The sequence below is a fragment of the Kribbella sp. NPDC023972 genome (genome assembly GCF_040639075.1).
GTDB lineage: Bacteria > Actinomycetota > Actinomycetes > Propionibacteriales > Kribbellaceae > Kribbella.
Window position 1 is genome coordinate 1,891,592 of sequence record NZ_JBEZZH010000001.1, and the last position, 55,400, is coordinate 1,946,991.

Annotated in this window: 56 protein-coding genes and 2 pseudogenes (2 of these 58 running past the window's edge); 32 read left to right on the plus strand and 26 right to left on the minus strand. The window is 68.2% G+C overall.

The annotated features are described in order from the left end of the window. Positions 1–318 carry the 5' portion of an SAM-dependent methyltransferase gene (locus tag AB0F43_RS09010; RefSeq protein WP_360472790.1) on the minus strand. The gene continues 513 nt to the left of window position 1, outside the view, so the window shows 318 of its 831 coding nt (coding positions 1–318); it begins with the start codon at positions 316–318; its stop codon lies off the left edge, out of view. 148 nt (positions 319–466) lie between these two features. Here AB0F43_RS09010 and AB0F43_RS09015 point away from each other — a divergent pair, with 148 nt between their 5' ends. Continuing rightward, entirely contained in the window at positions 467–1,342 is an 876-nt protein-coding gene (locus tag AB0F43_RS09015; protein ID WP_360472792.1) for a helix-turn-helix transcriptional regulator, read from the plus strand. A gap of 120 nt (positions 1,343–1,462) precedes the next feature. Here AB0F43_RS09015 and AB0F43_RS09020 read toward each other — a convergent pair whose 3' ends face one another. Next, positions 1,463–1,951, minus strand: coding sequence for a helix-turn-helix domain-containing protein (locus AB0F43_RS09020; protein WP_360472795.1), 489 nt, complete (start codon positions 1,949–1,951; stop codon positions 1,463–1,465). 208 nt (positions 1,952–2,159) lie between these two features. Here AB0F43_RS09020 and AB0F43_RS09025 point away from each other — a divergent pair. Beyond that, positions 2,160–2,396 (plus strand): annotated as a pseudogene (locus tag AB0F43_RS09025) (GNAT family N-acetyltransferase); the annotation flags it as partial. A gap of 75 nt (positions 2,397–2,471) precedes the next feature. Here the strand turns inward: AB0F43_RS09025 and AB0F43_RS09030 are convergent. Continuing rightward, complete coding sequence (locus AB0F43_RS09030) at positions 2,472–3,602, minus strand: epoxide hydrolase family protein (protein WP_360472797.1); 1,131 nt, start codon at positions 3,600–3,602, stop codon at positions 2,472–2,474. A gap of 55 nt (positions 3,603–3,657) precedes the next feature. Between AB0F43_RS09030 and AB0F43_RS09035 the strand changes: the two genes are divergently transcribed. Beyond that, positions 3,658–4,539, plus strand: coding sequence for an NAD(P)H-binding protein (locus AB0F43_RS09035; RefSeq protein ID WP_360472800.1), 882 nt, complete (start codon positions 3,658–3,660; stop codon positions 4,537–4,539). 14 nt (positions 4,540–4,553) lie between these two features. Here AB0F43_RS09035 and AB0F43_RS09040 read toward each other — a convergent pair. Further along, positions 4,554–4,787, minus strand: a pseudogene (locus AB0F43_RS09040) (cytochrome P450); the annotation flags it as partial. Here AB0F43_RS09040 and AB0F43_RS09045 point away from each other — a divergent pair. Beyond that, entirely contained in the window at positions 4,723–4,956 is a 234-nt protein-coding gene (locus AB0F43_RS09045) for a hypothetical protein (RefSeq protein ID WP_360472802.1), read from the plus strand. The pseudogene AB0F43_RS09040 and the gene AB0F43_RS09045 sit on opposite strands and share 65 nt — an antisense overlap. A 46-nt stretch (positions 4,957–5,002) precedes the next feature. Next, positions 5,003–5,233, plus strand: a complete 231-nt coding sequence (locus AB0F43_RS09050; protein ID WP_360472805.1) for a hypothetical protein — start codon at positions 5,003–5,005, stop codon at positions 5,231–5,233. 123 nt (positions 5,234–5,356) lie between these two features. Here AB0F43_RS09050 and AB0F43_RS09055 read toward each other — a convergent pair whose 3' ends face one another. Next, positions 5,357–5,929: a dienelactone hydrolase family protein gene (locus AB0F43_RS09055; RefSeq protein WP_360472808.1), complete on the minus strand. Its 573-nt coding sequence runs from the start codon at positions 5,927–5,929 to the stop codon at positions 5,357–5,359. A gap of 91 nt (positions 5,930–6,020) precedes the next feature. Between AB0F43_RS09055 and AB0F43_RS09060 the strand changes: the two genes are divergently transcribed. Further along, complete coding sequence (locus AB0F43_RS09060; protein WP_360472811.1) at positions 6,021–6,608, plus strand: winged helix-turn-helix domain-containing protein; 588 nt, start codon at positions 6,021–6,023, stop codon at positions 6,606–6,608. Between the two features lie 11 nt (positions 6,609–6,619). Here the strand turns inward: AB0F43_RS09060 and AB0F43_RS09065 are convergent, their stop codons facing one another. Together AB0F43_RS09065 and AB0F43_RS09070 are read right to left on the minus strand one after the other, a co-directional pair. Further along, the gene (locus AB0F43_RS09065; RefSeq protein WP_360472814.1) at positions 6,620–7,489 is read right to left on the minus strand and encodes an alpha/beta hydrolase; all 870 of its coding nucleotides are present in this window, start codon (positions 7,487–7,489) and stop codon (positions 6,620–6,622) included. A gap of 156 nt (positions 7,490–7,645) precedes the next feature. Then, a complete protein-coding gene (locus tag AB0F43_RS09070; RefSeq protein WP_360472816.1) occupies positions 7,646–8,413 on the minus strand; it encodes a phytanoyl-CoA dioxygenase family protein in 768 nt (255 codons plus the stop codon). A gap of 273 nt (positions 8,414–8,686) precedes the next feature. Between AB0F43_RS09070 and AB0F43_RS09075 the strand changes: the two genes are divergently transcribed. From AB0F43_RS09075 to AB0F43_RS09115, 9 genes are all read left to right on the plus strand, one after another. Further along, entirely contained in the window at positions 8,687–9,652 is a 966-nt protein-coding gene (locus AB0F43_RS09075; protein WP_360472819.1) for an aminoglycoside phosphotransferase family protein, read from the plus strand. A gap of 183 nt (positions 9,653–9,835) precedes the next feature. Then, complete coding sequence (locus AB0F43_RS09080; RefSeq protein WP_360472822.1) at positions 9,836–10,414, plus strand: dihydrofolate reductase family protein; 579 nt, start codon at positions 9,836–9,838, stop codon at positions 10,412–10,414. A 171-nt stretch (positions 10,415–10,585) separates the two neighbouring features. Next, positions 10,586–11,140 carry a helix-turn-helix domain-containing protein gene (locus AB0F43_RS09085; RefSeq protein ID WP_360472824.1) on the plus strand — a complete coding sequence of 185 codons (555 nt, stop codon included), beginning with the start codon at positions 10,586–10,588 and terminating at the stop codon, positions 11,138–11,140. Beyond that, the gene (locus AB0F43_RS09090) at positions 11,133–11,846 is read left to right on the plus strand and encodes an ABC transporter ATP-binding protein (RefSeq protein ID WP_360472827.1); all 714 of its coding nucleotides are present in this window, start codon (positions 11,133–11,135) and stop codon (positions 11,844–11,846) included. Before AB0F43_RS09085 ends, AB0F43_RS09090 begins: the two co-directional genes overlap by 8 nt. Then, positions 11,843–12,598, plus strand: coding sequence for an ABC transporter permease (locus AB0F43_RS09095; RefSeq protein WP_360472830.1), 756 nt, complete (start codon positions 11,843–11,845; stop codon positions 12,596–12,598). The genes AB0F43_RS09090 and AB0F43_RS09095 overlap by 4 nt, the downstream gene beginning before the upstream one ends. A gap of 72 nt (positions 12,599–12,670) precedes the next feature. Continuing rightward, the gene (locus AB0F43_RS09100; RefSeq protein WP_360472833.1) at positions 12,671–13,204 is read left to right on the plus strand and encodes a hypothetical protein; all 534 of its coding nucleotides are present in this window, start codon (positions 12,671–12,673) and stop codon (positions 13,202–13,204) included. A 98-nt stretch (positions 13,205–13,302) separates the two neighbouring features. After that, entirely contained in the window at positions 13,303–14,091 is a 789-nt protein-coding gene (locus tag AB0F43_RS09105) for a YafY family protein (RefSeq protein ID WP_360472836.1), read from the plus strand. Positions 14,092–14,114: 23 nt separating this feature from the next. Beyond that, positions 14,115–14,504, plus strand: coding sequence for a VOC family protein (locus tag AB0F43_RS09110; RefSeq protein WP_360472838.1), 390 nt, complete (start codon positions 14,115–14,117; stop codon positions 14,502–14,504). Beyond that, positions 14,504–14,881, plus strand: a complete 378-nt coding sequence (locus AB0F43_RS09115; protein ID WP_360472841.1) for a hypothetical protein — start codon at positions 14,504–14,506, stop codon at positions 14,879–14,881. The genes AB0F43_RS09110 and AB0F43_RS09115 overlap by 1 nt, the downstream gene beginning before the upstream one ends. A 562-nt stretch (positions 14,882–15,443) precedes the next feature. Here the strand turns inward: AB0F43_RS09115 and AB0F43_RS09120 are convergent. Further along, positions 15,444–16,394: a hypothetical protein gene (locus AB0F43_RS09120; RefSeq protein ID WP_360472843.1), complete on the minus strand. Its 951-nt coding sequence runs from the start codon at positions 16,392–16,394 to the stop codon at positions 15,444–15,446. Positions 16,395–16,644: 250 nt separating this feature from the next. Here AB0F43_RS09120 and AB0F43_RS09125 point away from each other — a divergent pair, with 250 nt between their 5' ends. Then, positions 16,645–17,514 carry an MBL fold metallo-hydrolase gene (locus AB0F43_RS09125; RefSeq protein ID WP_360472845.1) on the plus strand — a complete coding sequence of 290 codons (870 nt, stop codon included), beginning with the start codon at positions 16,645–16,647 and terminating at the stop codon, positions 17,512–17,514. 174 nt (positions 17,515–17,688) lie between these two features. Here AB0F43_RS09125 and AB0F43_RS09130 read toward each other — a convergent pair whose 3' ends face one another. After that, entirely contained in the window at positions 17,689–18,471 is a 783-nt protein-coding gene (locus tag AB0F43_RS09130; protein WP_360472847.1) for an alpha/beta hydrolase, read from the minus strand. Positions 18,472–18,708: 237 nt separating this feature from the next. Between AB0F43_RS09130 and AB0F43_RS09135 the strand changes: the two genes are divergently transcribed. Continuing rightward, positions 18,709–19,215 carry a hypothetical protein gene (locus tag AB0F43_RS09135; protein ID WP_360472850.1) on the plus strand — a complete coding sequence of 169 codons (507 nt, stop codon included), beginning with the start codon at positions 18,709–18,711 and terminating at the stop codon, positions 19,213–19,215. A 525-nt stretch (positions 19,216–19,740) separates the two neighbouring features. Here the strand turns inward: AB0F43_RS09135 and AB0F43_RS09140 are convergent. From AB0F43_RS09140 to AB0F43_RS09155, 4 genes are all read right to left on the minus strand, one after another. After that, complete coding sequence (locus AB0F43_RS09140) at positions 19,741–22,548, minus strand: S8 family serine peptidase (protein WP_360472852.1); 2,808 nt, start codon at positions 22,546–22,548, stop codon at positions 19,741–19,743. Between the two features lie 235 nt (positions 22,549–22,783). Then, positions 22,784–23,536 carry a class I SAM-dependent methyltransferase gene (locus tag AB0F43_RS09145; RefSeq protein WP_360472855.1) on the minus strand — a complete coding sequence of 251 codons (753 nt, stop codon included), beginning with the start codon at positions 23,534–23,536 and terminating at the stop codon, positions 22,784–22,786. A 217-nt stretch (positions 23,537–23,753) separates the two neighbouring features. Continuing rightward, positions 23,754–26,033 (minus strand): right-handed parallel beta-helix repeat-containing protein, encoded by a 2,280-nt coding sequence (locus AB0F43_RS09150; protein WP_360472858.1) that lies wholly within the window; start codon positions 26,031–26,033, stop codon positions 23,754–23,756. A gap of 587 nt (positions 26,034–26,620) precedes the next feature. Beyond that, positions 26,621–27,226 (minus strand): TetR/AcrR family transcriptional regulator, encoded by a 606-nt coding sequence (locus tag AB0F43_RS09155; protein WP_360472860.1) that lies wholly within the window; start codon positions 27,224–27,226, stop codon positions 26,621–26,623. A 74-nt stretch (positions 27,227–27,300) separates the two neighbouring features. Between AB0F43_RS09155 and AB0F43_RS09160 the strand changes: the two genes are divergently transcribed. Next, on the plus strand, positions 27,301–27,822 hold the full coding sequence (locus tag AB0F43_RS09160) for a cupin domain-containing protein (protein ID WP_360472862.1): 522 nt from the start codon (positions 27,301–27,303) through the stop codon (positions 27,820–27,822). A gap of 201 nt (positions 27,823–28,023) precedes the next feature. Here the strand turns inward: AB0F43_RS09160 and AB0F43_RS09165 are convergent, their stop codons facing one another. Then, the gene (locus tag AB0F43_RS09165) at positions 28,024–28,350 is read right to left on the minus strand and encodes a nuclear transport factor 2 family protein (protein WP_360472865.1); all 327 of its coding nucleotides are present in this window, start codon (positions 28,348–28,350) and stop codon (positions 28,024–28,026) included. 196 nt (positions 28,351–28,546) lie between these two features. Here AB0F43_RS09165 and AB0F43_RS09170 point away from each other — a divergent pair, with 196 nt between their 5' ends. Beyond that, positions 28,547–28,993, plus strand: coding sequence for a MarR family transcriptional regulator (locus tag AB0F43_RS09170; protein WP_360472867.1), 447 nt, complete (start codon positions 28,547–28,549; stop codon positions 28,991–28,993). A 6-nt stretch (positions 28,994–28,999) separates the two neighbouring features. Here AB0F43_RS09170 and AB0F43_RS09175 read toward each other — a convergent pair whose 3' ends face one another. Next, positions 29,000–30,064, minus strand: a complete 1,065-nt coding sequence (locus tag AB0F43_RS09175; RefSeq protein ID WP_360472869.1) for an SDR family NAD(P)-dependent oxidoreductase — start codon at positions 30,062–30,064, stop codon at positions 29,000–29,002. Here AB0F43_RS09175 and AB0F43_RS09180 point away from each other — a divergent pair. The 3 genes from AB0F43_RS09180 to AB0F43_RS09190 all read left to right on the plus strand — a co-directional run bounded on the left by AB0F43_RS09180 (position 30,063) and on the right by AB0F43_RS09190 (position 32,522). Further along, positions 30,063–30,770, plus strand: a complete 708-nt coding sequence (locus AB0F43_RS09180) for an alpha/beta hydrolase (RefSeq protein WP_360472871.1) — start codon at positions 30,063–30,065, stop codon at positions 30,768–30,770. The two genes, AB0F43_RS09175 and AB0F43_RS09180, sit on opposite strands and share 2 nt — an antisense overlap. Before the next feature lie 108 nt (positions 30,771–30,878). Beyond that, entirely contained in the window at positions 30,879–31,592 is a 714-nt protein-coding gene (locus AB0F43_RS09185; protein WP_360472874.1) for a TRIC cation channel family protein, read from the plus strand. 117 nt (positions 31,593–31,709) lie between these two features. After that, the gene (locus AB0F43_RS09190) at positions 31,710–32,522 is read left to right on the plus strand and encodes a methyltransferase domain-containing protein (RefSeq protein ID WP_360472877.1); all 813 of its coding nucleotides are present in this window, start codon (positions 31,710–31,712) and stop codon (positions 32,520–32,522) included. A 67-nt stretch (positions 32,523–32,589) separates the two neighbouring features. Here AB0F43_RS09190 and AB0F43_RS09195 read toward each other — a convergent pair whose 3' ends face one another. Then, positions 32,590–33,252, minus strand: a complete 663-nt coding sequence (locus AB0F43_RS09195) for a GntR family transcriptional regulator (RefSeq protein WP_360472880.1) — start codon at positions 33,250–33,252, stop codon at positions 32,590–32,592. 242 nt (positions 33,253–33,494) lie between these two features. Between AB0F43_RS09195 and AB0F43_RS09200 the strand changes: the two genes are divergently transcribed. After that, the gene (locus AB0F43_RS09200; protein ID WP_360472883.1) at positions 33,495–33,656 is read left to right on the plus strand and encodes a hypothetical protein; all 162 of its coding nucleotides are present in this window, start codon (positions 33,495–33,497) and stop codon (positions 33,654–33,656) included. A gap of 356 nt (positions 33,657–34,012) precedes the next feature. Here the strand turns inward: AB0F43_RS09200 and AB0F43_RS09205 are convergent, their stop codons facing one another. After that, positions 34,013–34,201 (minus strand): hypothetical protein, encoded by a 189-nt coding sequence (locus tag AB0F43_RS09205; protein WP_360472886.1) that lies wholly within the window; start codon positions 34,199–34,201, stop codon positions 34,013–34,015. A 673-nt stretch (positions 34,202–34,874) separates the two neighbouring features. Here AB0F43_RS09205 and AB0F43_RS09210 point away from each other — a divergent pair. From AB0F43_RS09210 to AB0F43_RS09220, 3 genes are all read left to right on the plus strand, one after another. After that, a complete protein-coding gene (locus tag AB0F43_RS09210) occupies positions 34,875–35,006 on the plus strand; it encodes a hypothetical protein (protein ID WP_360472889.1) in 132 nt (43 codons plus the stop codon). Between the two features lie 316 nt (positions 35,007–35,322). Next, positions 35,323–38,523 carry a PKD domain-containing protein gene (locus tag AB0F43_RS09215; RefSeq protein ID WP_360472892.1) on the plus strand — a complete coding sequence of 1,067 codons (3,201 nt, stop codon included), beginning with the start codon at positions 35,323–35,325 and terminating at the stop codon, positions 38,521–38,523. A gap of 281 nt (positions 38,524–38,804) precedes the next feature. Next, complete coding sequence (locus AB0F43_RS09220) at positions 38,805–39,833, plus strand: site-specific integrase (RefSeq protein ID WP_360472895.1); 1,029 nt, start codon at positions 38,805–38,807, stop codon at positions 39,831–39,833. 60 nt (positions 39,834–39,893) lie between these two features. On the opposite strand, the gene AB0F43_RS09225 is transcribed toward AB0F43_RS09220, so the two are convergent. Next, entirely contained in the window at positions 39,894–41,057 is a 1,164-nt protein-coding gene (locus tag AB0F43_RS09225; RefSeq protein WP_360472898.1) for an acyl-CoA dehydrogenase family protein, read from the minus strand. Positions 41,058–41,192: 135 nt separating this feature from the next. Here AB0F43_RS09225 and AB0F43_RS09230 point away from each other — a divergent pair, with 135 nt between their 5' ends. After that, a complete protein-coding gene (locus AB0F43_RS09230) occupies positions 41,193–42,530 on the plus strand; it encodes a UDP-glucose/GDP-mannose dehydrogenase family protein (RefSeq protein WP_360472901.1) in 1,338 nt (445 codons plus the stop codon). On the opposite strand, the gene AB0F43_RS09235 is transcribed toward AB0F43_RS09230, so the two are convergent. From AB0F43_RS09235 to AB0F43_RS09245, 3 genes are all read right to left on the minus strand, one after another. Beyond that, on the minus strand, positions 42,527–43,747 hold the full coding sequence (locus AB0F43_RS09235; RefSeq protein ID WP_360472904.1) for an MFS transporter: 1,221 nt from the start codon (positions 43,745–43,747) through the stop codon (positions 42,527–42,529). The genes AB0F43_RS09230 and AB0F43_RS09235 overlap by 4 nt on opposite strands. 74 nt (positions 43,748–43,821) lie before the next feature. Beyond that, the gene (purE, locus tag AB0F43_RS09240; RefSeq protein WP_360472907.1) at positions 43,822–44,325 is read right to left on the minus strand and encodes a 5-(carboxyamino)imidazole ribonucleotide mutase; all 504 of its coding nucleotides are present in this window, start codon (positions 44,323–44,325) and stop codon (positions 43,822–43,824) included. Positions 44,326–44,336: 11 nt separating this feature from the next. Continuing rightward, positions 44,337–45,509 (minus strand): 5-(carboxyamino)imidazole ribonucleotide synthase, encoded by a 1,173-nt coding sequence (locus tag AB0F43_RS09245; RefSeq protein ID WP_360472910.1) that lies wholly within the window; start codon positions 45,507–45,509, stop codon positions 44,337–44,339. A 144-nt stretch (positions 45,510–45,653) separates the two neighbouring features. On the opposite strand from AB0F43_RS09245, the gene AB0F43_RS09250 reads away from it, so the two are divergent. The 3 genes from AB0F43_RS09250 to AB0F43_RS09260 all read left to right on the plus strand — a co-directional run bounded on the left by AB0F43_RS09250 (position 45,654) and on the right by AB0F43_RS09260 (position 47,910). Further along, positions 45,654–46,214 carry a GtrA family protein gene (locus AB0F43_RS09250; RefSeq protein WP_360472913.1) on the plus strand — a complete coding sequence of 187 codons (561 nt, stop codon included), beginning with the start codon at positions 45,654–45,656 and terminating at the stop codon, positions 46,212–46,214. Between the two features lie 138 nt (positions 46,215–46,352). Further along, entirely contained in the window at positions 46,353–46,607 is a 255-nt protein-coding gene (locus AB0F43_RS09255; RefSeq protein ID WP_360472916.1) for a DUF4242 domain-containing protein, read from the plus strand. Positions 46,608–46,698: 91 nt separating this feature from the next. Then, on the plus strand, positions 46,699–47,910 hold the full coding sequence (locus AB0F43_RS09260) for a GNAT family N-acetyltransferase (RefSeq protein WP_360472919.1): 1,212 nt from the start codon (positions 46,699–46,701) through the stop codon (positions 47,908–47,910). A 29-nt stretch (positions 47,911–47,939) separates the two neighbouring features. Here the strand turns inward: AB0F43_RS09260 and AB0F43_RS09265 are convergent, their stop codons facing one another. Next, positions 47,940–48,851: a hypothetical protein gene (locus AB0F43_RS09265; protein ID WP_360472922.1), complete on the minus strand. Its 912-nt coding sequence runs from the start codon at positions 48,849–48,851 to the stop codon at positions 47,940–47,942. Positions 48,852–49,016: 165 nt separating this feature from the next. Here AB0F43_RS09265 and AB0F43_RS09270 point away from each other — a divergent pair, with 165 nt between their 5' ends. Continuing rightward, entirely contained in the window at positions 49,017–49,235 is a 219-nt protein-coding gene (locus tag AB0F43_RS09270; protein WP_360472925.1) for a hypothetical protein, read from the plus strand. Between the two features lie 11 nt (positions 49,236–49,246). On the opposite strand, the gene AB0F43_RS09275 is transcribed toward AB0F43_RS09270, so the two are convergent. Beyond that, complete coding sequence (locus tag AB0F43_RS09275) at positions 49,247–49,858, minus strand: PH domain-containing protein (RefSeq protein ID WP_360472928.1); 612 nt, start codon at positions 49,856–49,858, stop codon at positions 49,247–49,249. A 179-nt stretch (positions 49,859–50,037) separates the two neighbouring features. Here AB0F43_RS09275 and AB0F43_RS09280 point away from each other — a divergent pair, with 179 nt between their 5' ends. After that, on the plus strand, positions 50,038–51,432 hold the full coding sequence (locus AB0F43_RS09280) for an OFA family MFS transporter (protein WP_360472931.1): 1,395 nt from the start codon (positions 50,038–50,040) through the stop codon (positions 51,430–51,432). Positions 51,433–51,532: 100 nt separating this feature from the next. Here AB0F43_RS09280 and AB0F43_RS09285 read toward each other — a convergent pair whose 3' ends face one another. From AB0F43_RS09285 to AB0F43_RS09295, 3 genes are all read right to left on the minus strand, one after another. Next, entirely contained in the window at positions 51,533–52,339 is an 807-nt protein-coding gene (locus tag AB0F43_RS09285; RefSeq protein WP_360472934.1) for a biotin--[acetyl-CoA-carboxylase] ligase, read from the minus strand. Beyond that, positions 52,339–54,966 (minus strand): phosphoenolpyruvate carboxylase, encoded by a 2,628-nt coding sequence (locus tag AB0F43_RS09290; RefSeq protein ID WP_360472937.1) that lies wholly within the window; start codon positions 54,964–54,966, stop codon positions 52,339–52,341. Before AB0F43_RS09290 ends, AB0F43_RS09285 begins: the two co-directional genes overlap by 1 nt. Positions 54,967–55,065: 99 nt before the next feature. Next, positions 55,066–55,400, minus strand: the 3' portion of a protein-coding gene (locus AB0F43_RS09295) for a TetR/AcrR family transcriptional regulator (RefSeq protein WP_360472940.1). The gene runs 292 nt beyond the window's last position; the window shows 335 of its 627 coding nt (coding positions 293–627); its start codon lies beyond the right edge, outside the window; it ends in the stop codon at positions 55,066–55,068.

Here is a 55,400-nt window from a genome sequence, read left to right on the forward strand (position 1 = left end):
CACCTTGGCCTCGGGCCTCAGCCGCTGCACCACCTGGTGGGTGTTCTCCGCGGTCGGCAGGCCGGAGCCGCAGTCGAGGTACTGCGTGATGCCCGCCTGGCCGGCCAGGAAGCGGCAGGCCCGGATCAGGAAGTTCCGGTTGGACCAGGCGAGGTCGTTGACCTGCGGCGCCACGGTGGCGACCTGACGCAGCACCTGACGGTCGACCTCGTAGTTGTCCTTGCCGTTCAGCGCGGCGTCGTACACCCGGGCGATGCTGGCCCGGGTGGTGTCCACGCCCACCGGAATCGAACTGGGTGCCTTGGTGGCATCGGCCATCAGCGAACCTCGCAGGACTCGGGAAGTCTGTGCGAAGACTCTACTGAGAGTGAGGTTCGATGGACACCTCGTGCCTGCGCGGCGGGTGCGACCGGGTCACAATCTGTTGTGAAATGATCGATTGGCGGCGTCGACGACTTCTGGGGAGATGAGGGTGACTGAGCCGGGTGCGTACGGCGGACCGACCGCCCTGCGCATCATGCTGGGAGCTCACCTGCGCCGGCTCCGCGAGGAAGCCAACCTCAGCCGGAGCGACGCCGGCTGGGCCATCCGCGGTTCGGAGTCGAAGATCAGCCGGCTCGAGCTCGGCCGGGTCGGCTTCAAGGTCCGCGACGTCGACGACCTGCTCACGCTCTACAAACTGGACGACCAGGCCGAGCGCGAACGCCTGCTCGACCTGGCCCGGGAGGCGAACAACCCCGGCTGGTGGCAGCGGTACGACGACGTCACGCCGACCTGGTTCCACTCCTACCTAGGCCTGGAGATGGCGGCCGACCTGATCCGTACCTTCGAGCTCCAGTTCATCCCAGGCCTGCTGCAGACTCCGGAGTACGCCCGGGCCGTGTTCCAGCTCGGCCGGGACAAGCCGATGCCGATGGACGAGCGGGAGCGCCTGGTCACGTTGCGGATGTCGCGTCAGCAGGTGCTCACCCGGCCGCGGCCGGCCCGGTTGTGGGCCGTCATCGACGAGGCGGTGCTGCGCCGGCCGATCGGCAACAAGGAGATCCTCAAGGCGCAGCTGGAGCACCTGATCGTGGCGTCCAAACGGCACAACGTCACGCTGCAGATCATCCCGTTCGCCAAGGGCGGGTACTGCGCGACCGGCGGCGCGTTCACCCTGCTGCGGTTCCACGACGCCGACCTGCCGGACATCGTCTACATCGAGCACCTCACCAGTGCCGTCTACGTGGACAAGCGCGACGAGGTCGACGGCTACACCATCACGATGGACACCCTGTCGATCTCCGCCGCCCAGCCGCGCGAGACCGAACGCCTGATCCGCAACGCCATCGACCTCCTCTGAGCCGCCATTTCGCTGGTGGACCCACCAAGTGGTGGGTTTGCTACCCGGGTTCACGGTGGCAAACCCACCACTTGGCTGGCCTACCAGGGAAATGCGGCGGGAGGAAGCAGCCGGCAAGGGTCAGCTGGCGAGGGGGCGGGGTTTGGCGGTGGGGCCGGGGCGGATGGCTACCTCGCGGGCTTCGGGTTCGTGGCCGGCTTCGCAGCGCAGTACGACGCTGACTTGCTCGCCGCAGTCGCGATGCCGGGGGACGATCGGCGGGCCACCGTCGAGGGGCAGGTACTGATCGCCCCACTGGATCATCGCGACCAGCACCGGGTAGAGGTCGAGCCCTGCCTGGGTGAGGCGGTACTCGTACCGCTCCCGCTGGCCGGGGAGGCGATAGGGGTGCCGGCGTAACAGGCCGCGCTCGATCAGCGCGGCGAGCCGCTCGGTCAGCACCTGCCGCGGAATCCCGGCCCGGACCCGGATGTCCTCGAACCGCCGGACGCCCACGAACAGCTCGCGCAGCACGTGGAACGTCCACTTGTCACCAAGGATCTGCATCGTCCGCGAGATCGTGCAGTTCTCGGTCGACCAGTTCATCGCCTCGGGCACCTGCGCACTCATACCTCGAGGATAAGTCCGCTTGACAGACTCAGCCAAGTCAGGCAAGGCTGAATCCGTGAACCAGACTCAGCCGCCGCAGATCCGCCCGGCCGGTGAACCCGACGCGGAGGACCTGACCACGATGCTCATGGGGCTGAGCGATCTCAGCCTCTACTTCCGGTTCCAGACCGCCATCGGCCGCCCGCCGCGGCCCGCGCAGGTGCTGCGCATGCTCTGCCCGTCCGGGCAGGCGTGGGTCGCCACTCGCAGCGACGCGATCGTCGGCCACGCCATGTGGGCGTGGGCGCCTGCCGGCGGAGAGCCGACCGCCGAGCTCGCCGCGGTCATCAGCGAGGCGGAGCAGCGGCGCGGTCTCGGCGTACGGATGCTGTCGATCGCGGCCGCGGACGCCGTCGCGGCGGGTGCGACCCGGTTCCTGTTCGTGGTCAGCCCGGCCAACGACCTGACCGCCCGGATGATCCGCCGCCGCTGGCCGGACGCAGGCGTCGAACGCGACGGCACCCTGCTCAACTTCCTCGTGTCAGCGAAGACCTCGGAAGAACGCCCGGATGTCGTCGACCAGCAGGTCCGGGGCTTCGAGAGCGGCGAAGTGACCGCCGCGGGTGAACTCCGACCAGTGGACGATGCGGTGCCGGCGCTCTAGCACCCGCCGAATCGCCGGATCGGTCGGAAACACCGCGATCCCGGTCGGCACACCGGACGGCTCGGCCGGATCGTCAATCGCCGAACGGTTCTCGTAGTACAGGTTGGCCGACGACGCACTGGTGTTGGTGAACCAGTAGATCGACGCATCCGTCAGCAGGTGGTCGAGCTCGACCGCGTCCTCAGGTAACGCACGGGCCGGATCGGTCCACTCCCAGAACTTCTCCACGATCCAGGCCAGTTGCCCGACCGGCGAGTCGCTCAAGCCGAACGAGACCGTCTGCGGCCGTGTCCCCTGCTCCTCGGCATACCCGGTCCCCACCTCGCGCAGTCGTTCGGCCGCCGCGAGTCGCGCGCGTTCCACCTCGCTCAGCTGCTCGAGGTCACCGGGCTCGATCGGCGGAAACGCCAACCCACCATTGATGTGTACGCCGATCACGTGGGACGCGTCGACGTGACCGAGCAGGGGCGACACAACCGATCCGGTGTCTCCGCCTTGAGCGCCGTACCGCTGATAGCCCAACCGGCGCATCAACTCGGCCCACGCGTGCGCGATCCGGCGATGGTTCCACCCCGGCGACTCCAGCGGCACCGAGAACCCGTGGCCGGGCACCGACGGCGCGACCACATGAAAGGCGTCGCGCGGATCACCGCCGTACGACGCCGGGTCGGTGAGGGGACCGAGGATCGGCAGGAACTCGGCGACCGACCCCGGCCAGCCGTGCGTGAGGATCAACGGCAACGCATCGGCTTCCGGCGATCGCACGTGCAGGAAGTGGATCGTCTGCTCGTCGATCGTGGTCGTGAACTGTGGATACTCGTTGAGCCGCGCTTCCCAGATACGCCAGTCGTACGCCGTCCACTGCCGCACCAACTGCTGCAGGTACTCGACCGGAACGCCGCGCTCCCACCCGGCGCCGGGCAGTTGCCGCGGCCAGCGAATCCGCCGCAGTCGCTCGGCCAGGTCGTCCAGCGCCTCGTCCGGGACGTCGATCCTGAACTCTCGCATGAGCCGAACCTACGTGGCCGGAATACACCGCGACCGCAGCAGGGTTGCAGTCGAGATGATCCTCGTGACAGGTGCCACCGGGAACCTCGGCCGCGAACTCATGGCCCGGCTGCCCGCGGACGGGGTCCGCGCCCTCGACCGCGGCGCCGGCGCCGACCTCAGCCGGCCCGAGACGCTGGCCGAACCGCTCCAGGCCGTGGACACGGTGTTCCTGATCTGGCCCTTCCTCACCGCCGATGGCGCAACGGCGACGCTCGACGTGATCGCGCGGCACGCCCAACGGGTCGTCTACCTGTCCTCGACCGCCGTCCGCTTCGGCCGCGACACCGACCCGATCACCAGGCTGCACAGCGATCTCGAGCAAGCCGTCCAGCAGTCCGGCCTGGAGTGGACCATCCTGCGCGCCGACACCTTTGCGTCCAACGCGCTGGGCTGGGCCGGCCAGCTTCGCGCCGGCGACGTCGTACGCGGGCCTGACAGCGCCGCGACCGCTGTGATCGACCCCGCGGACATCGCCGCGGTAGCCGAACGCCTCCTCCGGCAACCCCAGCCCGGCACGACGCATACCGTGACCGGGCCAGAGGTGCTCAGCCGCGCCGACCAGGTCGCGATCTTGGGTACGGCGCTCGGCCGCCGACTCACCTTCGCACCGACGCCGTTGGACGAGGCCCGCGCACAACTGCTCGCCGACGGTCGCCCGCAGGCGTTGGTCGACGCGCTCATCGACAGCGCTGCGAACCGTCCACCGTCCGATCTCGTCACGACGACCGTGAGCGACCTGACCGGCCGGCCCGCCCGTACCTTCCGTGAGTGGGCCGACCGGCACGTCGGTGCGTTCAGTCCGGGCAGCGAGTGGACGCCGTACACGGGTCCGTCGTGCGTGAATGGGAGCTCGTCCAGCTCGGCCGCCCGGCGCAGGGTGGGGATCCGGTGGTAGAGCGTGCCGTAGCCGACCTGCAACTCCATCCGGGCCAGTGGTTGCCCAAGGCACTGATGTACGCCGAGGCCGAAGACGACGTGGTGCCGGGCGTCGCGGTGCGTCCTCAGGTGCTGCCGACCAACCTCGCGCCGATGGTGTTCGGGTTCGCGCTGTCCGCCATGTCGCTGGTCCAGCAGCCTGATGCGCTCGATCGGCACCTCGGTCTCCAGCGCCGTCGCCGGGGTCATGCTGGCCCAGCTCACCATCGAACTCGGCGGCTACACCCTGCCCTCGCAGAACGGCTTCCGGGTCGTCCTGATCATCGGAGCCGCCGCTCTGGCCGCCCTCGCCATCGCCGCCTTCACCCCCACCCGCCGTCCGGCGGACGTCATCGAGCCGGCAACCGCTCAGGCCGCCCCCGCCACGGTTTCCTGACCGGGAAGCTTCTCATCGGCGAGGTATGGCGCATACTGGAACCCTGATGGATTCTTACCGCGCGACGACGCGTCGTCACCTCTCCACGAGCCCCTTCAAACCCCGCGTGCCGGACCCGATCAAGGTCTTCGAGGTCGACCAGCGCGTGTCCCACGACAAGGAAGGCCTGGGCCGGATCAGCTCGGTCGACGGCAGCGGCCACGCGGTCGTCGTCGACTTCGGCGGCGGCAAGCTGATGCGCGTCCTCGCCCCCTTCCCCAAACTTCACGCCCTCTGACGTCCACCTCGCTCACCCTCGCCGTCCGGCACCGACACCTGGCGAGGGGATATCCACCGAAGGTGTGTCGTCTCCCCTCGTAGGCAAGGGGAACACCACCCGCGGGGATGTCCCCTCGAACGGTCAGTCGGACAGGAACGCCAGGGTTCGTTGCAGGAGGAGGTTGGCGGCGGCTTCGTCGTACGACGGGAGGGACGAGTCGGCGAACAAGTGTTCCTTGCCGGGGTAGAGGAAGAGCTCGGCCTGGTCGGCGGCAGCGACCAGAGCCCGGGCGGCGTCGAGGTCGCCGCCTTCCTCGGTGAAGAACGGGTCCTGGTCCATGCCGTGGATCTGCACCGGTACGCCGTCCGGCCAGCCGCCGTACTCCTCGATCGGCAGGCAGGCGTGGAAGAACAAGGCTCCCTTGGCGCCGGCGCGGGTCTGGGCCAGCTGTTGTGCAGCCATCACGCCGAGTGAGAACCCTGCGTAGACGAGCGCTTCGGGGAGCTCGTCGGCTGCGCGGATGCCGCGTTCGTTGACGGTCCCGAAGCCGGTGGTCCGCGCGTACTCCAGCCCTTCGTCGAGGGTGCCGAACGTGTTCCCGTCATACAGGTCGGGCAGGTGGACGATGTGGCCCGCCTGCCGTAGTTCCTCGGCGAAGGCCTTCACGCCCTCGGTGAGTCCCTGCGCGTGGTGGTACAGCACGACCTCGGCCATGATTCGCTCTCACTTTCCAGCTTCGTGTTCCGGCGTACCGGCGAATGATCCAAATATCTCGAACGATTGGCGATGTTAGTCTAATCCGATCATGTCGATCAATACTCCGGTGCCGGACTACGAGCTCGAGGACACGATCGAGCTCACCACCGCCGAGCAGGTCCGGGCGATCAGCGACCCGCTGCGGACGACGATCCTCGGCCTGCTGCACGAGCGGGCCGCGACCGTGACCGAGCTGGCGACCGCGGTCAAACGGCCGAAGAGCACAGTGGCGCACCACGTGAAGGTCCTGACGGACGCCGGGATCCTGCGAGTGGTCCGGACCCGGCGCGTCCGGGCCATCGAGGAACGCTTCTACGGTCGCGCCGCGCGGATGTTCTACGTCGGCCTCGGCCGTTCCGGACCGGACGGCGAGCAGCTACCGCCGGACTTCAACGACTTCGAGGTCGCCGCGAAGGAGTCCACCCCCGCGTACGACGCCGGCCAGCTGCGGTCCTTCATCCGGCACGCCCGGATCCCGGAGGAGCGCGCCGCCGAGTTCTGGCAGCAGGTCGACCGGATCATCCACGAGTTCGACCAACTCCCCCGCGCCGGCGACACCACCTACGGGTTCACCGTCGGCCTCTACCCCATCCTCGACTACCCCACGCTCCCCCCGCCCGCGGACGAAGGCGACTGACCCCGGACGGATCAGAGGAAGTCGAGCAGGCTTCGGACAAGGTCCTCAGGCGCTTGCTCGGCGACGTGGTGGCCGGACTTGATCCCGTGACCATCGACCTGCCGGCACCACGGCTGCCACACGGCGACGACGTCACCGTAGATCTGCTCCATGTCGTCCTCGGTCGACCACAGCACGCGCGTAGGACACTCGATCTTCCGGCCCGCGGCCCGGTCGGCCTCGTCGTTGCGGCGGTCGATGCCCAAGCCGGCGCGGTAGTCCTCCAGCATCGCGTGCACGGTGGCCGGGTCCCGGATCGCCGCCAGGAAGTCCGCATGATTCTCCGGTCCCAGCCGATCCGGCGAGTTCGTGGTCCAGGCGCCGTACCAGGTCTCCGGATCGGCGCAGATCACCCGCTCGGCAGGCTTCTCGGATTGCGCGAAGAACCACCAGTGCCACCACGCCGCGGCGAACTCGGCACGACACCGTTCGAGCGCTTCGACGACCGGCACGCTGTCCATCACGACCAGCTTCGTCACCCGCTCCGGATGGTCCAGCGCGGTCCGATAGGCGACGTACGATCCGCGATCATGGCCGACGACCGCGAACCGGTCCTGTCCGAGCGCCTCCATCAAACCGGCCACGTCGGCGGCCATCGCCCGCTTCGAGTACGGCGTATGGTCCGCATCCGTCAGCGGTTTGGCCGACTTCCCGTACCCGCGCAAGTCAGGACAGACCACCGTGAACCCGGCCGACGCGAGTCCCGGCGCGACGGCGTACCACGTGGTGTGAGTCCGCGGATGCCCATGCAACAGCACCACCGCCGGCCCACTCCCACCATGCCGGACCCGAACACGCTGACCACCAACGTCGAGCTCCTCCAGCTCAAACCCCTCGAACATGGCGCCCCAGTACCCAGTCCCGAACCTCGACACCGCTGACCTGCACGAGCAGGATCAACCGAGGCTCCTTTTGATCGTTGAGCACTTCGGTCTCAGCTCACCGCCCCGCAACTTCGCTGAACGTTGCCGATGGCAAGCTGCTAGGGTCCGGCCGGCTCAGCGCGGCCAGTTGGTTCGCCAGATCATTCGGCTGCGCATCATCCGCGGGGTGTCGCGCGCGTTCGGTGCGATCGAGTGGAGGACCCAGGGATGGGTGAGATAGACGTCGCCAGCCTGTCCAGTGAGCTCAACCACTCGGACCGGAATGCCGTCCAGGTCCGCCTCGGTCATCAACTCGGCGGCGCTGGCCCTGTCCTCGCGAGTCAGGTGAAGAAACCACGAGTGGGAAGCCAGAACCTGATCGCGGACCATCCTGAAGTCCCGCTCGCGGGTGCTGTTCAGGTACCGGGCGATCACCCGATGGGAGCCGGCAACCTGCGGTGTACCGCCACCACCGGGTTCGAGGTCACCCAGGAGAGCCCAGACTTTGACGCCCACCAGTTCGTCCTGTGGGAGCTCGAAACCGACATCCGTGTGCCACTGCCGATGCGGTACCGACCAGGGCTCGCCGGTCGGCAGGGTGACCAGGACCTGTCCTTGGTGCGGCGGCTCGGTCCAACCCGCTGGACCGAACAGCTGGTCGAGCGCTGTCCGGAGCGGTGGGCCGAGAATCGCATTCGCCGCTGGATCCTTCTTGGTGGCCGTCAGTTTTGTCGGCCGGGCCGGCGTCCAGGTACTGCGGTCGTCTCGCAGCATCCCGTACCTCTCGGCCAACTCGTGCCAGAGCACGTCCCGCATCCGGGCCGCGTCTTCGCCCGCGAACGCACCCGGGATCCGCACGATTCCGTCCCGCGTGAACTCCTCCAACTGAACCTCGCTGAGCATCTCCCCATGCTGAGCCGCCTGGCCTGCGCCCGCCACTCATATTTCTCTGTCTGAGTCCCCGCGGCCTAGTCCGCTGCCCGGCCTCAACTGGCCGTTCCGTCCCCAGCCGTCACCATCGGTCCAGTTCGTGCCTAGCCTCCGTCGTGGCGAACTGCGGGGTCGAGAAAGCGGAGTAGTCTCGGCGATCATGAGGACCGTCGAGCCGCCGCGCGACGTACTGGCGAGACGGGACGGAGCCTCGGCTTCGGCGGGATGCGACCGAAAGTCTCGGCCGTGAGGTGGTTGGCTGAGGGCTCGCCCGTAGCGGTTGCCGAGGCGCTGAGGCAGGTCGCGCCCGGGCTGGGGGACTACCCGATCGCGGTTCGCGAGCTGGCGGGCAAGGATGAGCCCCTGTGGTGGTCAGCGAGCGCGGTCGTCGGCGAGCGGTTCGTCGTGAAGTTCGCGTGGTCGCGTCCCGCCGCGCTCCGGCTGGCGCATGAGATTTCCGTCTTGGCGGCGTTGGCGCAGGAGCCGGCGGTTCCGTTCCTGCCGGACGTGGTTGCCAGCAGCACCGATCCACTGCTCTTGGTGACCAGGCTGGTGCCGGGCAAGGCGCTGTTCGATGTCGTGGACTCGCTCGACCGGGACCAAGTGGGTCGGCAACTGGCCTGCTTCCTGGGTGAGTTGCACCAATCGGGGACCCGGGAGCGCGTCGAAGCCGTCGTCGGTGAGCTTCCCGGTGCGTCACTGCAACCAGCCACGACCGACGTCTTGCGCGACCGGTTCGTGAGATGGGCTCGTCCAGATCAGCGTCCCGCTGTCATGCGGTGGTGTGACTGGGCGGACGAAGTGCTGGCGACGCCGCGCCCGAGTGTGCTGGTGCACGCCGATCTCCATGGCGGCAATCAGGTATGGGACGGTGAGCAGCTCCGCGTGGTCGTCGACTTCGAGACCGCCGGTCTCGCCGAGGCCGAGTACGACCTGCGTGCGTTCCCCGGAACGGGTCCGGGTGTCGAGTTGCTGACTGCCACCCTGCGCCACTACACCCAGATCACCGGCCGCGAGCTGGCAGTCGATCGGGTGATGGCCTGGCATCTGCGCACAGCTCTCGCCGATGCACTGTGGCGCAGTGAAGCGGGCGTCCCACTCCCGGATCACCGAACACCGCCGGCCTGGGTCGATGACCTCGCCAAGCGATTCACCGCACTGGGCATTGACCCGGACACGCCACTACCCGCGAAGAGCGTGAAACACCTTTGATGACGGAGGATCTGACACGCGTCGACGCCGGGGGTTGATCTACCGTATTTCGGGCAGTCACAGCCGGCGTACTGGAAAGTGCTCGAAGAAAACCGTGAGGTGGTGTCGGATCGGGGCCGATGTGTTCGTAGCAGGGGTGAGCGGGCGCCGGCGAGGGCGCCCGACGTACTCAAGGAGAGCATCATGACCGCTACCTACACCTTCGACATCTTTTCCAGCCTCGACGGCTACGGCTCCCACAGCGGCGACTGGGGTGGCTATTGGGGTAAACAAGGCCCCGAGTTTCTCGACCGGCGCCTCGCCTTGTACGAGGAGGAGCAGCGGATGGTCTTCGGGGCCAATACCCATCGGCAATTCATGGAGATGCTGGCCTCGAGTCCCGAGGAATCCGAGGTCCATGACCCATGGATCACCCGGATGAGAAACCTGCCGGCAACGGTGGTGTCCACCACCCTCGAAGGACCGCTCGACTGGCCGGACGCGACCCTCGTGAGCGGGGACGCCGTCGACGTCGTCGCCCGGCTCAAGGAAGAGTCCGACGTGCCGTTGCGCTCACACGGCAGCCTGTCGCTGAACCGGTCGCTGATGGCCGCCGGCTTGGTCGACCGCGTCCAGGTCACGCTCTTCCCCGTGATCACCGGCCAGACCGGAGTGCACCCGATCTTCCAGGGTGCAGCCGACCTCGACCTCGAACTGATCGAGAGCCGCACCCTCGACGGCCACACCCAAGAACTCATCTACCGGCCCACCCTGCATGTCTGACTCCGCTCATGCAGCGACCTCGACGAACGAGGCCCGCGGAGCAGGAACGTCGTTCTCCGGAAGAGGTTTCACCGCCACGTTGGCCTTCTGGGGTCGCCGGGAGGCTGTGAGCTTCGCGCCGGTGCAGTAGCGGGGTTGCGATCTCTCAATGTTAGTGACTAACATTTGAACATGAGTGGGAGGGCTGAGCGGACGCGGGAGCGGTTGCTGACGGCCGCGCTGGAGCTGTTCGCCGAGCGCGGGTACGACGCGACCACCGCCGGCGAGATCGCGGCGCGGGCCGGGGTCACAGAGATGACGTTCTTCCGGCACTTTCCCAGCAAGGCGAGCCTGCTGGTCGACGATCCGTACGATCCGCTGATCGGCGCCGCGATCCGTCGGCAGCCGTCGGGACTCGACCCGATCAGCCGGGCGGCCCGGGGTGTCCGTTCGGCGTGGCGGGAGCTTCCCTCACCGGCGGTCGCGGAGGTCCGAGTACGGCTGCGGATCGTGGCTGGCACACCAACGTTGCGGGCGAGTATGGCCAGCGGCACGGCGGCCACCGAGGCAGTGATCGCTGAAGCGCTGACCAGTGGCGGAACCGGCCGACGCGACGCCATCATCGCCGCCGCGGCGGTGATGGCGGCTCTCAACACCGCCCTGCTCGACTGGAGCCTGTCCGACAGCGAAGACCTCGGACAAGCGATCGACGCCGCTCTCGACGTCTTGGAGGATCGGCATGTCTGAGCATGCGATCGAGGCGCGCGACCTGCACCGAACCTTCGACGACGGCACCGGGATCCGGGGCGTCGACATCTGGGTCGAACCGGGCGAGATCCATGCCCTGGTCGGCCTGAACGGGGCCGGCAAGTCCACCCTGATGCGGCTCCTCCTCGGGATGCTCGAGCCCGTCACCGGCACGGTCACCATCGCCGGCCGTCGCCTGGATCGCACCGATTGGACGGCGGTCGGTCACCTGGTCGAGTACCCGCTGGCCTACCGGGAGCTGACGTGCCGCGAGAACCTCACCCTCGGCGCGAGGCTGCACGGCGTACCACCCGCCGAGATCACAGCCGTGGTGGAAGCGGCGATCGTGGAACTCCGTCTCAGCCAGTACGCCGACCGGCGCGCCGGCAGGCTGTCACTCGGCAACCGTCAACGCCTCGGCCTCGCCTCTGCACTCCAGCACGACCCGAGGCTGATCGTGCTGGACGAACCAACCAACAGTCTCGACCCAGCCGGCGTGATCCTGCTGCGCGAGGCCCTGGTACGCCGGGCGGACGCGGGCGCCGCGGTGCTGGTCAGCAGCCACCATCTGGACGAGGTCGCGCGGATCGCCCATCGCATCTCGGTCCTGAACGCGGGCCGGGTCATCGGCACCCTCGATCCGCACGGCGTCGACATCGAGCGATCCTTCTTCGATCTCGTCCACCGTGACGACGTGGCCGCATGACCACCGCCCTGGTCACCGAGTTCACCAAGTTCGTCCGCGCGACGGTGGTGCGGGCGACCACGATCATCATGGTGCTCGGAATCGCCCTGATCTGCTCGTCGATGCTGCTCGCGGTCGGTACCGCCGATCCGCAGCTGGCCGCCAAGCTCGGACCGCTCATCGATCCCGGCGGCTGGGTGGGGTACTTCACCCTCGCCGCGCAGGTGACCGGAGCAGCCGGTCTGCTCGCGTACGGCGTCGTACTGAGCTGGTTGTTCAGCCGGGAGTTCGCCGAGGGAACCATCACCGGCCTGTTCGCCATTCCGGTGTCCAGGCCGACGATCGCCACCGCGAAGCTGGCCGTCTATCTCGGCTGGGGTGTCGTCACCAGTGCGGCTTTGGTGCTCACGTTGATCGTCTTCGGGCTGGTCGGCGGACTCGGACCTGTCCCGGTGGACGTCGTACCGGCGATCGCGCGGCAGTTCGTCCTCACCGTCCTCACCGCCGTCATCGCCACCCCCGCTGCCTGGGCGGCGACAGCCGGCAGGTCGGTACTCGCTGGGATCGGGACCACCATCGGCATCCTGGTGCTGTCGCAGGTGACCGTGATCGCCGGAACCGGCGCCTGGTTCCCGTTCGCCGCACCCGCTCTGTGGGCGATCAGCAACGGCACCGAGGCCACCATCGTTCAACTCGCCCTGGTCCTACCAGTCCTCGCGCTCAGCACCGGCCTCACCCTGCACGCCTGGCACCGCCTCCAACTGGATCGCTAGCCGTTACGCCGCGCGCATGCGGTGGCTTCGGTGGGTACTGGTATCAGGACGCGGTGAAGGTAGGTGGTCTTGATGTACGACGTCATCCTGCTGGTCGAGGAAGAGTTGAGCGTGCCGGATGCCGAGCGGGTGGTGGAGCTCTATGCGAACGCGCCGGAAGAGCTCAGCCTGCACGTGATCATCCCGTGCGAGGACGCAAGGGCCCAAGTCCAGGACTCGCTGGCCACCCTGGCCGGAACCGAGATCTACGGCATCGCCGCCGAGCGACACGCGATCGCCTCGGACGAGGAGGCACTCAAGGCGCAGGAAGAAGCCCAGCGCGCGATCGACGCCCAGGCCACCGCTGCCCTGGACCGCAGCATCGAGCGCCTTCGGTCGTTGGGCCGGCACGCTGACGGGCAGATCACCCGCGGCCGACCCGTGGATGAGCTCGTCGAACAGCTCAAGCGGGTGAACGGCCAGGAGGTCGTCGTTCTCACCCGGCCGCACATCGTGGCCGAGTTCTTCCACGTCGACTGGTCGGCCCAGGCCCGCCGCCATCTCGGCGTACCGGTCCTTCATCTGCTCGAGCAACACCAGGACAGCCCGCTGGAGCCCGGACACTGACGACTCTCGGCCTGTCCGATCAGCGACCGGCGCGATGAGGCCAGTCCCCCAGCCTAGGACGGCTCTTTTTTGTCCCTGGCCAGGTTTAGCCTGCGGGCATGAACCGCATCGACCGCCTGTACGCCCTCGTCGAGGAGTTGCGAGCGGCGGGTCCAAGAGGCCGAACGGCGCGGCAGTTGGCCGGGCACTTCGAGGTCAGTGTCAGGACGGTCGAGCGCGACCTGAGTGCGCTCGGGCAGGCCGGTGTCCCGCTGGCGACCAAGCAAGGACGCAGCGGTGGCTACACGCTCGACCGGTCGATGAGCCTGCCCCCGCTCAACTTCACCCCACCCGAGGCAACGGCTGTGGCCGTGGCACTCAGCCGGAGCCAGCACGTGCTGTTCGCACGCGATGCCCGCAGCGCGTTGCACAAGATCATGGCAGCCATGCCGGAGCGCGCACTCGAGGAGGCGCGCACGGCCGCCGCGAAGGTCAGGTTGCTCGTCCAGCCGGTGCCCGATCCCGACGCCGAGATCGCAGAGCAGATCTGGCGAGCGGTGCGCGACAACCAGGTGCTGCGTATCGGCTACATCGATGTCGGCGGCGTCGAGACCGAGCGCGAGGTCGAGCCGCAGTACGTCGTCGTCGGTCCCAACGGCTCGTATCTGACCGCCTGGTGCCACCTGCGACACGACGACCGGGTGTTCCGGATGGATCGCATCACCAGGGCCGAGCGCACGTCGACACCGCCCCGCCCGCGGCAGGTCACCCCCGAGCTCAAGGTCGACGGTCACGAGACCAAGCTGCCGGAGTCGGCGCTGGGTCGCGAAGATCTTCAGCCGAACACCGACATAGGGGTGTCGCGAGCGCCTGGGACGGTGGGTGCAACCCGCCGCACCGGTGGGTGATCCGCACGATGAAGGAGATCGTCATGACCGCACCCGCTCCCGGCACCCTGGCCTGGTTCGAGGTCGCCACCAGCGACCCCGACGGCGCGCAGAAGTTCTACGGCAGCCTCTTCGACTGGACCTTCGAGGCCGACGGACCGGCAGCCGCCGGCGGGATGGACTACCGCAACATCACCGCCTCCGGAGCCGACGGGCCGATGGGCGGCCTCTTCGGCACCGGTGGGCAGGCGCCCGGCCACGCGGTGTTCTACATCCTCGTCGCCGACGTCGAGGCCACCTGCGCCGACGCGGAGCAGCTCGGCGGCTCGGTGGTGAGCAAGCACCTCGACCCCGGCCCAGGAGCGCCGGCATTCGCCTACCTGCGCGACCCGTCCGGCAACCAGTTCGGCGTCTTCACCCCGCCGGCAGCCTGATGCCACGAAACGCGAAGCGTGCGTCCTCGCCGGACCCATCCGGCGGGGACGACGCCCGTGACCTCTACGACGAGCTCACCGACGACCTGCTCTACGACCCCGCCATCGGCCGATCGACGATGATGGGCTACCCCTGCATCCGGCTCGCCGGACGATTCCTCGCGTCGTACGACGACAAGGCCGGCAGTCTGGTCGTGAAGCTACCGGGCGAGCGAGTGGCCGAACTCGTCAGGACCGGCACCGGCGCCGAGTTCGCCCCCGCCGGGAAGGTGTTTCGCGAGTGGGTCGCCATCCCCACGATCGATCCCGACCTCTGGCGCGGCCTCCTCGCCGAAGCCGTCACCTTCGCGCGAACGACCCTCACCCAAGGCCGGTAAGCCAGCCAAGCAACGGCGGCCGCCCAGTCATTGATCACGCGCCTCAGAACGAGTTAGCCAAGCGCACCGAGCAGATCGTTGCAGTCCTGCAGTCCTGCCCCTCCTCGGCAAGGCAGCGAGCTGCCGAGCCACCGCATCAGAACCGAACCAACGGTTCCTTCGATGAGTGACTAGGAAAGCCCTCGTCGTGCGGCTCGCTCCGTCGAGGTCAGGCCGGGTGCGCCAATGGCAAGGATCATCAGGACGAACGCCAGGCCGAAGTGCAGCCAGTCGTCGGCGTCGTTCACCGGAAGCACGTTGGGCGCCGTGGGCCATCCACATCGCACCTCCCTGCACCGCGGTGGGAAACCGGCGCGACGGTGGATCAGTCATGTGAGTTCCTCCCCCTGCCGGACCAAGGCAGCCAACGGGCCCCGCGATGGCGCGTCATCAGCTGACCCTGTGCCCACGTTCTGGCCCCGCATGTGGGCCAGAAGGCGTCGCCGACCTCACCGGCCCTTGCCGTCGGCAGACAACAGGGAAGGCCCGGCCAAGAGGCCGGGCCTTCTTCTGATGTTGGTCCTTACTCGCCGACCAGCTGGTCGTAGTGGGTGGTGAGGAGGACGTGGTTGACGCCGTTGAAGACGACGTCGGGGATGCGGCCATAGCCCGTGATCGCGGTGGCGGCGCCATTGGCCTTGCTCATCGCGTAGAGGTTGCCGGTCTTGGTGTCGTTGTCGACGGCGACGATCAAAGACCCGCCGCGGGTGCCGCAGCCGTCGACGACCAGGGACTCGAAGTTCTGGTAGCCGCCCGTGCGGATCCGCTTGAGGATCGGCTTGGTCGAGGCCGCGACCGGGATCCGGACGGTCCACAGAGCGCCGGCGGTCGTGGTCATCAAGAGGGTGTCGTACGTCGCGGTCTCGCTGAGCACCGTCATCGTCTTGAAGCCCTTGAAGCCCGGGAACGAACCGAGGGACTTGAAACCGGTGCCGGCGATCGCGTAGCGGTACAGGCTGCCGTTGGTGTTCAGGCCGTACAGGTACGCGTGACGCGGTGCGCCGACGCTGTAGTTCGAGGTCGCGATGGTCTTGAAGCTCGACCAGCCCGTGCCGACCTTCTTGAAGGTGGCAACCGGAGCACGGTCATCGTCGTAGACGTACGTCGTGTGCCGGTACAGGTACCCGCCCTGCAGCAGCAGGCCGTAGTAGTAGAACTGGGTGAATGCGGCGTTCGCGGCCATGTACCAGGTCGCGTTCGCGCGGGTGCCGACGAACTTGAAAGGCTCGTACTGCACCCCGACCGGCGGCTTGCCCGCCATCACGTCGGCCGCCTCCATGGTGGCCGCGGCGGTCGGGTAGCCGACCGACGTGACACAGGCCGCAGCAGCAGCCTTCGCGGCGGTCGACTGGGCGGTCTTCGCCGACCAAGGCTTCGGTTCAACCTTTCCGGCGCTGGCCGGAACAGACGACATGGACGCGGCGATCAAGCTCAGTCCGGCCGCAGCAAGCGCAAAGCGCTGCAGTTTCCTCACAGAGTCCCCCTCCAGAATCGGTCTCGAAGAGCTCGAGATCCGCGCAACTATAACGTGTCCCGGCGCCCCCGCAAGTCACGTTGGCACCAACAGACAAACACTTGATCGGCCAGGGGCAGGTCTTCGTTACAGGTCACCTTCAGCTGTCCGCGGCTTCTGGCCGCGAGCAGCATCGTCTTCGCAACCGTCGAGCCTCGTTGAGGCCGGCCGGCAGGCGCTTGACCAGTTGGCGCATGGCAGGATCGCGGCCATGTCCCTCAGCGTTCCCCGCCTCCGGATCGGCTCGACCGAGATCATCGCCCTCGCCGACGGCGAGGGCCCGTTCTTCTCCCCGCGCGCCGAGGCCTTCCCCGAGGCCACGGCCGCTCAGTGGGCCGAGGCCGACCGCTACGACCCGGGCGCGGTCGACGCCGAGGGCCGCTGGTGGCTCCAGTTCCGCGCGTACGCGATCCGCGGCGACAAGGGCCTCACCGTCGTGGACGCCGGGATCGGTCCGGCGGACGGCCCGGCCCGCTCGTGGGCGCCTGTGCCCGGCGCGCTCCCCGAGGCGCTCGCCGCCGCGGGCATCGACCCGGCCGAAGTCGACACCGTGGTGCTCACGCATCTGCATACCGACCACGTCGGGTGGGCGGTCGTGACCGAGGAGGCCGTCCCATCAGCGGGCGGCGCGGTGGACGGCAACGCTTCGGCCGGCGGCGCGACCAGCGGCCGCCGCCCCTATTTCCCGAACGCTGAATACCTGCTCCAGCGGGCCGAGTTCGACGCCCTCGACGCGCTCAACCCGCAGCTTCGCGAGACCCTCACCGACCCGCTTGAGGCGGCCGGTCGGCTCCGGCTCCTCGACGGGGACACGCCCCTGCGCACCGGGCGCGCGGTCGCCACGCCCGGTCACACGCCCGGGCACCAGAGTGTGCTGGTCGCCGACGGGCGCGAGCTGGCGCTCGTCACCGGCGACCTCTTGGTGCACGCCCTCCAGCTGCTCCACCCCGAGCTGGCCTACTCACACGAGACCGACCCCGAGGCTGCCAGGCACTCAAGGGAGCGCATGCTCGGCCGCGAACCCGCCACCACGCTGCACCTGGCGACGCCGCATTTGACGGAGCCGTTCATCTCGGCGTGATCGCGGCCGTTCGGCGGGCAATGAGTAGTGCACGTTGGTGAGCTGTTCCGAGAGCACCCACAACTGGTGGGCCGTAGCAGAGTCCTGGATGGCACGTTCCCGGCTGCGGAGGGTGGGCTCGCCACGGAGCTGGAACGGCCCATCGGGCACGACAGCACGTTGGTGCGCCGACGCTCAGCGGTACCGGTCGAGGAACGTGGTGAGTTCCGCGAGGTACCGCGGGCGGTTGTCGCGGCGCACCGAATGGCCGGCACTGGCGATGTGTACCGCCCGGAACTCGCCGGCCGCCGCTCGGGCGCAGCGCTCCGCGTACTCGGTGGAGATCAGCGAGCCGCGTTCGGTGTCCCCGTGGATCAGCAGTACCGGGCACGTTATCGCGGCCAGCTGGTCAGTCAGCGGGGCCGCTGGCTGAAACGGCAGATCGAACAGATGCGGGTTGAGTTGCGCCTTCGACACGGCCCAGGGCTCGAGTTCGTCATCGGGCCAGTCGGGGTCCTCGGATCGGGCCCGGGCGATCCGTGCCGGCAGATCGAGTGCTCGGAGGTCCGCGAGCCAACTCGGCACGGACTCCGATCCGTCCTGTTGGCCGGCAGGCGGCTCTCCAGTCGGCGGGTCCTCCAGCACAACCGCACGGACCAGGTCCGGCCTCGACGCGGCCAGGTGGGCGGCCGACATCGCGCCCATCGAGTGGCCGACCACGACCACCCCGCCGTCACCGGGCTGGCTCGACAGCACGAGAGCGGCATCGCCGCCGAGTGCGGCATCGCCGAGAGGTTCCTCTGGAAGCCCGGACTCGCCGTGCCCGCGCGCATCGATCGCGAGCGCCCGAATCCCAGGCATCGCGCGGATCAGTGGCTCCCAGCACTGCGCGGAGTCGGAGAAGCCGTGCAGGAAGGCGACCTCGGCCGCCGTCTCATCGGTCCGGTACCACGCCAGATGGGCCGTCCTGCCTCGCACGCCGAACATGGTTGCGGACAATAGCGCAAACACACGCGCGCCCAGGCCGTGGATCAGACCAGCTAAGGCGTAGAGCACCACCAGTTGGCCATCAGTCGCCGGCCCGGCACGCAACGCCTGGTGACAGTGTTCCTACCAGCACCCCGATCAACTTGGGCCAGAGGACGGCGGCCTCGGCACCCAAGGCCCAACCGTCAACTACTGGTTCCTGCTGTAGTTCCTGCCTAGCATCCAGTTGTGGCGGCTGCAGACGACCCCAATGGGACCGGTGCCCAGGAGTGGTCGCTGCCGTTGGACGTGACGGGCGACGCCAGGTACTCGGAGGAGCGGGATCGGGTCTCCGCCACGCTGAAGCATTTGCAGGCGTACGACGGGGGCATGTTGTGGGATGCATCGACGTCAACGCTGACGATCCAGATGACGACGGAGGACGCCCTTCAGCAAGCACGGCTCCTCCTGCTGGTCACGAGCCCGACATGGTTGCGCGTCATGTTCGTGCAGGTTCAGTACTCCGCCCTGGAACTGACGGAACTCGCCGCCCGACTCCTTGAGCACCAGACCGCCTGGGCCGGCGCCTCGGGCATCGGCGGCGGCGTCGACTACCGCGCGAACCGGGTGCAGTTGCTGGTCGACCGCAACCACGCACACGCCGACACTCTGATCCAAGCCATCAACCACTTGAACGATCCGAGAATCACCCTCGAGCTCTACACGTCCACCCGAACCGGGCGCCGATCCCGCTGAACGAGCGGGCAACCTCGGACACCCTCCGGCTGCTCCGCCGCCTCCGGATGCCGCTGCCCGCGATCACCGCGACCCTGGACGACGACGCCCGTACGACGGCCGGCACCAGCTGCAGGACGACCTGCGGCAGCGGTACGGGCGAGGAGTCGACGCCCGCTTCGCCCAGGCTGCCGCGATGACGGAGCGACGACTTGGGACGTGACCGTGACGCCACCGGCCGACTGCATCGCCTGGTTCAAACGCAACCATCCCGACCTGAAGTACCCCACCGGCTACCTCGACGACGCCAAGCCCAACCGACCAGCACACCCCACCGCCGCCAACTCTCCCCGCCAGCCCGGGCTGGTGAGCTCGCCTACGTCGGAGACCGCTCCTGTCAGGTATGTCGGCCCGTCGCGAAAGCAGAGAGCTGGCGTGGACGAGCTCTGGCTGAGAATCTGCCAGACCCGCAGACGAGAGCATCAGGCGCTGCATGGTCTCCTGCCACCCCACTGTACCCATAGGTACAGTGGAGTGGCAGGTCCGTCAGCTGACGGTCAGGATCTTGTTCGCGGTGAACGCCTGGGCGTGATCGGCGTCGCCGGGGAACCAGACGCGGTAGGCGATCTGGCCGCGGATGGCCGGCGTGATGCCGAACGCGTACTTGCCCGAGGTGCTCAACTTCACCGAGGCGATCGACTTCCACACCTTGTTCGAGTACTGCTGCAGATAGACCGGGTGGCCGTAGTGGGCCGGGGCTACGTACCCGCTGAACGTGGTGGTCTGGCCGAGCCGGATCGTCGCCGGTGACAGCGTCGCCGAGATCGTCGGCGCGACCTGCACGGTGATGTCTGGCGTCCGCGTTCCCATCAGGTCGGCGTTACCGGGGAACGTCATCATGAGCACCGACGACACCGTGGGCTTGTAGGTGTAGCTGACGGTTCCGGTCGTCGTGGTCTTCAGGGCCGCGAGCAGCTTGAACGTGGACGAGTTCTTCGGCCGCACGTAGAGGTTGACCGGCAGACCGGCGTACGCCAGGTTGTCGATCCGCAGCGTGCTGCCCTTGATCGTGACCGATCCGCCGTAGCTGATCGCCGTCGACGTCGTACTGATCCCGGACTTCATCCCGAGCAACGACTTGACCGCGGGCAGGCTGTAGTGGCCGGCGCGATCCTTGACCCAGGCGGCGTACGTGTAGGTCGCCCCCTGCGCCAGCCCGGTGTTCTTCACGGCGGTCCCGGTGCCCGCGTAGACGAGCGTCCCGGTCGTCAGCGTCGGCGCCTTGCCGCCGGCGTTGCGTCGTACGATCACCTGGTCGAGGTCCGGTGTCGGCGGAATCGTCCACGCCAGGCTGGCCGCCAGGTACGCGCCGCTGCCGGTGAATGTGGTCAGCTTTTTCGGGGCCTGGTCAGTCGTGAGGAAGACGCTGCTCCACGGCAGCAGGTTCACGTCGGCGCCGGCATGCCGCACGCCGGTCACGTCGATCCGGTACGGCGTGCCCTCCAGCAGTGGACCGGTCGGAGTGATGACCACACTCCGGGTGCTCGGGTCGTACGCGCCGAGCGTGCTCGGAACCACCGCGCCGGTCTTTCCGTTCAGCAGCCGGACGGTATTGGTGGAGATCGAGAACGCGTCCATGTCCTGCGCGAACGTCACCATCGGCGTCGTGGCCACCCCGACGTCGAGGCGGTTGTCGTCGGGAGAGACGTTGCGCATCTGATAGGCCGGCGGAACGTCGCCCGGGTTGACGGTTCCGCCCTCGCTGAGGCTCAGGGTGTACGGCCGGGTGTCCCGGGAGCCGTTGTCGTTGCGCACGGCAATGAAGACGTCGCCGGCCGGCGCCTGCACCGTGGTCTTGGCCACCTGCGGGCCCCAGATCGGCCACCCGGTGCCCTCGTCGATGTCCGGGTACGCCTTCACGGCCGAGCCGAGCCCGTTGAGGTTGGTGTCGTACACCTCGACCCGCGGGCCGAAGTTCACCGAATACTTGTCCTCGTTGAACTCGGGTCCGGTGAGGATCACCTGGAGTGTGCGCGACGCGTTCGGCGACACCCGATACCAGTCGACCTCACCCTCGGTGTTGATCGTCGCGCTGATCGTGCCCGGCGACAGCGGGACCGCGCGGGCGGGCTGGTCGTTGCCGTCCGGCGGGAGAACCGGGAAGTCGGTCGTCGCCTTCCCGCCGAGGGCCGCGTACGCGTCGACGATGCCGTGTCCGTAGTACCGGTCGATGCCGCGCGGTCCCGCGTCCCGCGCCAGGCCCTCGAGCCGCTGCGCGACCTGCGCCGGTGTGAACGACGGCCACTTGTTCCTCACCAGGGCCGCGATCGCGGTGACGATCGGCGCCGAGCAGGAGGTGCCGGTGCAGTACCAGTACGGCTCGTAGCCTGACGGAGTCAGCGCCCGGGAGCCGGTGCTGAGGATGTCCCAGCCCGGAGCCGCGATGTCGACCCAATCGCCGTACGAGCTGAAGTCGGTCAGCACGCCGCCGGCGTTCGTCGCCGCGACGGCGATCGCTTCGGGGTACGACGCCGGGTACTGCATCGCGTCGGTGCCGTCGTTGCCGGCCGCAACCACCACGACGACTCCGTGGTTCACCGCGTTGATCACCGCGTTGTGCAGGACCGGGTTGTCACCGGGGCCGCCGAGGGACATGTTGATCACCTTGGCGCCGTGGGCAACGGCCCAATCGATGCCTTCGGCGATATCCGCGTCATAGCCCGAACCGTCGGCGCCCAGCACCTTGACCGGCATCGCCTTCACGTTCCAGCCGACACCGGCCACCCCGGCGCCGTTGTCAGCGCCCGCGGCGATGATGCCGAGCGTCATCGTGCCGTGCCCGTTGTCGTCCACCGGGTTCGGACGGGTGCTGGACACGGCGTTGTACCCCGGCACCAGGTGGCCGACCAGGTCCGGGTGACCGGCGTCGACACCCGTGTCGAGGACCGCGACGATCTGGCTACCGGTCGACTTGGACACGTCCCAGGCCTGCGGTACCCGGACAGTGTTCAGGTACGTCTTCTGGTCGGTGCCGTAGTACTCGTCGTTCGGTACGGCGGACACGCGGCGCTTGTAGTTCAGTGACGCCAGCTCGACCGTCGGGTCGGCCTTGACCTTCTTCAGCAGCTCGGGCGCGGACAGAGAACCCTTGATCTTCACGACGTTCGAGCTCACCGAGTCCTCGGAAGCGCCGAACTTCGAAACCGCGGCCCGCCGAGCCGACGACGAGGTCTTGGGCTTGAACTTCACCATCACAGCATTGGGCTCGAACTCGGCCTTCGCGGTGCCGTGATGCGCGGTGAACGGCGGACGGTACGGCTCGGGCTCGGCCGCGGATCCGGACGAACCGGTCACGACAGCCAAACCACCTGCGACCAGGGCCGCGGGCACGACCAGACGCAGCAAACGGGCAGGACGGGACAACGCTGACTCCCAGGGATTCGGCAGGGCGGGAACGGACCGCAGCAGCGGCCCCCACCGCTCATCGCGACCCCACCGGCGGGCGTTACGGGCCCGGCCAAAAGTCTTACATAACAATCTGCCCACCCCGCAACGGATGAGCCGGACCACAGGCCCCGGACGGGACAGCTCAAGCGGACTCGCAGATGCACAGTTGAAGCGTCGAATCCACGGCAAATGGTCGGCCGGACCAGTCGCCGAAGCGCTCGACGAGCCGAAGGCCGCCGAGCGAGAGGAGCAGCGGCAGCTCCTGCGGGAAGATGCTCCTGATTTCGAGCGGTGCGACGACGAAGTCGGGCTCGGAGTCAGTCGAGAGGTACCACGTCCCGCGGGTGACTTGCGCGGGCGCATCGTAGATCTCAGCGACATCGACGCTCACGTTGCCACGGTCAGGATCCATGAACGACAACGACTCCCGGGTGCGCCGCACGCCATCGGCTTCGGCAAGTAGGCGCACGCTCGGGTTGAATACATCGAAGACGAACCGTGCTCCAGGTGCCAGGTGTCTCCGAACCGACCGGAAGCAGCTCACCAGATCCTCAGCCTCATGCAGATGCAATAGAGAATTGGCTGTGATGAACACGAAGTCGAATGTGCGGCCCAGATCGAAGGCCCGCATGTCGCCCTGCATCCATTCCACCGCTACACCGCGCTCGTTCGCCTTACGCTGAGCCTCAGCCAGCATGTCTGACGAGAAGTCCATGCCGACGCACGGATGCCCGTCGGACGCGATGGGGATCAGCTTGTGCCCGGTGCCGCACCCCAGTTCCAATACGCGCCCGCCCTGCCGATTGACGCCGGCTCGGTAGAAGTCGACTGCGGGATCGCCGCCCGGGAACATCAGGTCGTACAGCCTCGCGTGCGAGTAGAACGCGTCACTCATCAGGCACCTCCTCCTTTCCGACTCACCCGCAGTTAGCCGTGATGGCCTGCTGACTCAAGCGTGCGCCGCCGGCGTGTCTGCCGGTGGCGCTCCCTGCCTGCGCGAACAGCCGCGTTGCCTTGCCTGTCCCGGCGCCGAACCGCCCAGGCACCCCAGACCCCGGCGACCGCTTCTGACCACCCCGGCCGGCCCTCCGAGGAGGGCCGGCCGGTCACGGTTACAGGGAGTTTCTGATCGCGGTGGCCTTGGCCACCAACTGGGTCGCCGCCGCGGCCGGGATCTTCTTGCCGGACTGGGACTTCACCTCGATGATGAAGGCGTTCAGCAGCACCTTCGCCGCCGGCTTGTGGTTCCCCTTGATCGCGACCCGGGCCAGCTCGAGCTTGAGCACCAGCGACTTCTCCAGCGGCTTGTACAGGTTCAGCGCCTTGACCTCGGCGATCAGGTCCTTCAGCGCCTGGTCCGGATCGGCCGGCGCGACCGTCTCGACGAACTCGACCGAGCCGGCGTCACAGTTCGCGCCGAGTGGCCGGGCCTGCAACCGCTGGTCGTCCGGGGTCGTGCAGCTCGCCACCGGCACCCGGCCACCGAGCGGGCTGGTTGCTGCGGGCAACCGCCCGGACGGGTAGCCGTTCGTCAGCGGGCCGAGCTGCGGGTCAGCGGCCGTCACCAGGTCCGACGCGATCGAGCCGCAGGTGGCGTCCCGTAGTACGGAGAAACCCCCCGAGACGGAGTTGAACGCGCCGCCCACGCCCGCGCACGCAGTACCGGTGAGCGGCAGGACCAGGGCGCTGCGGTTGAAGTGGACCGTGGCCGCCGGGACCGCGGCGATGTGCGCGCCGGTGGTCGCGGTGTCGTCGGCCATCGTCACGTGGGTGAGCTTGACGTGGATGGCCCCGGTGATGTTGAGTCCACCGCCGACCGCCGCGGTGTTGCCGTTGATGGTGGAGTTCAGGAAGCTGGCCCCGAGCCCCGAGATGCGCGCGCCACCACCGGTACCACTCGCCGGTACGACGGTGTTGTCGTTGATCGTCGACTTGTCGAAGGTGATCGACTCGACGGCCAGATCCAGTCCGGCACCGTTGGCCGCCGTGTTGTCGTGGATCTTGGCACCGTCGAAGTCGGCCTGGTAGGCGAAGCCGATCTTGACGCCGCCGCCGTTCCCGGTCGCGGTGTTGCCGGCGATGATCGGCTGGAAGCCGCTGACCGCGCCTTGGCTCGCGGTGAAGATCCCACCGCCGTCGGTACCGGCGGTGTTGTTCAGGATCTCGGTCGAGCTTACCGACACCGCGGTGGGCGGATCAGGCGTCACGTACGCCAGACCGCCGCCGCGCTGGCCGGCCGTGTTGCCGATCAGGCTGCCCTTGTAGATGGCGAGGTTGCCGACCCCGACCGAGACTCCGCCGCCGTCACCGGCGGAGATGTTGTTGTCGATCGCGGTCCGGTCCAGGTACGTCGTCGCGGTGTTGCCGCCGTCCTCGACCAGGACCGGCGGAACGTTCAGGCCGCCACCGGTCGTGGTGGTCTTGTTGCCGCTGATCGTGGACAGGCCGATGCTGATGGACGAGACCGGCGTCCCGCTGCGCTGCGACATCGAGAAGGAGATGCCACCGAGCGCGTCGGGCGCGGTGAGCCCGTTGCCGGTGACCCCGCTGGAGTACATGGTCAGCCCGCCGCAGTTGCCGCAGCGGATACCGACCCGGCCGTTGTCCTGGATCTGGCTGAAGTTCACCGACATCTTGTTGGCCGGGAAGCCCTGGCCGGTGTTGCTGATCCCGGCGCGGGTGTTGTTCGAGATGGTCGAGTTGTCGATCTGCAACGGGTAGCCGTCGACCAGCGAGATGCCGGAGCCGGTGTTGTCCGAGATCGTCGTGCCGTCCAGCTTCGCCGAGCAGTTGTCACAGCTGACGACGCTGCCGGTGTTGTGGTGCAGGTTGCCGCCGTTCAAGGTCAGCCGGTACGGCGTGGTGCCGTGGTCGAAGCTGGACCAGACGACCGAACCGTTCGGCGACAGGACGTTGCGGACCTCGACGTTCGCCAGCAGCAACTCGCTGTCCGAGCGAACGGCGGCACCCTCCAGCGCGGTCGCCGCGGTGTTCGGACCGCCGTCGATGATCAGGTTCTGCAGTACGAGCCGGCCGGCGTGGTCTGTACTGTCGATGATGCCGACCGCGTCGCAGCTCTGGTCGATCGTCGAACCGTTGCCCTGGACAACGAGTTCGTGGCCCTCGGCATGGGTCAGCGGACCGGTGCAGGTGGTCAGCGGATAGGTCTGCGCGGCACCGAGCGCGATGATGTCGTCGACGCCGTTCGAGCCGGCGGTCGCGAACGCCTCGCGCAGTGAGGTCTGCCCATCACCCCCGTCGACCGTGTCGGCCGTCGTGGTGACGGTGATGGTGGCGGCCGAGGCGGCCGGCGCGACGACCGCGACCAGGCCGGACCCGAGCAGTCCGGCCAGCGCGGCGGCGCGCAGGCAGGACGCAGTGATTCTGGACATGTATCCCCCCAAGGAATCGAAGGCACCAGAATGCCGAGCCCGCGGGTGGCTGACAAGGGGTGACTAGGCCAGAAGTCTCAGGAGTTCTTCGTCACGCCGCAGCTCAGCGGGCACCGGTTGCCGGACCAAAGCCTCCTTCGTGGGCGGCTCGGCGACCGCGTTCGCCGCCACGCACGCCCGGTGATCCCACTGCGCGGTCAACGAGCCACACTGCTCGATCGCGGAGGTTCCCTCGCAGCGGCTGCGTAGGCTCCCGAAACTCGAGTGTCCCGCCCGCGCGCTGGTGATGAGGGAGCGTGACCTGCCAGCCGTCTGCTGTTGGCTCGACAGCACGGCGAGCCTCTACGCTAAGCGCAGCGGCCACCGCCGAATCTTCAGTTGTTCTCACAAGCACTGCATGATCGAAGGGTGGCCGCCTCGCGTCACACAGCCACGCCGATCCCAGATCCCTTACCAGGAAAGCGAATCAGCCAAGGCAACGATCCACGGCTGTAGTACTAGGCGGCCCAGGCGCATTGCATGGGCCAGGGCAATTCTCAGAACCCGTGCTTGTGCCCATCGTCACGACACTCGCTCACACGAAGCCGTCATCTCGCCGCCGCGCCGACCATCGCCTCCATGAGATCGGCAGCCTCTTCGCTCGTGAGCGATCCCTCCCGGACGAGCGAGTGCCAGGTCACGAACGAGATCGCGTGGCCGAGGGCTGCCGCCGTGCGCACGCGCACACGACCTCGCTCGCGGCGTCCCGTCATCAGTGAACGAGCGACGTGGCGGAAGTATCCGAAGAACGCCTCGCGGGCCGCCGGCGGGACAGCATCGATATCGCGGATGCCTGCCGAGAGCATCGCCTCCGTTTCCTCGTACCACCGATAAAGTTCGCGCACCGCGACGCGAAAGCGCTCGTTGGGTGAGGCGATGCCGACCCACGACGTCGGGTCGGGCATGGGGTGCCGCTCGTAGTAGTGGGCGTTGCACGCCTCGAAGAGCATCTGGAGATCGGGGAAGTGGTTGTACACCGTGGCGCGCTGCACGCCCGCGCGCTCGGCGATGGCCTTGATGGTCGTCTTCGCGGGGCCGACCGTTTGGTGGAGCTCGACCGTCGCTTCAACGATTCGTTGCCGGGTCTCGGCTTCGGTGAGCGCACGCTTCGCCTTCCGGTAGGGGCGTGGCGACGCGATGTTCGCTGAACACATATGTTAGCCAATCTTGACAGGGCGCCTTGCCGCTGCTTCATTGTACACAAGTGTCAGCCAAATGGAGGTGCGGCATGAGTGCAAGGACTGCAGCGGCCACGACCGTCAAGGTTGTCCAGCCCGGTGAAGGTCAGCGCGGCGGATTGATGCCCGGCGTCGGGGTGATCTTCAAGATCGACGGTGTCGACTCCGGTGGAGCCCTCGCCGTCGTCGAACACCCCTTCGAGGTCGGCGGACTCGTCCCGCCCCACGTCCACCACCGCGAGGATGAGATCTCCATCGTGCTCGAGGGCGAGATCGGCTTCCGGTCCGAGGACAAGGAGATCGTGCTCGGTCCGGGCGGATACATCGTGAAGCCGCGCGGCGAGGTCCACGCGATGTGGAACGCCGGGCTGACGCCGGCGCGCATGATCGAGATCATCTCGCCTGCCGGACTCGAAGAGCTCTTCCGGACGGTCGTCGGCCTGACCGAGCGCGGCGAAGCAGAGATGTCGAAGATCGTCGAGCTCGCGAACCGCTACGAGGTCCCAATCGCGGAGCCCGAATGGTTCGCGGACGTCATCGAGCGCTACCAGCTCTCCATGCCGACGCCTTAGTCCGGGGCCGCCTGGATGTAAGCCAGGCGGCCTACACCCGTTCGCGATGGACTACCTGCTCGACAGGAACGCGATCACGATCTACGGCTGTAGTACTAGGCCGAGTCGGTCCTGGACGCGAACCAACACCACATCCAGGACCTACAGGCCACCATCGAGCGCCTCAGCGAAGAACTCGGGTGGGCGTGGCGACCGATTCCATCAGGCGGGGGTGACCTCTAGCCGCTCGATGACGTCGGTCAGGGTGAAACGGAAGGAGAACGGCAGTGGGCCGCCGGGGAAGTCTCCGTTCGCGTTGGCGGTCAGCGTCGGGCCCGATGGGTCGTAGTCGACGACGGTCAGCGTGATCTTCGGGGCGATCTGGTGGTCCTGGATCCACTGGGCGATCTGCGTGGCGCCGCGGTACTCGGTGCTGTCGTCGATCACCACCGATTCCGGTCCGAAGAGGCCGGTCAGTGCTTCGGCTTCGTGGGTGTTGGTCGCCTCGACGAACGAGGTGACCAGGGATTCAGTGATGGTTGCACTCATGATGTTGCCTTCCTGGGGAACTTTCTCTGAGTTTTATGTCCTTCTAGACAGAATAACGTGTCGCATAGGACAGGAAATTCCCGCACTGAGCGAGAAAGTTCGGTAGGCTGCGGGGATGGTTGCACCTGTCGATTCGTCGTCGCGGAGACTGCGCGAGGCGGGTGATTTCCCGTATCGGTCGGAGTTGCTGGCGAGCTTGAGCGCGCTGATCCTGTTGTGGGAGTCACCTGGCCTACAGAGCGAGATTCTCACCTCGAGCGGTGAGCCGATCGATCAGCCGGCGCACTCGGCACTTCGGCATCTGGCGGCCGGTCAGCCGATGCGGCCGAGCGATCTTGCCCAGGCCATGGGAACTGGTCCTTCGAACATCAGCAAGATCCTCAAGCGCCTTGAGGCGGCGGGATTTGTCGAGCGTAGTCCCGATCTCGAGGACACCCGCTCGACCTTGATCACGCTGACATCCGAGGGGCAGGCGGCCGCGCGTCACATCTATGACCTCGGCGACGCCATGATCGCCCAGGTGCTCGCTACCTGGTCGCCGCGCGACATCGCCCGGTACACCGAGCTGACGAAACGCTTCACCGCCGACGCGATCGCGGCCGCTGAGGTCATGCGACGCGAGGGCCTCGCCCACCCACGCTGACCGGATTCAGCTAGGGAAATCGGCGCTGCGTGAGAGGGCTTCACTGGCGCGGATGTCGGCGAGGTTCGACTCCAGGGTGTTGACGGCGGCATCGAATCCGCCGCTACCGAGCACCAGGCGGCGCGGCGGAGATTCCAGGTCCATTGCCTGAAGCACGGCCTGGACGCCACGCTCCGGATCGCCAGGCTGGTGACCGTTTTGGTCGATCATGGCTTTGCGGATGACGTCCAACTGCGGCAGGTAGGCGTCCACGGTCTCCCGCAGTGGCTCGTCGGCAAAATTCGAGTACGCCCGGGTGCGGAAGGCGCCCGGCTCGACGGCCAGCACCTTGATGCCGAACTCGGCAACCTCCGCGCGCAGTACGTCAGTGACTGCTTCAACTGCGAACTTCGCCGCCGAGTAGTACCCGAAGCCCTCAATCCCCCGCAGGCCCGCCACCGAAGACATGTTCACGACCCAGCCAGAACCCCGGGCTCGCATTCCCGGCAGGACCGCTCGGGTCACCTCCAGCACGGCGAAGAAGTTCAGCTCCATCACTCGCCGCACGTCCTCGGGCCGCATCCCCTCGATCGACCCATACCAGCCCCGGCCGGCGTTGTTCACGACCACCTCGATCCCACCGAACTGTTTCTCGGCGGCGGCAACCCCAGCTCGCACCTGACCGGCATCGGTCACATCGACCTCGACCACAAGGACGCTCTCGCCGTGCGGAGCAGCCCAGTCGGCCAACTCCGCAGGACGCCTCGAGGTGATCGCCACCCGGTCGCCCCGGGCCAGCACAGCGTCAGCGAACACCAACCCAAAGCCGCCAGGGGTCCCGCCGGTGATGAACCAAGTCCTCATGTCACTCCTCTTCGGGTTGATCCAGTTGGTCAAAAACTGTCCTCTTGGACACAGTAACATGTCCTGATCGACACTATATTTCGATCGAAATCCGTCGCCGCTAGCTATCTCGACAGAGGCTTGTGACTGCGTTGTGCATGCAATATATTGGACATCAGAGCTGGCGACCGCCGGGCTCGCAGACTCCGCTCGGGGGCTCCCGGTGCGGGAGGAGAGGAACCAGATCATGAGCACCGACCTGCAGATCAGGAACGTCGTACTCGTGCACGGCGCGTTCGCCGACGGCTCGGGCTGGCGGGGCGTGTACGAGAATCTGACGGCGCGCGGCTACCGGGTGACGGTCGTGCAGAACCCGCTCATCTCACTGGAGGACGACGTCGCAGCGACCAACCGGGTCCTGGACCGGCAGGACGGTCCGACGATCCTCGTCGGCCACTCCTGGGGCGGCACGGTGATCACCGAGGCCGGAGTCCACCCGAACGTGGCCGGTCTGGTCTACGTCTCCGCCCTGGCACCCGACGCCGGCGAGACCACGAGCCAGCAGTACGAGGGCTTCGCGGCGACGCCGGACTTCGTGATCGACGTCGGTGAGGACGGCTACGGCTTCCTCAACCACGACAAGTTCAAGGCCGGGTTCGCCCACGACGCGAGCGACGCGGACGCCGCCTTCCTGCGGGACTCGCAGGTCCCGATCAACATGTCGGTCTTCGGTACGGCGGTGAAGAACGCCGCCTGGCGCGACAAACCCACCTGGGCCGTCATCGCCACGGAGGACAAGGCCTTCGACCAGGCCATGCTGCAGCACATGGCGACCCGCAGCGGCGCCAAGATCACCAACGTGTCCGCCAGCCACGCCCTCTTCACGACACAGGCCGGGGTCGTCGCCGACACCATCGACGACGCCGCGAAGAACGCCGCGAACGCCCATCAGTGAACCGCTGATCATTATCCCCGCCGATCCGTGGGTCACTGATCGCTTCTCGACCAAGGGGCCGGCCCGCGCAGATCGCGCGCGCCGGCCCCTTTCGCTCCGGAGGACCGCATGTCGATCACCCCGTTCCAGGTGACACTCTGGATCGAACTCCTGGCCGCCGGACTCGGCGGCCTCCAAGGGGCACTCTTCGCCGCAGGCGTCCGGTCTCGCCGCATCGACGTGCTCGGCGTCATCGTGATCGGACTCGCCGTCTCGCTCGGAGGAAGCCTGCTCCGCGACCTCGTGCTCAATCAACCGCCGGTCGTGATCTGGAGCAACTGGTACCTGACCGTGGCCGGTGCGACGGCGATCCTCGGCATGGTGCTGCAACCGGTGCTCGCACGAGGGGACTGGCTCATCACCGTGCTCCTCGACGCCGTCGTGATGGGCCTGTTCGGAGCCATCGGCGCCTCGAAGGCGCTGTCCCTCGGCGTCGACGTGGCCGGGGCTTTGGTGGTCGGCGTCATCGGAGCCATCGGCGGCGGGATGCTGCGCGACGTGATGCTGGGCCTGTCTTTCTCTTTCCTGCACGTGGGCACCCTGTACGCCGTCGCGGCCGGCGCCGGCACCGGAGCGCTCATCCTCCTCGCCGAACTCGGTACACCCATCCCGATCGCAGGATCGGTCTGCGTGGTGCTGACCACACTCATGCGCCTGACCGCCGTCCGCTTCGACTGGACCTTCCCGGAACAGTTCGCGGTACGCCGCTGGCGAGGCCGGTTCCGACGGAGCCAGGCCTCCCGGCCGACGGCACGCCGTACCTCGCAGCAACGATCAACATGATGACGGTGATGCAATCCGGCGGCCGGCGGCCGGCGGGAGGCTCTCGGTTCGAGATCGGCGTCATCGACCATGGCAGCGGCCCAAGCAACTTGTTCATCGCGGAAGAGGGAGTGACTGGTGGAGCTCGACTGGAGTCTCGGGCACTACGAACCGACGGGGAAGTTGCTGCTGCCGATCTCCGAGCGGGTCGTGACGATGTCCGAGCCGCTCGTCGGTAAGCACATCATCGACCTGGGCTGCGGTACCGGGAACGCCGCTCTTCTCGCGGCCGAGCGCGGGGCCGTTGTCACCGGCATCGATCCGGCCGCGCGACTGCTCGAGGTGGCCCGCAAGCGAGCCGCCGAGCGTGGGCTGCAGGTCGAGTTCGCCGCCGGTGACGCCGCGTCGATCCCGGTCGGGGACGGTACGGCGGACTTGTTGCTGTCGGTCTTCGCGGTGATCTTCGCGCCGGATGCCGAAGCGGCGATCGCGGAGATGACGCGGGCGACCGCAGCGGATGGACTGATCCGGCTGACCTCCTGGATCCCGGGTGGATCGATGACGGCGATCAACCGGACAGCCGGCCAGTTCATGGCCGAGGTGTTCGGCGGCGGCGAGTCGCCGGATCCCGGAGCGGCCACCCCGCTCGCCTGGCACGACGAAGCAGCGTTGCAGGAGGCCTTCGCCGCTCACGGGTTCTCGGTCGAGCTGGAGCGGCATTCGCTACAGCTCAAGGCAACGTCGCCCGAGGAGTATTTGGAGGAGTCCGCGCAGCATCCGATGGCCGTGAGCGGGGCTCAGGCGCTGGCGTCGCGGTCGGACGGCGAAGAGCTGCAGGCGGAACTCCACCGCCGCCTGCTGGCCGCAGTACGGGACGTCAACGAAGATTCAGCGGCGTTCCAGGTCTCCAACGAGTACGCGATCGTCACCGCCCGCCGTTCCGTGGCGTGAGCCCGGCCAGTGGACGACGGCAGGGCGGAGTACGGCGGAGAAGGCGGCTATGCCGTCGACAACTAGGTCAGGCCTCGGTTTCGGCGTTCTCGTCGACCGCGAGGCTGTGCCAGATGTCGAACGCCACCGATGCGGCGCCTTCCGCGTCGCCGGCCTCGATGAGATCGATCAGCTGCTCGTGCCGACTGACCGACACCCGGCCGTCGACGCCGAAGCGCAATCGCTCCGCGCGGCGGATCAGTGGGTCGAAGCGTTCGATCACCGCTTCGAGTGCCTGATTGCCGAGTGCGGCGACCGGGATCCGGTGCAGTTCCTCGTCCACATCCAGTGCCGCACTCACATCGCCTGACGCCACCGCCGCGGCAAACCGGCGGTTCGCGTCTCGCATCCGGTCCACGTCGTGCGCGCTGATCCGCCCCGTCACCTGTCGTACCGCCAACTCGTGCATCGCGGCGACGACGTCCTTCGCGTCCCGCACCACCTGGATGTCGATGGCGCTGACCGTCGTGGATCGACCCGGCAGCGCCACCACCAGTCCACTCGCCCCAAGGCGCAGCAGCGCTTCGCGCACCGGGGTCCGGCTCACCCCCAGCCATTCGGCGAGCTCACCGTCCTTGAGTTGCTCTCCCGGCCGGAACGTTCCGTCGACGATGGCGTCGCGGAGGCGACGGTAGACGTCGTCGCGCAGAAGGGTGCGGTCTACGCCAGGACTGCCCTGGGGAATCGGCATGGCAATATATTGCACACACAGCCCCTCATTTACGAAACCGTGAGCGGCTCTTGTCTCACGTCGCGAGTGTATATTGCATATCCGAGACCGCGTCACAGCAGCCGCTCGGGACCTCCCGGTGCGGGAACGGAGTTCACCGCAGCTAGTACGTCAGGCTCTGGCAGCGAGCGGGCGGCCAACATGCGCAGCGCCCGGCAAACAACCCTGATGGCCGTCGACGCCCCTCGGTCGGCCTCGTCGTCGTGGTGATCGTGATCTATCTGAGCTCGCTGTACGCCGGGGTCGTGCTGCTGGATCGCGGCTACGACGTCGCGACCATCATCGCCCTGCTCTCGGCGTTGACCGCGGCCGCAGTCGAGGCGGGACGGCGCCTTATGCTCGTCCGGCCGGCGGCGGCGTCGTGACGGTGATCCCGCAGCTGGACGAGGAGCGCAGGCGGTGGGTGGCGACCGCGCTCGACCCGGTCGGCGATTTCGGCGTGCGGCTGCAGGAAGAAAAGAACCGCGCCGGCCTCACGTTTTCGGCAGATCGCCGACGCGACCCACTACTCCCATCCGCACATGTTCGGGCCGCCAAAGGACACACTCTGCCGACCTGGCCAGTGGCCGAGGCATTCCTGACCGCCTGCGGTGCTGACCGCGCCGCGTCACGTCTCGTAGACCAACCACTTGCTTTCGATCTCGCCGGGAGATCGACGTCTTGCTGCTTCGCGAACAGGAGCAGTTGGCAGAGTGGGTCGGCGAATTCCTGGTGGAACGCGTCACGGATCTGTTCCGCCGACGCCCTTGGACCGGCCGCGTCCGGTGTGCTGGAGATACGCCTGTGTGAGCTCGCCCACCTCCTCCTGCAACTTCAGCAGGAACCAGTCGGCATTCCGCGCGAACCCGACCCGCTCCTCGTAGCGAGCCGAGATCTTCTCCAACCGCTCCGCCAACTCCCCGAGCTCCACCCGGATACCCCAACCACACACCCCGGACAAGACGCGCCGGTTGTGGTGGCCTTGAACAGGAACTGGTGTCCAGGCACCTGGTACCACCTGTTGAAGGCCGTCGTTGGGGTCCAAGGCCCCAAGACCATCCGCACCCAAACCAGCTGGACGATCGAGGCTAACTGGGTTTCTCTGCGTCGGAGGCGGGCTCTTCCATCGGGGCCGGAGGGAACGCCTCCGGGTCGGAGAGGTCCGGTTCGGGGTCGGTCGTGGGGTGGGGGGCCGCCCGGGGGCTCCGGTGCGGTGTCGGTCTGCAGGCTCTTCGGGGCGGTGGCCCAGACCGCGGCGGCCGCGCGGGCGGCGTCGGTCTGGCGTCCGTAGTTCTTGATGTCGAGCGCGTACGCCTTCACCACCGCGGACAGATCCTGGCGCAGCTGCTTGTGCACCCAGAGCGCGTAGGCCTGCGTCCGGGCCTCGATGAAGTTCTTCAGTTCCTGCATCTGGGCCGGGGTCACGTCGTCGTCCTCCGAGTGGCCAGGGGTGAATTCGCCGTGGGCGGGCACGGCGCGGGCGGGGTCGCCGGGGCAGTCGGTCGGCTCCGGACTGAGCCATGTGCAGGCGAGTTCGGACATCCGTGCAGACGACTTCGAACATCGACAAAGCTCGCAATTGGCAACAAAGACAGGCTGTGTACTTGGACCTGATCGAGTGGCTGGCTCAGGATCGTGGCGGTACTCAGGCCGAGGTCCACCGTAAGCGACGTCAACTGATCAATGCGATCCGTATGGAGTTTGGCGGAGAGGCGATTTGGCGCGACCTGACGTAGGCCATCCCGCTGGGTGGCGCCTTGTGGATCACGCACCCGGTTTGCGGGCGCGACACAGCAGCTGAGAGGTCCGTCGCCGCACGGGTGGCGACCCGTCGTACGGCACCGCGGCAGCCGGTGCCGGACACGTACCGGAACTGAGCGTGCGGGAACTGTGCGGGGAGTGTGCGGGTGCTGGCCGTGGTCCGGGCGCACCGGCGCCGGTGGGATAAGGGGCAGCCGGCGGGGACCTCCCGCCCGATCTCAGGAGTCCCCGTTGCCAGGACTAGTCGGCCGCCTCCGACAAGCGGCCATCCCACTGCTCACCCTCGTTTTCGTGACGTCATTACTGGGCGTCCCGATGGCCTCTGCCGCCGAGGGCCCGCTCGCGTCCTTCGGCTACACCATGCCGGACCGCTTCGGTCTCGACGAGAACGGCGACGGTCTCACCGACTACGTCGCCGGCACCACCGACCACCCGGGCCCGGTGCAGGTCAACCCCAGCAGCTGGCATGTCGACCTCGACGCCTGCGCCAGCACCGATGGCGCCGCGCTCAGCTGGCGCGTCGTCGACCAGCCCGACCCGGCACACCCGCTCACCGTCACGCAGGGCGGCGAGGAGTGCGACGAATTTGACCTCGAGGTACCGGTCGAGGGCACGTACCGCGTCGCTCTCACCGCGACCAAGGACGGCGTCAGCACCACCCAGACCGTCCCGGTCGTCGTCCAGGACTGGCTGATCGTCAGCCTCGGCGACTCCTACGGCTCCGGCGAGGGCGTGCCGGACGTCGAGATCCCGCAGGACGAGTATCAGGAGTTCCTCGCGGCCTGGCGCGACTTCGACAACAAGATCCGCCGGGTCGCCACGATCGAGACCGAGCTCGCGCCGCTGCGCCGGCAGATGGAGCTGTGGCAGCACTACGTCAACCAGTACGACGCTCACTGCCTTCCCGGCAAGGCCGACTGGGACGCGGTCGAATGTGCCAAGGCGCTCGGCTACATCTCCGACCGCACACGCACGACCATCGAGGAGGCGATCAAGCTCGGGATCACAGTGGTGCAGGAGACGCTGACCGACGTCGCCAACGCCGTCGCCGCCTTCGTTACCAAGGTTCGGCAGGCCGCCGAGGCGGCCCACCAGGTCGTCGAGACCTTCGCCGGCAAGCACGCCGCCACCTGGCAGGACAAGCGGTGTCACCGGTCGGCCTACGCCGGGTCAGCGCAGGCCGCCAAGCGTCTCGAGCAGGACGACCCGCGCACGTCGGTGACCTTCGTGCACCTGGCCTGCAGCGGCGCGAGCATCGTCTACGGCCTACTGGGTCGCTACACCGGCGTGGAAAAGGCCGGGACCGACAGCAACGAATGGTGCAACGAGCGCACCGGGCCGCTCGACCCCGGGCCTCCGCCCGGCGCGTGCATCACGCCGCAGGTCGACCGGGCGAAGGAGATCGTCGGCGATCGCGAGGTCGACGCGGTCTACGTCTCCATCGGCGGCAACGACGCGCATTTCGCCGACATCGTCGTCGCCTGCATGATGCAGAACCCCTGCTACCAGGAGAACTGGATCTCGGACAACGAGGCCGAGCGCGACAAGACGTGCGGCGACCAGATCTGGCGGTTCACCGTTCCCGGCTACTTCTGCCACCTGTTCTTCGACCTGCTGCCCGACGTCGACGAGGAGGGCAACGACGTGTTCAAGAGCGCGGCACAGCTGTGGAAGGAGGGGCGCGACGGCGTCGTCGGCGACCAGATGTACAAGGGCCACGTCACGCTGTTCCGCGACCTCGCCCGCGCCGTCTCCGGCGTAGAGGGCAGCGACGGCAAGCTGCTGGCCTGGGACGACCGCGACCGGGTCTTCCTGTCCGAGTACGTCGACGCCACCCAGGACACCGACGGAAGCGCCTGCGGTCGACCGGAGAAGGGGATCCTCACCATCCCGGGCTTCTCCCAGCACGAGTTCGAATGGATCGCGAGCACCGTCGCCCCTGAGCTCAACGCCAATGTCGAGGCAGCGACGCAGGCCCACGGCTGGACGCTGGTCGACGGGATCTACGAGCGCTTCGCCGGGCACGGCTACTGCGCCGACGACAACTACCTCGTCCGGCTGCAGGAGTCGTTCCTGCGGCAGGGCAACAAGGAGGGCACCGTCCACCCGAACGTGCACGGTCACAGGATGTACGCCGACAACATCCTGCGCGAGTGGAAGGAGGCGTTCTACGGCAGCGAGACCGACCACTCGACGCCACGGCGGCCCGACCAGCTGGCGTTCGCCGACGCCGGCGGCCCGTACACCGTCGCCGAGGGCAGCACCGCGACGGTGCAGCACGAGTCGATCGACCACGACGGCGACCCGCTCAGCTTCGACTGGTCCGTCGACCCGGCGATCGCCCGGATCGAGCGGGACGGGCACCGCGACGCCGCACTGGTGGGCATCGACGACGGTACGACGACCGTCGGCCTTCGGGTCCTGGACCAGGAGGAGGGCTACGCCACCGACAGCACCCGGGTGACGGTCACCAACGCCGCCCCGACGGTCAACGCCGGCGCCGACGCCAGCTCCACCGAGGGCACCGTATGGACTGGCAGCGCCTCGGTCACCGACCCGGGGACGCAGGACACGCACACCGCGGTCGTCGACTTCGGCGACGGCACCGCGCCGAAGGAGCTCGCGGTCACCGGCGGCCGGGTCGCGCTGTCCCACCGCTACCTGGATGAGGGCCGCTTCGACGTGTCGGTCACGGTGACCGATGACGACGGGGCCGTCGACCGCGACGAGGTCATCGTCACCGTGAGCAACGAGGCGCCGGTCGTGCAGCCGGTCGTCGCGCCGCTCGAGCCGCAGCGGGTCGGCACGCAGGTCGTCGCCAGCGCCCGGTTCACCGACACCGGAACGGTTGACGTGCACACCGCTACGGTCGACTGGGGCGACGGCAACCGCGGCGCGGCCACCGTCACCGAGGACGGCGGCACCGGTGAAGCGCGGGCGAGCCACGCCTACACCGTCCCCGGCACGTACCGCGTGACCATCACCGTCGACGACGCCGACGGCGGTATCACGTCAAGCACGTACCAGTACGTCGTCGTCTATGACCCGAGCGGCGGCTTCGTCACCGGTGGCGGCCTGCTCGACAGCCCCGCCGGCGCCTACAAGGCCGACCCGTCGCTCGCGGGGCGCGCGCACTTCGCCTTCGTGTCGAAGTACGCCAAGGGCGCGAGCGTCCCGACCGGCTCGACGTCCTTCCGGTTCACCGCCGGCGAGCTCGAACTCGAGTCCAAGGCCTACGAGTGGCTCGTCGTCGCCGGCGCCCGCGCACAGTACAAGGGCATCGGCACCGTCAACGGCGCCCCGGGCCACGCGTTCACCGTGACCGCGCTGGACGGTGACCAGCTCGGCAAGGGCAAACCGGACCTGCTGCGGGTGCAGATCTGGTCGCCGACAGGTGGGCTGATCTACGACAACCAAAGCGGCGCGCCGCTCGATGCCGACCCCGTGCAGGGCATCGCCGCCGGACAGGTGCAGGTCCAAGGAATTAAGTAGCAGCAGCGAATCCAGTAGCAGGTTGCAGGGGCGGGTCCGACAAGGCCCGCCCCTGCGGCGTGCGGTATTGCCATGAGGGCCCGGTGAGCCGGAGCCTCAACGTTTCCGGCCCTAGCAGGGGCCAGGGCCGCAGGCTAGCCGACGGAGATGGGTGAACCGGATACCGGCCTTGAGTCGCTTGGTATCCGTCGTGTCTCGGGAACACACACACGCGCTTTTCTCAGGTGATCTGATCGAGGTCTCCAGGTGCCAGATCGGATCTTCTGCGCACGTAGCGGAGCATGTGGCGCCAGGCCCCGGCCTGCATCGCCGCGTCGGCGGCGACTTCTATGACGACCGTGGGCGCGACCTTGGTGATGGGGGTCTTGGGCTTGCTGCGCCGTCCGGTGGAGATGTTGTCCGGCCTGGGTTCAGTGGTGCTGTCCGGCCGACGATCACGAGCTCGAGGCCGCGGTACAGACCGGCCACGACCGCTTCGGGGCGTCGGGTGTTTCGAGCTGGCGGTCGCCGACGAGATTCTGAAGCGCAACCCGGCCAAATCGAAGATCGTGAAGAGGCCCGTCATCGGCGATTCCGACATCGTCGTCTGGTCGGACGAAACGGTGGACGCGATCGTCGAGGCACATCCGGAGCGGTTCCAACTGATCCCGATCATCGGAGCGGGCGCCGGGCTTCGGCAAGGCGAGATCTTTGCACTGGCCCCGGAGGACTTCGACTTCGACGAGAAGCTCATCCGGGTTCGACGCCAGGTGAAGAAGCTCGGTAGGCACTTCGTGTTCGCGCTGCCCAAGAACGACCGCGAGCGAGTAGTCCCGATGTCAGAGCACGTTGCCGAGCTGGTGCAGGATCACATCGAGCGGTTCGGCACGACCGAGGTTTCCTTGCCGTGGGAACGGCTGGACGGCGCCCCAAGAACCGTCCGACTGCTGTTCATTTGGTCCGACGGAAAGCAGATCCGGGCCCGCAACTACGAAGAGACGATCTGGAAGCCTGCGTTGGCCGGGGCGGGCGTCATCTCGCCTCCGACCCGAGACAATCGCGGTCGCCGGCACTACACGACGGACCGCAAGACCGGTATGCACGCTCTGCGGCATCACTACGCCAGCGTGACACTGCATGACGGGGTCAACATCAAGGAACTTGCCGAGTACCTGGGCCACCACGATCCAGGTTTCACACTGCGCCTCTACACGCATCTGTTGCCGTCGTCGCACGACAAAGCACGCCAGGCCGTCGACCGCCGGATGGCGCGACTCCGGCTGCGACTGACGGAGCAGCGACGGAGCAGGGACGATTCAGCTGCGGCGTGACCTCCGGCGGCCTATCGGCCGCCGGAGCGGCCAAGGTGCCCCTGACCTGCGGAAACGTCGTCAGCTGAGGCCTTTGAGGAGTTGGCGGGCCATGACTATGCGTTGGACCTGGTTGGTGCCTTCGTAGATTTGGGTGATCTTGGCGTCGCGCATCATGCGTTCGACCGGGTAGTCGTGGGTGTAGCCGTAGCCGCCGAGGAGTTGAACGGCGTCGGTGGTGACAGCCATCGCGACGTCGGAGGCGAAGCACTTGGCGGCGGCGCCGAAGTAGGTCAGGTCGGCGTCACCGCGCTCGGATCGCGCGGCGGCGGCGTACGTGAGCTGGCGGGCCGCCTCGATCTTCATGCCCATGTCGGCGAGCATGAACTGCAGGCCCTGGAACTCGGCGATCGCCTTGCCGAACTGCTTGCGCTCCTTCACGTACCCGAGCGCGTAGTCGAGCGCGCCCTGGGCGATGCCGAGCGCCTGGGCGGCGATCGTCACCCGGGTGTGGTCGAGCGTCGCCATCGCGGTGGTGAAGCCGGTCCCCGGGTCGCCGATCATCCGCGCGGCGGGGATCCGGACGTTGTCGAAGTACACCTCGCGGGTCGGCGAGCCCTTGATGCCGAGCTTCTTCTCCGGCGCGCCGAACGAGACGCCCTCATCGTCCTTCTCGACCACGAAGGCGGAGATCCCCTTCGACCGCGCGTCCGGATCCGTCACCGCGAAGACCGTGTAGAAGTCGCTCACTCCGGCGTTGGTGATCCACCGCTTCACGCCGTTCAGGACGTACCCGTCCCCGTCGGCGACCGCCCGCGTCTTCATCGCGGCGGCGTCCGAACCGGCCTCGGGCTCCGACAGGCAGTAGGAGAACATCGCGTCACCCGCGGCCACCGGCGGCAGGTACCGCTGCTTGACCTCGTCCGACGCGGACAGCAGCAGCGGCAGCGAGCCGAGCTTGTTCACCGCCGGGATCAGCGAGGTCGAGGCGCAGGCCCGGGCGACCTCCTCGATCACGATCACGGTCGCGAGCGCGTCCGCCCCGGCGCCGCCGTACTGCTCCGGGATGTGCGGCGCGTGGAAGTCGGACGCCTTCAGCGCGTCGTACGACGCCTTCGGGAACTCGGCCAGCTCGTCCACGTCCCCCGCGTGCGGGGCGACCTTGGCGTCGCAGACGTCGCGAACGGCCTCACGGATCGCCTGGTGCTCCTCGGACAGCGCGTACAGGTCGAATGAGTTACTCACGAGTTGCACTGTACGACGTGGCCTCGCGACCAGACAGCCGTCGTACGCCGAAAGTGACCAACAGCGCACGCGGCGGAGGACCGGTGGACATGAGCCGGTCACCGGTTGATAACCGCGGTCGGTAGAGTCCCGGGCATGACTGAAGCGACGCCCCGTCCGCTCCGGATCGCCGTGATCGGCACCGGCTATCTCGGCTGCAACACGGCCGCCGGGATGGCCGAGTTCGGTTTCGACGTCATCGGGGTAGAGATCGACGAGCACCGGCTGAAGCTGCTGAACGACGGCAAGGCACCGCTGTACGAGCCCGGGCTGGACCCGCTGCTGAAGAAGCACACCGAGTCCGGACGGCTCCGGTTCACCAGCGACTACCGGCAGATCGCGGACTGGGCCGACGTGCACTTCATCTGCGCCGGCACCCCGCAACTCGAGGGCAGCGAGGCGGCGGACCTGTCCCAGGTGCACTCGGTCGTCAGCATGCTGGCGCCGCTGCTGACCGAGCCGACTCTGGTGGTCGGCCGGTCCACGGTCCCGGTCGGTACGGCGACGATAATGGAGCAGCGGTTCCACGCCGAGTCCCCGGCCGGTACGGCGGTCGAGCTCGCCTGGCAGCCGGAGTTCCTCCGCGAGGCGCATGGCGTGGAGGACACCCTGCACCCGGACCGGCTGGTGTTCGGCGTGGCGTCGGAGACCGCGGAAGCCCGGCTGCGTGAGGTGTTCGCCGCCCCGATCGCCGACGGTACGCCGGTGGTCGTGTGCAACCGGCCCACCGCCGAGCTGGTGAAGGGCGGTGCGAACGCCTTCCTGGCCACGAAGATCTCGTTCATCAACGCGCTCGCCGAGCTGGCCGACGCGACCGGCGCCGACGTCACCCAGCTGGCCGACGCGCTCGGGTACGACAAGCGGATCGGCCGCGGCATGCTGAACGCCGGCCCCGGCTACGGCGGCGGCTGCCTGCCGAAGGATCTGCGGTCGTTCATGCACCGGGCCGGTGAGCTCGGGGTCGAAGAGGTGATCACGCTGCTGCGCGAGGTGGACGACATCAACCACCACCGCCGGGCCCGGATCGTCGACGTCACCCACGAGGTGCTCGGTGGCGAGTGGGTCGGCAAGAACGTCACCGTCCTCGGCGCGGCGTTCAAGGCCGGTACGGACGACGTCCGCGACTCGCCCGCCCTGGACGTGGCCGGCCGGATCCAGCTGCACGGCGCCAACGTCACGGTCTACGACCCGGAGGCGATGGAGAACGCCCGCAAGGTCCGACCGACACTGCGGTACGCGGGTTCGGTGATCGACGCCTGCCAGGGGGCGCACGCCGTACTGCATCTGACCGAGTGGCCCGAGTTCCGGCAGCTCGACCCGGTGACCCTGCGGGACGTCGTCGCCACGCCCGCTCTCGTCGACGCCCGGCTGCAGCTGGACTCCGCGAAGTGGCGTGCGGCGGGCTGGACCTACCGAGCGCCGGGCAGGCCCTAGGTAACGGTCGCCGCGCGCAGGACGGGTCTGGTCAGTACGACGAGACCCGTCAGCGCCGCGGCGAACGAGATGCCGAGACAGACGCCGGTGATGCCCACGCTCTGCAGGTCCGCGAGAGTGCCGAGGATCGGGTTCATCACCACGAGCGCCAGGCTCTGGCACAAGACCACGACCGACTGCAGCCGTGACTGGTACTCACGCTCGACCGAGTTCATCAGCAGCGGCAGCACGTGACCGGTGAAGGTGCCGACGCCGATCCCGCTGAGCACACCGGCGGCGAAGGTCAGCGGCAGCGGATCGAGGACCGACAGACCGAACAGCCCTACCGCGGCCACCAGCAGGCCCAGTGCGGCGAACACACCCGGCCGCGGGAACGCTCCGCGCATCAGGATGCGCAGCGCTATCACCCCCACTCCGAGACTCCTGCTCGCCACCAGCAGCCCGGCGGTCGCCGCGTCCCACCCGTGGGCCCGGGCCAGCAACGGGAAAAGCAACGCGTCCAGCGGCATCAGCAACCCGGCTGCCACCGTCATCGTGATCAGCAGCGCGCGGGTGAGCGGACGCCCGAAGGCGACCTTGATCCCGGCCACGATCGACCGGATCATGCCGCTCGGCATCTGGCCCGGCGGGGTGATCGTCTTCCGCAGCAGGATCAGCACGACGATCATCACAGCGAAGGTGAGCGCGTCGAAACCGGCCGCGGCGGCGAGCCCGGCCCAGCTGACCAGGAGGCCGCCGACCGCGGTGCCGGTGACGGCGAAGACGACACCGGTGACCTGGAAGCTGGCCAATGCCCGCGGCACCTGCTCCGGCGGAACGAGCAGGCGCGGCATCGAGCGCGACGACGGCAGGAAGAACGCGTCGATCACACCGACTGTCAGGGCCAGGGCGAGCAGCAGCCAGACCGGCTCGCCCGCCGCGAGCGTGGCCGGGACCAGCGCCGCCGTCACGGCGAACATCGCCAGGCAGCTGGCCAGGAGGACGCGAGGTGCGCCGAAGCGGTCGCCGACCGCGCCGCCGATCAGCAGCAGGGCGGCGCGCGGCGCGGCCGCGAACAACAGGACCAGGCCGGCGATCCGGCCGCCGTGTTGGCTGGCGGACCATCCGATGGCGAACATCATCGTCAGGTCGCCGAGCAGGGACACGGCGGCGCCGAACAGCCAGATCCAGTAGCGGACCGGGATGCGCTGCGTATCCGATTCAGCGGGCGGAGTCACGATCGTTGACCTTAGACGACAACGGTTGGGATCTCATGGCTACCCGGCCACGCTCTGTGGAAAACCGGCTGCGATCAGCCTTTACGCAGCTCTGCGGCGCCGTCACGGACCGTACTGCCCTTCGCCCGGGCAAGGTCGGCCAGCGACTCCTGGAAAGCGATCATCCGGTCCCGCAGCTTCTCGTCCGACGCGGCCAGGATGCGAACCGCGAGCAGCCCCGCGTTGCGCGCGTTCCCGATCGACACCGTGGCCACCGGCACCCCGGCCGGCATCTGCACGATGGACAGCAGCGAGTCCATCCCGTCCAGGTACTTCAGCGGCACCGGTACGCCGATCACCGGTAGCGGAGTCACCGACGCCAGCATGCCCGGCAGGTGCGCGGCCCCGCCGGCGCCCGCGATCAGCACCTTCAGACCCCGCTCGTGGGCTGACCGTCCGTAGTCGATCATCTCGGTCGGCATCCGGTGCGCCGACACCACATCCGCCTCAAAGGGCACGTCGAACTCCACGCACACCTCGGCCGCGGCCTTCATCGTCGGCCAGTCCGAGTCCGACCCCATCACGATTCCCACACTCATGCCGCAGCTCCCTACTCGTCGATGGTGCCGGTCAGGTACGCGGCCGCGTGCCGGGCGCGTTCACGGACCTCCTCGAGGTCGTCGCCGTACGCCGTGACGTGGCCGACCTTGCGCCCGGGTTTCACGGACTTGCCGTAGAAGTGGACCTTCAGGCCGGGGTCGCGGGCCAGACAGTGCAGCAGCCCGCGGTGCATGTCCTCGACGTCGCCGCCGAGCACGTTGACCATCACCGTGTACGGCGCTCGCGCGGCCGGCGATCCGAGTGGCAGGTCGAGCACCGCCCGCAGGTGGTTCTCGAACTGGGAGGTGACCGCGCCGTCGATCGACCAGTGGCCGGTGTTGTGCGGGCGCATCGCCAGCTCGTTGACCAGCAGGCGGCCGTCGCGCGCCTCGAACATCTCGACCGCGAGGATGCCGACCACACCGAGCTCGCCGGCGATCTGCAGCGCGGTGTGCTGGGCCTGGGCGGCCTTCTCCGGGGCGAGGCCGGGCGCGGGTGCGGTGACCTCGACGCAGATGCCGTCGCGCTGGACCGACTCGACGATCGGGTAGGCGACCGCCTGGCCGTGCGGCGAGCGGGCCACGATCGCGGACAGCTCACGGACGAAGTCGACCTTCTCCTCGGCCAGGATCGGTACGCCGGCGCCGAAGGCCGCGGCGACCGCGTCGTCGTCCGGGCCGTTCACGAACCAGACGCCCTTGCCGTCGTAGCCGCCGCGAGTGGTCTTCAGGATCACCGGGAAGCCGCCGACCCGCTTGGCGAAGTCCTCCACGTCGGCGGGTGACTCGACCACCTGGTGGGCCGGTGAGGGCGCGTCGAACCTGTCCAGCCGCCGGCGCATGACCGCCTTGTCCTGGGCGTGTACCAGCGCGTGCGGGCCGGGATGGACCTTCACCCCCTCGGCTTCGAGGCTGTGCAGCAGGTCGGTCGGCACGTGCTCGTGGTCGAACGTGACCACGTCACACTCGGCGGCGAAGCGCCGTACCGTGTCCGGATCGCGGTAGTCGCCGACGGGCGCGTCGGCCACCGCCTGAGCCGCGGACACCGCCGGGCCCTCGGCCAGCACCCGGAGCTGAATGCCGAGCGCGACCGCGGTTTCCTGCGTCATCCGGGCCAACTGGCCGCCGCCGACCATGCCGACCACCGGCGTACCGACGGGCAGGTCCTTTCGATCGAACTTCACAGGCAGGAGCCTAATGTCCATACAACACCCGGCCGTCGGCGGCCACCGTGGCGCGCTGGCGATTTCGGCGTCGACCGGGTCGCCGGGTACCGTGGGAAGCTGCCATTCCCGTCGCGGTGTGATCACAGAAGGTTCCGGAGACCGTTGAAGCTCGTCACCACGCTGTATCGCCAGGTTGAGCACCTGGTGCACGAAGTGGCCAAGTTCGGTCTGGTCGGTCTGCTCGGCATGGTGGTCGATCTGCCGATCTACAACTGGCTGGTGTTCAACAACCCGTTGGTGTTCGGTACGCCGGGCGACGGGATGCTCCATCACAAGCCGCTGACCGCCAAGGTCATCTCGGTGACGCTGGCGACCATCGCGACGTACCTGGGCAACCGGCACTGGACCTGGCGGCACCGCGAGCGCTCCGGCCTGCACCGCGAGTACGTCCTGTTCTTCGTGCTGAACGGCATCGGCCTGCTGATCGCGGCCGGCTGCCTGGGCTTGTCCCGCTACGTCCTGGACCTGCACAGCGCGCTGGCCGACAACATCTCCGCGAACGTGATCGGCCTCGGCCTGGGCACGCTGTTCCGGTTCTGGTCCTACCGCAAGTTCGTCTTCCGCGAGGAGCTCGCCCTCGAGGAGGCCGAGCACACCCCGGCCCCCGAGTCCCCGGCCGGGCTCGACGCCGAGTCCACCGGCGACCTGCCCGCGGTCCGCTGATCCGCTCGGGCGTTCCCGCTTTCCTGTCGGTTACGACGGGTGCGTGGGGATAGCTGAATGGGCGCGGCGGAGTGACACTGGCCGTGTCACAGCCGGGGCCACGGGAGGGCGGCCCGGCGAAACCGTAAGGAGGCGGCCATGGCCCTGTTCATGGACGTGCACGAGAGCCTGCCGGAAGGCGCGACGGCCAAGGACGTCGCCGAGGCGCACAAGGCTGACATGAAGGTGCAGGACGAGTACGGCGTGAAGTACCTGCGCTACTGGGTCGACGAGGCCAACCAGAAGGTGTTCTGCCTCGCCGAGGCACCCGATGCCGAAGCCGCCATCGCCGTCCACCGCGAGGCCCACGGCCTGGTCGCGGACCACATCTACGAGGTCACCGAAGGCAGCTGACGACCAGCCCGCGAGCGGCGCCACCCGGGTCGGGCGGCGCCGCTCGACTGTGTCACTGTCCGTTGTCGATGGGGCGTGTGAGGATGCGGGGATGACTGGATTCGACGTTCGTACGGCGGTGGCGGAGGACTACGAGAGGTTCATGGCCCTGTTCAGCGGGGCCCTGATGTTCGAGATACAGGCCGACGAGCTGGGCCGCCAGCTGTTCGAGCCAGAGCGGGCTCTGGTCGCCGTGGACGGCGACGAGATCATCGGGACCGCGGGCGCATTGACCCGTGACCTGTCCGTGCCCGGTGCGGTGGTGCCGGCCGCGCATGTGACCGCGGTCGGCGTCCGGGCGACGCATCGCCGGCGCGGTGTCATGTCGGAGCTGATCAGCCGGCAACTGCGGGAGGTGCCGGAGGCGATCGCGGTGCTGTGGGCCACTGAGCCCGCCATCTACGGCCGGTTCGGGTACGGCGCCGCCGCGTGGGGGACGTCGTACGAGGTCGATCTGCACCGGGTCGGACCGCCGAGCGTGCGGACTCGTCCCGGTGAGCTCGGCGAGCTGTCCGCGGAGGAGGCAGCCAAGCAGTTGCCGCCGCTGCTGAGGACCTTGCAGGAGCGGCGGCCAGGTGTGTCCGGTCGATCGGAGCTCAGGTGGCAGAAACGCCTGGAGGACAAGCCGGAGAGCCGTGGCGGCAACACACCCCGGCAAATCCTGGTGCACCGGGACGAGACGGGCACGGTGGACGGGTACGCGCTGTGGCGCGGCAAGATGAACTGGGTTTCGGTCGGCCCGGCCAACGAGGTGTCGGTCGAGGAACTGGTCGCGGTCGAGCCGGCGGCGTACCGGGCGCTCTGGCAGCATCTGCTCACGCTCGATCTGGCCGCGAAGCTCGAGTTCGGTCACGCCGCGGTCGACGAGCCGCTGCAGCAGCTCGTGACCACTCCGACCGCGCTGAACCGGCGGGTCGGCGAGTCGCTCTGGGTCCGGGTGACGGACGTCGCCGAGGCGCTCGGTCAGCGACGGTACGCCGTACCCGTCGACCTGGTGCTCGAGGTGGCCGACCACCTGATCCCAGCGAACTCGGGCCGATTCCGACTGACCGCCGACGGCGCGGCGGCACGATGCGAACCCACCGAGGACCGGGCCGACCTGAGCCTGTCGATCGCGGCACTCGGCGCCGCGTACCTCGGCGGCCGGACCCTCGCCGAGTTCGCAGCCACGGGCGAGGTCACCGAACACACCTCAGGCACCCTCACCAAGGCCACCGCCGCCTTCAACTGGCCGATCGCACCCGTCAGCATCGAAATCTTCTGACCTGCAGGATCATCGGCGGGCGGGGTGGCCTACTCGCCGTTGAGGGGGGCGCCGGGGTCTTTCCAGCGGAAGTGGATGGCGGTGGGGAAGGAGAGCGGGACTTTGCCGCGGGATTGGATGACGGTGGACAGGCCGTTGGCGCGGCTGACGGCGTACAGGTAGCCGGACTGGGTGTCCCTGTCGATGCCGAGCAGCAGTGTGCCGGACTGGCCGCACTTCTGGGCGAGCAGGGCTTCGAAGCCCTGCCAGGTCGAGCGGCGGACGAGCTTCACGATCGGCTGGAGCGGTGCTGTGGTCGGCAGGTGGATGGTATAGAGCGCACCGCTTCGGGTGTTCGCGAGGAAGGTGTCGTAGGTCCGGGATTTGCTGATCAACGCCATCGACTTGACCGCGGCGAAGCCGGGAGCGGACACCCTGTTCCGCCAGACGCCTTTGCTGTCGATGGTCCAGCGGAAGAGCACACCGTCGCCGCGGAGTCCGTACGTGTGCCAGCGCGAGATACCAGCCTCGGTCGGGCCCTGGTACTCGGCCTCCTCGAGGGCGACGAAGCTCCCCCAGCCGCCGCCGATCCGGGTCGCCGTCGGGCCGATGGAGTCGATCTGGCCGTCCTTCGCGTGGTAGCCGGTCGAGTAGAGCGCATCGCCCAGGATCACGTACCCGTTGACGGCCAGGCCGCCGAACCCGTCCTCCCGGATCGACATCGAGCTGCTCACCCTGGCCAGCCCATCGGGGTACACGCCGTTGGCCAGGATGCCGCTCCTGATTGTCGGCGGCACCGTCGCGATGATCCCCTGCTCCCCGTGGTCACCGCCGGCCGTCACCGCGCCGGCCCCGATCACGCAATTCGCCGACGTCGCCGCCACCGCCGTACCAGCCGTCCCCGGTAGCAGGCTGCCCGCCACCAGCAGCGCCGCTGCCGTCGTCCCGATCACCCTGTTCATCCCCGCACCACCCCTTCGGCCTGTACTTGACCAGATGCCGCAACGGGCCGATTGGTTACCGAAGTAGGCAATTGGTAGTTGGTGGCCGAAATCCCTTGTTGCGGTGAGAAAACATCACAATACTGTGCGTGCGCCTGAGGATCGCCCCACCGAAAGGACCGCACCATGAGGAAACGTGTAGCCGCTGTGCTGACCACCGGGATCGCCGCGGCGGCTCTGGCCGGTGTCTCCGCACCAGCCCAGGCCACGGCCACCTGGACCCACGTCGGCACCTATCCGACGAAGTCCAAGTGCATCGACGCCGGCCAGACCTACCAACGCGAAGGCTGGGACTACAGCTGCCGCACCCGCCCGGCCGGCGACTGGCTTCTGTTCATCCAGTAGCCCGACGCGCTCTAGCGGTTGTCGTCGGAGTTGAAGAGGGTTTCGCCGTCGTCAGCGGCCGTGGCGGGCTGCTGGCGGCGGCGCATGTGTGCCGGGGGCTCCTCGTCGTCCAGGATGCCGTCGCCGGGCTTGCCCTCAGGGCCGCCGAAGAGCAGGTCGGACATCTGCAGATGGACATGCTCGACATGCGGTACGTCTGGCAGCACGACCTGCCCGCGTTCACCGGCGGACTCGATGTGCAGCGTGCCGCAGCCGAGGATGCGGTCGACCAGGCCGTGCTCGTAGGAGACGTCGTTGATCCGCATCAGCGGGATGTCCCGGCCGGTGCGGGTGAGGATGCCGTGCCGGGTGATCAGGCGGCGGTTGGTCAGCGTGTAGGTGGAGAAGAACCAGTTCAGGAACGGCTTGGCGGCGAACGTCAGCAGCAGCACCACACCGACGGCGAGAATCGCGAGCCGGACCGGCGTCTGCATGCTGCCGGTCGGCACGATCGCGGCCAGGAAACTCCCCGCGCCCGCCACCACGAGCAGCACGAACACCGGGAAGATCAATGCCTTCCAGTGCGTCCGGGTGCTGACGACGACGTACTCGTCCTCACCCAACAACTTCGCCGAGATCGCCATGGTCCCAGTGTCACAGTTCCCGGGTTCGCTTGTCCTGTCCCGACACGACCGGCTGTACGACGTACGCCGTACAGCCGAGCGTGGCCGGGCGGGCACAGATAGTGGTTTAACTCTTCACAAGATGCATACAGTGCGCCAGTATGCGCGAGGGGTAATCACCAGCGGAGAAGGAGCCGTGCATGGCCGTCTTGTCGGTACTCGACCGGGAGCACACCGTCGCGCCGCCGGGGTACAGCCGCTGGCTGATCCCGCCGGCCGCGCTCGCCGTCCACCTGTGCATCGGCCAGGCCTACGCGACCAGCGTCTACAAGACGTCGCTGGTGAAGCATTTCGACACCAGCCAGACCGCGATCGGGGTGATCTTCAGTATCGCGATCGTGATGCTGGGTCTGTCCGCCGCGATCGGCGGCACCTGGGTGGAGCGCAACGGGCCGCGCAAGGCGATGTTCGTGTCGGCCTGCTTCTGGGCCACCGGGTTCGTGGTCGGTGCCCTCGGCATCGGTACCGGGCAGCTCTGGATCGTCTACCTGGGGTACGGCGTCATCGGTGGTATCGGCCTCGGGATCGGCTACATCTCCCCGGTCTCCACGCTGATCAAGTGGTTCCCGGACCGCCCGGGCCTGGCCACCGGACTGGCGATCATGGGCTTCGGCGGCGGCGCGCTCGTCGCCAGCCCGCTGTCGCGTCAACTGCTCAGCCTGTACGACGACAGCTACGACCCGGGTAACAGCGCATCGGTGGCCGGCGGCGGCGCGCTGGTGGCGTTGTTCCTCACCCTGGGCATCGGCTACTTCGTGATCATGATGTTCGGGGTCGTCAACATCCGGGTGCCCGCGGAAGGCTGGAAGCCGGACGGGTTCGACCCGGCGACGGTCAAGCAGAAGGCTCTCGTCACCACGAACAGCGTGTCGGCCGCGAACGCGATCAAGACCCCGCAGTTCTGGTGTCTGTGGGTGGTGCTGTTCTGCAACGTCACCGCGGGGATCGGCATCCTCGAACAGGCCAGCCCGATGATCCAGGACTTCTTCCGCGGCACCGACGGCAAGTCCACGGTGGCGGTCGCCGCCGCGTCCGGGTTCGTCGGGCTGCTGTCGATCTTCAACATGGCCGGCCGGTTCGGCTGGTCCAGTACGTCGGACGTGATCGGCCGCAAGCCCATCTACGCGATGTATCTCGGGGTCGGCATCATCGCCTACTTCCTGCTCGCCACCCTCGGGCACAACAGCACGGTGATCTTCGTCCTGCTCGCCGCGGTGATCCTGTCCTTCTACGGCGGCGGGTTCGCGACCGTACCGGCGTACCTGCGGGATCTCTTCGGGACCTACCAGGTGGGCGCGATCCACGGGCGGTTGCTGACCGCGTGGTCGGCGGCGGGGATCGCCGGGCCGCTGATCATCAACGGATTCCTCGACCGGGAAGGGAAACCGGGCACGCTGACCGCCCAGGCGTACCGGCCGGCGCTGTTCACCATGGTCGGTGTGCTGGCGGTCGGCTTCGTCGCCAACCTGCTGATCCGCCCGGTCGCGGACCGGTTCCACGAGCGCTCCGAGTCGACGATGGAGGCCGCGAAATGAACCAGACCCCACGCCTGGTGGTCTCCTGGCTGCTGGTCGCCGTACTGCTCGGCTACGGCGTCATCCAGACACTCATCACGGCCGCGAAGATCTTCACGAGTTAGCTGGTCCGGAGGTGCGTCACGTCCCCGGCAGCCAAGGGCTTCGGGCCGTCGGGGGTGTCGATGATCAACCGCCCGTCGTCGTCCAGGTCGCGCGCTCTGCCTTCGAGGAAGGTGCCGTCAGGGAGCTCGACCCGGACCAGGCGGCCGAGTGTCGCGGAGTGGTCGCGGTACTCCGGCAGGATCGTCGACGGATCCCCATTGGCCTCGACCCACGTCTGGTAGCGAGCGGCAAGCTCCCGCAGTACGGCGGCCAGCACGGTGGCCCGGTCTGTCGTCGCCGCGCCCTCGAGCGCCAGTGATGTCGCAGCGGGGTGCGGCTTCTCCGCCTCGCGCAGTGTCACGTTGAGCCCGATACCCACCACAGCTGCCGGTCCGTCCACCCGCTCGAGCAGGATGCCGGCCAACTTGCGGTCCTCGACCAGTACGTCGTTCGGCCACTTCACCTGGGCCGGGATCTCCCCCACCCGTCGTACGGCGGCCGCGACGGCCAGCGGCACCAGCAACCCCAGCCACGGCCACCGTGCTGCCGGCACAGCCGTCGGACGCAGCAGAGCCGACGTCAGCAAGGCGGACCGCGCCGGAGTAGTCCACGTACGCCCCAACCGCCCGCGACCTGACGACTGGTGCTCCGCAGTGACCACCAATCCCTCCGGGGCACCGGCGAGCGCAGCAGCCGCGACGACCGCGTTGGTCGACTCCGTCTCGGTCAGTACGTCGATCCGCGTCCAGAGCGAGCCGGGTCGAACCAGCCGCCCGCGCAGGAAGCGTGCGTCGAGTGGCGGCCGATCCAAGTCGCTGAACATCAGCCGGTGTTCTGCAGGCCGGCGGCGACCCCCGAGACGGTCAGCAACAGCAGCCGACGGGTCCGGACGATCTGCTCCTCGTCCAGCGAGTCGTCCGTGCGCAGGGTCCGCAGCGCCCGCAACTGCAGGTAGCTGAGTGCGTCGACGTAAGGATTGCGCAGCTCGACCGCGCGGCCCAGCACGCGGCGTCCGGCCAGCAGGCGGTCCTGGTCGAGCACCTTGAGCACCCACTCGGTCGTCAAGGCGTGCTCGTCCAGCATCAGCTGCGACAGGTCCGGCCGGTCACCCAGCTCCAGGTAGCGGCCGAGGATGCGCCGGTCGGTCTTCGCCAGCGACATCTCCGCGTTCTCCAGCATGACCTGGAACAGCGGCCAGTTCTGGTTCGCATCACGCAGTGCGGTGACGTCTCCGACCGCGGCGAGCGCCGAGCCCAGTCCGTACCAGCCGGGTGCGTTCACCCGGGCCTGCGACCACGCGAACACCCACGGGATCGCGCGCAGGTCCTCCAGCGACGACACGGCCACCCCCCGACGAGCGGGACGCGACCCGAGCGGCAGCTGCCCGAGCTCCTCCAGCGGTGTCACCCGGCCGAACCACTCCGCGAAGCCATCCGCCTTCACCAACCGGTGGTACGCCGTACGCGCGGCCTCGTCAAGCGTCTTCTCCACCACGGCGAACCGCTCAGCGGCCGCAGCAGCCCGCTCCTCCACAGCCGGAGTGGACGCCAGCAGCGTCGCTGCGGTCACCTGCTCGATGTGCCGCTGAGCGATCGGAGCGTTGCCGTACCGAGCAGGGATGGCTTCACCCTGCTCGGTGAGCTTGAAGCGACCCGACACGGATCCAGGAGCCTGTGCCAGTACGGCGCGGTTCGCAGGCCCGCCACCACGGCCCAGCGCACCACCGCGCCCGTGGAACAGGGTCAGCCGGATCGCGTTGCGTTGTGCCCACGCGGTGATCCGGGCCTGCGCGTCGTACAAAGCGAGAGTCGCCGACACGGGCCCGACGTCCTTGGCGGAGTCGGAGTACCCGAGCATGACCTCGAAGCGCCTGTCGTTCGCGGTGAGCCGGTGCCGGACGCGGGTCAGCTGGATCGCGTTGTCCAGCACCTCCACCGAGTTCTGCAGGTCTTCACCGGTCTCGAACAGCGGTACGACGTCCAGCTCGATCGGACGCCCGTCCATCGCGGCGTCGGCCAGCTCATAGACAGCTGCGAGGTCTCCGGCGTTGCGGGTGAACGAAACGACGTACCGGCGGCAGGCCTCGGGGCCGAAGCGCTGCTGGATCTGGCCGATCACCCGGAGAGTGGCAAGCACCTCCTCGGTCTGGTCGGAGAGCTCACCACCACTCAGCACCTCTTCGAGCGCCTTGGTGTGGACCGACGAGTGCTGACGGACCTCCAGCTCGGCCAGGTGGAAGCCGAACGACTGCACCTGCCAGATGAGCTGCTGCAGCTCGCCGTACCCCTGTCGCGGCGCTCCCGCGGTCACCAGCGAGTCCTGCAGCACCTTGAGCTCGTGCAGGAAGTCGGATGCCCGCGGGTAGCCGAAGTCGGCATCGCGGGCACGCGTCGCGGCCAGCCGGCGTGCCGCGAGCAGCAGGAGCTGCCGGTGGGGTTCGGAGGGCGAGCGGGTCTCGATGTCGGCGATCAGGTCCGGGTTGACCGCGCGGGCGTCCTCCAGGATGCGGCGGACCGGCGCGGACGGCGGAGTGGTCGCCGCGTCCAGCGTCATCGCCCGGCCGAGCTCGTCGGTGGCCCGCTCGAGCGCACGCAGCACGTGGTCGGCCTGGATCTGCATGGCCTCGCGGGTGATCGCGGCGGTGACGTTCGGGTTGCCGTCGCGGTCGCCGCCGATCCACGAACCGAGCCGGACGAACGGCGCCACCGCCGGCGGTCTCGTCCCGGCCGCGTCACCGGCCAGTGCGTCGTCGAGCCGGCGGTAGACGTTGCCGACGACATCGAACAGGGTCTCCTCGAACACGGCCATCGCGGACCGCACCTCGTCCAGCGGCGTCGGCCGGCTGGTGCGCAGTTGCGACGTACGCCAGAGGATGTCGACCTGCTCGATCAGGCGGCGCCGGTTCTCGGCCAGCTCGCTGTCGCCGGCCCGCGGGTCGGTCCGCGCCTCCACCAGCGACGAGATGCGCCGGATGGTGGCGAGGACGGCGCGACGACGGGCCTCGGTCGGGTGCGCGGTCAGCACCGGACGGAACTCGAGCCCGTTCAGCAGCGCGCGGGCCTGCTGCTCGCCGCTCTCGGTGGAGATCTGCTCGACGGCCTGGGCCAGCTCGGACACCACCGGACCGCTACCCGCCCGGTCGCGCTCGCGCAGCACCCGGGCGCGATGCAGCTCCTCGCTCAGGTTGGTCAGGTGGAAGTAGCAGGTGAAGGCCCGCGCCACGTCCTCGGCCCGCTCGTGCGGCCAGGACGCGACCAGCTGCTCGGCTGCCGCGCCGTCACCGGCGATGGTGAGCTCGCGGAGTTTCTCGACATCGTCGAGCAGCGGCTGACCGGCGTACTCGACCAACACCTTGCCGAGGATCTCGCCGAGCAGGCGCACGTCGGCCCGGAGTTCTTCGGGCACCTCGAACCGCGCGCGGGTACGGGTCTCACTACCGGTCTCGGTCACGTTCGCCCACCCTATCGGCGGGCGCACGCCCGCGCCGCATAGTCCGCCTGCTGGAAGCCCGATCGTGACCACACCATCAGCTACTTCACAGTAAGGCGCTCAGACGTTGCCGAAGCCGCCGGCGACGACCTGGGAGACGACCTTCGCGAGCTCGGCCGGCGTACGGTCGGTGCCGTCGACAACGAGCATCCGGGCACAGGACTCGGTCATCGAGGCGAGCAGCTCGGCCAGCACCGGGAGGTTCGCGTCCGGATCGGTCACACCGGGCAGAGACTTCATCAGGGTCAGCCGCAGGCCCTCGACCAGGAACGCACGAGCGGCCCGAACGCGCTCGGCCACCACCGGGGCGGCGCCGTACTGTGCTCCGAAGACGATCCGCCAGGACCGCGGATTCTTCGCGGCCGTGCTGAGGAAGGCGGTCAGCCCTTCGAGGA

Coding starts and splice junctions, on each gene's coding strand:
- AB0F43_RS09220 (WP_360472895.1), top strand. CDS start 38,805: ATGTGGCGCCAGGCCCCGGCCTGCATCGCCGCGTCGGCGGCGACTTCT.
- AB0F43_RS09060 (WP_360472811.1), top strand. CDS start 6,021: ATGTCGATCAATACTCCGGTGCCGGACTACGAGCTCGAGGACACGATC.
- AB0F43_RS09020 (WP_360472795.1), bottom strand. CDS start 1,951: ATGAGTGCGCAGGTGCCCGAGGCGATGAACTGGTCGACCGAGAACTGC.
- AB0F43_RS09050 (WP_360472805.1), top strand. CDS start 5,003: ATGGATTCTTACCGCGCGACGACGCGTCGTCACCTCTCCACGAGCCCC.
- AB0F43_RS09195 (WP_360472880.1), bottom strand. CDS start 33,252: ATGCCGATTCCCCAGGGCAGTCCTGGCGTAGACCGCACCCTTCTGCGC.
- AB0F43_RS09035 (WP_360472800.1), top strand. CDS start 3,658: ATGATCCTCGTGACAGGTGCCACCGGGAACCTCGGCCGCGAACTCATG.
- AB0F43_RS09265 (WP_360472922.1), bottom strand. CDS start 48,851: ATGAACAGGGTGATCGGGACGACGGCAGCGGCGCTGCTGGTGGCGGGC.
- AB0F43_RS09030 (WP_360472797.1), bottom strand. CDS start 3,602: ATGCGAGAGTTCAGGATCGACGTCCCGGACGAGGCGCTGGACGACCTG.
- AB0F43_RS09255 (WP_360472916.1), top strand. CDS start 46,353: ATGGCCCTGTTCATGGACGTGCACGAGAGCCTGCCGGAAGGCGCGACG.
- AB0F43_RS09165 (WP_360472865.1), bottom strand. CDS start 28,350: ATGAGTGCAACCATCACTGAATCCCTGGTCACCTCGTTCGTCGAGGCG.
- AB0F43_RS09055 (WP_360472808.1), bottom strand. CDS start 5,929: ATGGCCGAGGTCGTGCTGTACCACCACGCGCAGGGACTCACCGAGGGC.
- AB0F43_RS09070 (WP_360472816.1), bottom strand. CDS start 8,413: ATGCTCAGCGAGGTTCAGTTGGAGGAGTTCACGCGGGACGGAATCGTG.
- AB0F43_RS09065 (WP_360472814.1), bottom strand. CDS start 7,489: ATGTTCGAGGGGTTTGAGCTGGAGGAGCTCGACGTTGGTGGTCAGCGT.
- AB0F43_RS09155 (WP_360472860.1), bottom strand. CDS start 27,226: ATGTGTTCAGCGAACATCGCGTCGCCACGCCCCTACCGGAAGGCGAAG.
- AB0F43_RS09150 (WP_360472858.1), bottom strand. CDS start 26,033: ATGTCCAGAATCACTGCGTCCTGCCTGCGCGCCGCCGCGCTGGCCGGA.
- AB0F43_RS09280 (WP_360472931.1), top strand. CDS start 50,038: ATGGCCGTCTTGTCGGTACTCGACCGGGAGCACACCGTCGCGCCGCCG.
- AB0F43_RS09100 (WP_360472833.1), top strand. CDS start 12,671: ATGTACGACGTCATCCTGCTGGTCGAGGAAGAGTTGAGCGTGCCGGAT.
- AB0F43_RS09080 (WP_360472822.1), top strand. CDS start 9,836: ATGACCGCTACCTACACCTTCGACATCTTTTCCAGCCTCGACGGCTAC.
- AB0F43_RS09085 (WP_360472824.1), top strand. CDS start 10,586: ATGAGTGGGAGGGCTGAGCGGACGCGGGAGCGGTTGCTGACGGCCGCG.
- AB0F43_RS09180 (WP_360472871.1), top strand. CDS start 30,063: ATGAGCACCGACCTGCAGATCAGGAACGTCGTACTCGTGCACGGCGCG.
- AB0F43_RS09095 (WP_360472830.1), top strand. CDS start 11,843: ATGACCACCGCCCTGGTCACCGAGTTCACCAAGTTCGTCCGCGCGACG.
- AB0F43_RS09125 (WP_360472845.1), top strand. CDS start 16,645: ATGTCCCTCAGCGTTCCCCGCCTCCGGATCGGCTCGACCGAGATCATC.
- AB0F43_RS09230 (WP_360472901.1), top strand. CDS start 41,193: ATGACTGAAGCGACGCCCCGTCCGCTCCGGATCGCCGTGATCGGCACC.
- AB0F43_RS09110 (WP_360472838.1), top strand. CDS start 14,115: ATGACCGCACCCGCTCCCGGCACCCTGGCCTGGTTCGAGGTCGCCACC.
- AB0F43_RS09105 (WP_360472836.1), top strand. CDS start 13,303: ATGAACCGCATCGACCGCCTGTACGCCCTCGTCGAGGAGTTGCGAGCG.
- purE (WP_360472907.1), bottom strand. CDS start 44,325: ATGAGTGTGGGAATCGTGATGGGGTCGGACTCGGACTGGCCGACGATG.
- AB0F43_RS09285 (WP_360472934.1), bottom strand. CDS start 52,339: ATGTTCAGCGACTTGGATCGGCCGCCACTCGACGCACGCTTCCTGCGC.
- AB0F43_RS09185 (WP_360472874.1), top strand. CDS start 30,879: ATGTCGATCACCCCGTTCCAGGTGACACTCTGGATCGAACTCCTGGCC.
- AB0F43_RS09270 (WP_360472925.1), top strand. CDS start 49,017: ATGAGGAAACGTGTAGCCGCTGTGCTGACCACCGGGATCGCCGCGGCG.
- AB0F43_RS09045 (WP_360472802.1), top strand. CDS start 4,723: ATGCGCTCGATCGGCACCTCGGTCTCCAGCGCCGTCGCCGGGGTCATG.
- AB0F43_RS09115 (WP_360472841.1), top strand. CDS start 14,504: ATGCCACGAAACGCGAAGCGTGCGTCCTCGCCGGACCCATCCGGCGGG.
- AB0F43_RS09015 (WP_360472792.1), top strand. CDS start 467: ATGAGGGTGACTGAGCCGGGTGCGTACGGCGGACCGACCGCCCTGCGC.
- AB0F43_RS09260 (WP_360472919.1), top strand. CDS start 46,699: ATGACTGGATTCGACGTTCGTACGGCGGTGGCGGAGGACTACGAGAGG.
- AB0F43_RS09090 (WP_360472827.1), top strand. CDS start 11,133: ATGTCTGAGCATGCGATCGAGGCGCGCGACCTGCACCGAACCTTCGAC.
- AB0F43_RS09175 (WP_360472869.1), bottom strand. CDS start 30,064: ATGATCTGGTTCCTCTCCTCCCGCACCGGGAGCCCCCGAGCGGAGTCT.
- AB0F43_RS09160 (WP_360472862.1), top strand. CDS start 27,301: ATGAGTGCAAGGACTGCAGCGGCCACGACCGTCAAGGTTGTCCAGCCC.
- AB0F43_RS09275 (WP_360472928.1), bottom strand. CDS start 49,858: ATGGCGATCTCGGCGAAGTTGTTGGGTGAGGACGAGTACGTCGTCGTC.
- AB0F43_RS09145 (WP_360472855.1), bottom strand. CDS start 23,536: ATGAGTGACGCGTTCTACTCGCACGCGAGGCTGTACGACCTGATGTTC.